The sequence below is a fragment of the Shewanella sp. 0m-6 genome, assembly GCF_052977325.1.
This window is the reverse complement of the sequence record NZ_JBRIMD010000026.1, coordinates 1-57,671: the sequence shown is the minus strand read 5'-3', so window position 1 is coordinate 57,671 and position 57,671 is coordinate 1. Positions and strand designations below refer to the sequence as shown.

43 protein-coding genes and 1 pseudogene (1 of these 44 running past the window's edge) are annotated in these 57,671 nt (G+C 43.6%); 15 read left to right on the top strand and 29 right to left on the bottom strand.

Annotated features, from left to right (window positions below; genetic code table 11):
* Positions 1-549, bottom strand: partial view of an RNase RNM gene (rnm, locus tag ACVBJC_RS16810; RefSeq protein ID WP_447162063.1) — the 5' portion only. Its footprint begins 330 nt before the window's first position; only the first 549 of its 879 coding nucleotides appear in the window; it begins with the start codon at positions 547-549; its stop codon lies off the left edge, out of view.
* A gap of 422 nt (positions 550-971) precedes the next feature.
* Between rnm and ACVBJC_RS16805 the strand changes: the two genes are divergently transcribed.
* A complete protein-coding gene (locus tag ACVBJC_RS16805; protein WP_447162062.1) occupies positions 972-2,375 on the top strand; it encodes a multiheme c-type cytochrome in 1,404 nt (467 codons plus the stop codon).
* 72 nt (positions 2,376-2,447) lie between these two features.
* On the opposite strand, the gene ACVBJC_RS16800 is transcribed toward ACVBJC_RS16805, so the two are convergent.
* Positions 2,448-2,897 (bottom strand): energy transducer TonB, encoded by a 450-nt coding sequence (locus ACVBJC_RS16800; protein WP_447162061.1) that lies wholly within the window; start codon positions 2,895-2,897, stop codon positions 2,448-2,450.
* Positions 2,898-3,241: 344 nt separating this feature from the next.
* On the opposite strand from ACVBJC_RS16800, the gene ACVBJC_RS16795 reads away from it, so the two are divergent.
* From ACVBJC_RS16795 to xthA, 3 genes are read left to right on the top strand one after another with little or no spacing between them, the layout of a single operon-like run.
* On the top strand, positions 3,242-3,787 hold the full coding sequence (locus ACVBJC_RS16795; RefSeq protein WP_447162060.1) for a septation protein A: 546 nt from the start codon (positions 3,242-3,244) through the stop codon (positions 3,785-3,787).
* Positions 3,787-4,086 carry a YciI family protein gene (locus ACVBJC_RS16790; RefSeq protein ID WP_447162059.1) on the top strand — a complete coding sequence of 100 codons (300 nt, stop codon included), beginning with the start codon at positions 3,787-3,789 and terminating at the stop codon, positions 4,084-4,086. The genes ACVBJC_RS16795 and ACVBJC_RS16790 overlap by 1 nt, the downstream gene beginning before the upstream one ends.
* A 17-nt stretch (positions 4,087-4,103) precedes the next feature.
* Positions 4,104-4,910, top strand: coding sequence for an exodeoxyribonuclease III (gene xthA, locus ACVBJC_RS16785; protein WP_447162058.1), 807 nt, complete (start codon positions 4,104-4,106; stop codon positions 4,908-4,910).
* 72 nt (positions 4,911-4,982) lie between these two features.
* Here the strand turns inward: xthA and ACVBJC_RS16780 are convergent, their stop codons facing one another.
* From ACVBJC_RS16780 to ACVBJC_RS16770, 3 genes are all read right to left on the bottom strand, one after another.
* Complete coding sequence (locus tag ACVBJC_RS16780; RefSeq protein WP_447162057.1) at positions 4,983-6,437, bottom strand: methyl-accepting chemotaxis protein; 1,455 nt, start codon at positions 6,435-6,437, stop codon at positions 4,983-4,985.
* A 108-nt stretch (positions 6,438-6,545) separates the two neighbouring features.
* Entirely contained in the window at positions 6,546-7,034 is a 489-nt protein-coding gene (locus tag ACVBJC_RS16775) for a DUF1097 domain-containing protein (RefSeq protein WP_447162056.1), read from the bottom strand.
* Between the two features lie 352 nt (positions 7,035-7,386).
* A complete protein-coding gene (locus tag ACVBJC_RS16770) occupies positions 7,387-8,031 on the bottom strand; it encodes an MBL fold metallo-hydrolase (protein ID WP_447162055.1) in 645 nt (214 codons plus the stop codon).
* 296 nt (positions 8,032-8,327) lie between these two features.
* Here ACVBJC_RS16770 and ACVBJC_RS16765 point away from each other — a divergent pair, with 296 nt between their 5' ends.
* Positions 8,328-9,629 carry an alpha/beta fold hydrolase gene (locus ACVBJC_RS16765; RefSeq protein WP_447162054.1) on the top strand — a complete coding sequence of 434 codons (1,302 nt, stop codon included), beginning with the start codon at positions 8,328-8,330 and terminating at the stop codon, positions 9,627-9,629.
* A gap of 219 nt (positions 9,630-9,848) precedes the next feature.
* Positions 9,849-10,043 carry a DUF4250 domain-containing protein gene (locus ACVBJC_RS16760; RefSeq protein WP_447162053.1) on the top strand — a complete coding sequence of 65 codons (195 nt, stop codon included), beginning with the start codon at positions 9,849-9,851 and terminating at the stop codon, positions 10,041-10,043.
* Between the two features lie 66 nt (positions 10,044-10,109).
* Here ACVBJC_RS16760 and ACVBJC_RS16755 read toward each other — a convergent pair whose 3' ends face one another.
* Positions 10,110-11,168 (bottom strand): UDP-glucose--hexose-1-phosphate uridylyltransferase, encoded by a 1,059-nt coding sequence (locus ACVBJC_RS16755; RefSeq protein ID WP_447162052.1) that lies wholly within the window; start codon positions 11,166-11,168, stop codon positions 10,110-10,112.
* Between the two features lie 641 nt (positions 11,169-11,809).
* Between ACVBJC_RS16755 and ACVBJC_RS16750 the strand changes: the two genes are divergently transcribed.
* Together ACVBJC_RS16750 and ACVBJC_RS16745 are read left to right on the top strand one after the other, a co-directional pair.
* Positions 11,810-12,703 (top strand): LysR family transcriptional regulator, encoded by an 894-nt coding sequence (locus ACVBJC_RS16750; protein ID WP_447162051.1) that lies wholly within the window; start codon positions 11,810-11,812, stop codon positions 12,701-12,703.
* 269 nt (positions 12,704-12,972) lie between these two features.
* The gene (locus ACVBJC_RS16745; protein WP_447162050.1) at positions 12,973-14,844 is read left to right on the top strand and encodes a methyl-accepting chemotaxis protein; all 1,872 of its coding nucleotides are present in this window, start codon (positions 12,973-12,975) and stop codon (positions 14,842-14,844) included.
* Between the two features lie 95 nt (positions 14,845-14,939).
* On the opposite strand, the gene ACVBJC_RS16740 is transcribed toward ACVBJC_RS16745, so the two are convergent.
* From ACVBJC_RS16740 to ACVBJC_RS16685, 12 genes are all read right to left on the bottom strand, one after another.
* Positions 14,940-16,994, bottom strand: a complete 2,055-nt coding sequence (locus ACVBJC_RS16740; RefSeq protein WP_447162049.1) for a glycoside hydrolase family 97 protein — start codon at positions 16,992-16,994, stop codon at positions 14,940-14,942.
* A 105-nt stretch (positions 16,995-17,099) separates the two neighbouring features.
* Entirely contained in the window at positions 17,100-19,184 is a 2,085-nt protein-coding gene (locus ACVBJC_RS16735; protein ID WP_447162048.1) for a hypothetical protein, read from the bottom strand.
* A gap of 179 nt (positions 19,185-19,363) precedes the next feature.
* On the bottom strand, positions 19,364-20,242 hold the full coding sequence (locus tag ACVBJC_RS16730; RefSeq protein ID WP_447162047.1) for a helix-turn-helix domain-containing protein: 879 nt from the start codon (positions 20,240-20,242) through the stop codon (positions 19,364-19,366).
* A 250-nt stretch (positions 20,243-20,492) separates the two neighbouring features.
* Complete coding sequence (locus tag ACVBJC_RS16725; RefSeq protein WP_447162046.1) at positions 20,493-22,523, bottom strand: DNA topoisomerase III; 2,031 nt, start codon at positions 22,521-22,523, stop codon at positions 20,493-20,495.
* Positions 22,524-22,860: 337 nt separating this feature from the next.
* Positions 22,861-24,375 carry an amidophosphoribosyltransferase gene (purF, locus tag ACVBJC_RS16720; protein WP_447162045.1) on the bottom strand — a complete coding sequence of 505 codons (1,515 nt, stop codon included), beginning with the start codon at positions 24,373-24,375 and terminating at the stop codon, positions 22,861-22,863.
* A gap of 98 nt (positions 24,376-24,473) precedes the next feature.
* Complete coding sequence (locus ACVBJC_RS16715) at positions 24,474-24,962, bottom strand: CvpA family protein (RefSeq protein ID WP_447162044.1); 489 nt, start codon at positions 24,960-24,962, stop codon at positions 24,474-24,476.
* Positions 24,963-25,077: 115 nt separating this feature from the next.
* Positions 25,078-25,671 (bottom strand): SPOR domain-containing protein, encoded by a 594-nt coding sequence (locus ACVBJC_RS16710; RefSeq protein ID WP_447162043.1) that lies wholly within the window; start codon positions 25,669-25,671, stop codon positions 25,078-25,080.
* Positions 25,664-26,956: a bifunctional tetrahydrofolate synthase/dihydrofolate synthase gene (gene folC / locus ACVBJC_RS16705; protein WP_447162042.1), complete on the bottom strand. Its 1,293-nt coding sequence runs from the start codon at positions 26,954-26,956 to the stop codon at positions 25,664-25,666. Before folC ends, ACVBJC_RS16710 begins: the two co-directional genes overlap by 8 nt.
* 75 nt (positions 26,957-27,031) lie before the next feature.
* Entirely contained in the window at positions 27,032-27,817 is a 786-nt protein-coding gene (gene truA / locus ACVBJC_RS16700; RefSeq protein ID WP_447162041.1) for a tRNA pseudouridine(38-40) synthase TruA, read from the bottom strand.
* A gap of 164 nt (positions 27,818-27,981) precedes the next feature.
* A complete protein-coding gene (locus ACVBJC_RS16695; protein WP_447162040.1) occupies positions 27,982-31,005 on the bottom strand; it encodes a FimV/HubP family polar landmark protein in 3,024 nt (1,007 codons plus the stop codon).
* 179 nt (positions 31,006-31,184) lie between these two features.
* On the bottom strand, positions 31,185-32,201 hold the full coding sequence (locus tag ACVBJC_RS16690) for an aspartate-semialdehyde dehydrogenase (protein ID WP_447162039.1): 1,017 nt from the start codon (positions 32,199-32,201) through the stop codon (positions 31,185-31,187).
* 2 nt (positions 32,202-32,203) lie between these two features.
* Positions 32,204-33,334 (bottom strand): 4-phosphoerythronate dehydrogenase, encoded by a 1,131-nt coding sequence (locus tag ACVBJC_RS16685; RefSeq protein ID WP_447162074.1) that lies wholly within the window; start codon positions 33,332-33,334, stop codon positions 32,204-32,206.
* A 321-nt stretch (positions 33,335-33,655) separates the two neighbouring features.
* On the opposite strand from ACVBJC_RS16685, the gene ACVBJC_RS16680 reads away from it, so the two are divergent.
* Positions 33,656-33,826: a hypothetical protein gene (locus tag ACVBJC_RS16680; RefSeq protein WP_447162038.1), complete on the top strand. Its 171-nt coding sequence runs from the start codon at positions 33,656-33,658 to the stop codon at positions 33,824-33,826.
* A 510-nt stretch (positions 33,827-34,336) separates the two neighbouring features.
* On the opposite strand, the gene ACVBJC_RS16675 is transcribed toward ACVBJC_RS16680, so the two are convergent.
* Entirely contained in the window at positions 34,337-35,266 is a 930-nt protein-coding gene (locus tag ACVBJC_RS16675; protein WP_447162037.1) for an ornithine cyclodeaminase family protein, read from the bottom strand.
* A gap of 1 nt (position 35,267) precedes the next feature.
* Positions 35,268-36,434, bottom strand: coding sequence for a DSD1 family PLP-dependent enzyme (locus ACVBJC_RS16670; RefSeq protein ID WP_447162036.1), 1,167 nt, complete (start codon positions 36,432-36,434; stop codon positions 35,268-35,270).
* A 146-nt stretch (positions 36,435-36,580) separates the two neighbouring features.
* On the opposite strand from ACVBJC_RS16670, the gene ACVBJC_RS16665 reads away from it, so the two are divergent.
* On the top strand, positions 36,581-37,504 hold the full coding sequence (locus tag ACVBJC_RS16665; RefSeq protein ID WP_447162035.1) for a LysR substrate-binding domain-containing protein: 924 nt from the start codon (positions 36,581-36,583) through the stop codon (positions 37,502-37,504).
* 213 nt (positions 37,505-37,717) lie between these two features.
* On the opposite strand, the gene fabB is transcribed toward ACVBJC_RS16665, so the two are convergent.
* Entirely contained in the window at positions 37,718-38,929 is a 1,212-nt protein-coding gene (fabB, locus tag ACVBJC_RS16660; RefSeq protein WP_447162034.1) for a beta-ketoacyl-ACP synthase I, read from the bottom strand.
* 230 nt (positions 38,930-39,159) lie between these two features.
* Here fabB and mnmC point away from each other — a divergent pair, with 230 nt between their 5' ends.
* Entirely contained in the window at positions 39,160-41,070 is a 1,911-nt protein-coding gene (gene mnmC / locus ACVBJC_RS16655) for an FAD-dependent 5-carboxymethylaminomethyl-2-thiouridine(34) oxidoreductase MnmC (RefSeq protein ID WP_447162033.1), read from the top strand.
* Positions 41,071-41,299: 229 nt separating this feature from the next.
* Here mnmC and ACVBJC_RS16650 read toward each other — a convergent pair whose 3' ends face one another.
* The 7 genes from ACVBJC_RS16650 to prmB all read right to left on the bottom strand — a co-directional run bounded on the left by ACVBJC_RS16650 (position 41,300) and on the right by prmB (position 48,276).
* On the bottom strand, positions 41,300-42,022 hold the full coding sequence (locus tag ACVBJC_RS16650; RefSeq protein ID WP_447162032.1) for a DUF3313 family protein: 723 nt from the start codon (positions 42,020-42,022) through the stop codon (positions 41,300-41,302).
* A gap of 666 nt (positions 42,023-42,688) precedes the next feature.
* On the bottom strand, positions 42,689-43,213 hold the full coding sequence (locus tag ACVBJC_RS16645; protein ID WP_447162031.1) for an RNA methyltransferase: 525 nt from the start codon (positions 43,211-43,213) through the stop codon (positions 42,689-42,691).
* A gap of 57 nt (positions 43,214-43,270) precedes the next feature.
* Positions 43,271-43,540, bottom strand: a complete 270-nt coding sequence (locus tag ACVBJC_RS16640; RefSeq protein WP_447162030.1) for a YfcL family protein — start codon at positions 43,538-43,540, stop codon at positions 43,271-43,273.
* A gap of 149 nt (positions 43,541-43,689) precedes the next feature.
* Complete coding sequence (locus ACVBJC_RS16635; protein WP_447162029.1) at positions 43,690-44,814, bottom strand: ATP-NAD kinase family protein; 1,125 nt, start codon at positions 44,812-44,814, stop codon at positions 43,690-43,692.
* A 120-nt stretch (positions 44,815-44,934) separates the two neighbouring features.
* The gene (locus ACVBJC_RS16630) at positions 44,935-46,098 is read right to left on the bottom strand and encodes an MFS transporter (RefSeq protein ID WP_447162028.1); all 1,164 of its coding nucleotides are present in this window, start codon (positions 46,096-46,098) and stop codon (positions 44,935-44,937) included.
* Entirely contained in the window at positions 46,098-47,192 is a 1,095-nt protein-coding gene (gene aroC / locus ACVBJC_RS16625; protein WP_447162027.1) for a chorismate synthase, read from the bottom strand. The genes ACVBJC_RS16630 and aroC overlap by 1 nt, the downstream gene beginning before the upstream one ends.
* A 139-nt stretch (positions 47,193-47,331) precedes the next feature.
* On the bottom strand, positions 47,332-48,276 hold the full coding sequence (gene prmB, locus ACVBJC_RS16620) for a 50S ribosomal protein L3 N(5)-glutamine methyltransferase (RefSeq protein ID WP_447162026.1): 945 nt from the start codon (positions 48,274-48,276) through the stop codon (positions 47,332-47,334).
* A gap of 79 nt (positions 48,277-48,355) precedes the next feature.
* Here prmB and smrB point away from each other — a divergent pair, with 79 nt between their 5' ends.
* Positions 48,356-48,886 carry an endonuclease SmrB gene (smrB, locus tag ACVBJC_RS16615; protein ID WP_447162025.1) on the top strand — a complete coding sequence of 177 codons (531 nt, stop codon included), beginning with the start codon at positions 48,356-48,358 and terminating at the stop codon, positions 48,884-48,886.
* A 95-nt stretch (positions 48,887-48,981) separates the two neighbouring features.
* Here the strand turns inward: smrB and sixA are convergent, their stop codons facing one another.
* A complete protein-coding gene (gene sixA, locus ACVBJC_RS16610; protein WP_447162024.1) occupies positions 48,982-49,452 on the bottom strand; it encodes a phosphohistidine phosphatase SixA in 471 nt (156 codons plus the stop codon).
* 370 nt (positions 49,453-49,822) lie between these two features.
* Between sixA and ACVBJC_RS16605 the strand changes: the two genes are divergently transcribed.
* The 3 genes and pseudogenes from ACVBJC_RS16605 to ACVBJC_RS16595 form a co-directional block, all read left to right on the top strand.
* A complete protein-coding gene (locus tag ACVBJC_RS16605; RefSeq protein ID WP_447162023.1) occupies positions 49,823-52,612 on the top strand; it encodes an insulinase family protein in 2,790 nt (929 codons plus the stop codon).
* A gap of 297 nt (positions 52,613-52,909) precedes the next feature.
* Complete coding sequence (locus tag ACVBJC_RS16600) at positions 52,910-57,193, top strand: EAL domain-containing protein (RefSeq protein WP_447162022.1); 4,284 nt, start codon at positions 52,910-52,912, stop codon at positions 57,191-57,193.
* Between the two features lie 113 nt (positions 57,194-57,306).
* A pseudogene (locus ACVBJC_RS16595) lies at positions 57,307-57,671 on the top strand (hypothetical protein); the annotation flags it as partial.

The following is a 57,671-nucleotide window of genomic DNA, read 5'->3' as shown; positions in this document are numbered from 1 at the left end:
ATCACCCCAATTATTAGGTACATAGCCCGTTTTACCGCGCGCTAAATATTTTTTAAATACATTGGCAGTGTTAGTAGCATAACCTTTTTCAGCGAGCCAACGAGCATAATGGCCACGACTAATCGCCGCATCACCCGCATAAGCTTTTGCGCCTTCATAAGCGCCTTCAATACCCGCCTTGGCTAAACGCTCACCAATCTCTTGGGCCCGTGTTGATCGTAACTCACGTTGGTTAAATAAAAATGCGGCCAACTCGACATTATCGATATCTACATTGAGTGCAACGATATGAATATCAAAATTATTCCAACGGGTTGAGATCTCAACACCGTTAATCAGCTCTAATGGGGTTTCATGAGACTGATTAAAGTCATGGGCTTCTTTCAAGCCCTCTGTCGTATCGTGATCGGTAATGGCAAACATATGCACGCCTTTACTTATCGCGCGTGCTATTAATTCTGATGGGGTTAATTGACCATCGGATGCGGTCGTGTGGCTGTGCAAGTCAACCAATTTAATGTCTGTGGTATTTTCATCTTTCATGGGCATATGATACTTGAGTTTATCCAGTAAAGGTGACTTTAATCCGGTTTTTAGTCATTTACTCCAACTCAAGCGCCTAAACCGACTTAAAAACCCACACTTTTATATTAAACATTAACAGAGAAACATCGGTTATCCGCTTCATTTAGCCGCAACCATTTACACGCATATTAAATAGGCCTTTTACTCCTTATAAAATCAAAAAAACGATTCGACTAATTAAGTAAACCCATTTATACATTTTTTTGAACACACTCAACAAATACCAGCTATTTCAACCACTTTACATGTTCACATCGACAGTTCCAGCGCTATAAATCACTTATTATTGTTACGCCATTAATGGTTCTTACCAGGTTCAACGTCCTCATCAGTTAAGCGAGGTTGAGCCATCAAATCATTACCCTTGTTATAGAGTAAATATAAAAATGAAAAAGACATACCTAGCATTAGTGCTACTGAGTACTATGCCCTTGCTAGCTCATGCCGAAAAAGAGATGGAATTTGCACCTTCATATCTGAGTGTTGAAGGTGATAAAAAGCCGGAGTTAAAACAATGGCGCGACGCTAAAAGCTGCAAAGGCTGCCACCCTCGGCAGTGGAAAGGCTGGCAAGGCTCTATGCACTCCATTGCCTTTATCGACCCTGTGTTTCAAGCTGAATGGGCGATGGGGGAAAAAGAAACCAATGGGGCAGCCAAAAATCTATGCGGTGGTTGCCACACAGTGCTAGGTACCGTAACCCAAACCGTTGAGTTTAAATCTGAATCCGGTAAGTTTGGCGGTTTCACGACCCAAGCAATTGCTAATCAAGGCGTATCTTGTGAAGTCTGTCATAGCGTCGTTGATACCAACATGTCCCACACAGCCATGGGTGAGCACGGTAATGCGTCATTAGCTATCGCCAATGACAAAGTTAAACGCGGTCCATTTGACGACGCTAAGCCTCGTGGCCACAAAGCCGAGTATTCTGAGCTGCATACTAAATCAGAGTTTTGTGCCAATTGTCATAATGTGTTCAACCCTGTTCACGATAACTTTGCGCTAGAACATACTTATGATGAATGGAAAAAGTCAGCCTACGCTGCTGCCGACATCCAATGTCAGGATTGCCATATGGTGCCAGTGGAAACCGCCATGCGCGTGGCTGATGAAATGCTGCCTGCAAACAAGCTTGTGGATCACCGTTTAGGTGGTAAAGCCGCATCTGGTGGGCCGATTAGAAGCTTAGTGCACGACCATGGTTTTGTTGGTGGTAACGCTGTGCTGGCTCCATTACTGGGTGTTGAAAATGGCCAGGCTCACGCAAATGAAGCAATTAAGCGTTTAAAAACAGCCGCAGCTTTAGATGCTGAAGTCACAGGAACCGTGACTTCCCCAGTACTTGAAGTGACGGTGCACAATCGCCGTGCAGGCCATGACTTACCGACTAGTCTCACCTTTATTCGCCAGATCTGGCTAGAAGTGATTGTGCGTGATGTAAACGGTAAGGAGATCATGCGTTCTGGTTCATTAACGGCAGACAATGCATTACCGGAAGGTACAGTGGTTTTTCAAGACACCTCTGTAGATGTTCACGGTAAGCCTGAACATAAACCTTGGAGGGTCGCCAACTTCTCAGTACAAAATACGATTCCAGCCAAAGGCTCGAAAACAGTTAACTACCCGTTTACTCTGCCTACTGGCGTGGCGGAATATAGTGTTGAAACCAAGCTACATTATCGCTCGTTCGATCAAAGTGTTGCAGATCTACTACTAGAAGATAAAGTGATTGTGCCTTCGGTTGAAATGGTTAGCTTAAGTCAAACCTATCAAGGCTTAATGCGTAAATAATCGCTTAATTTGTTAATATGCCGTCACCCTAACCTTGAGTTAGGGTGACGTTTATTGCGGCATAGGGTAAGTTTAGCCACAATTCAATTTCACTTGACGCTGACACTGCGCTGCAGAGTCCTCAGCCGATTCAACCCCAAGACAATAATCGAATCTTAACACCCGCTTTTCAGCTATCGCCGTTTGCTGCGGTTCTATCTGTTGCCAACGCCAACGTTTAATCAGTTTTTTAGAATACTTACCCAAGTGCTTATTCGGAATTGAGCTTACTACTTCAACATTTTCAGTCGTTCCATTTTCAGTAATATCAAATGACAAAACGGTGCAACCTTGAACTCTAGCTCGAGCAAATTCTATTGGATAGTTCGGTGCATTAACTTCTTCTCGATGCCAGGTTTTCGGCGTATCCATGGAAATATCAGTCTGCAAAACTTCCCCATAAATGCGATTCTCGTTGCCCATTTTGGCGTAACTCATTTGCGGAAATAACAGTAATAGCACCGTGCATCCAATTAATTTCATATACATTCCTTTGTGTAACTTTGAGCTTAAGGTGATAATCTAGGCTACATTACTCAAGAGCAAAAAGCATTCTTTCTAAAATAAAGTTCCGATACAGCTTTAACCTTGATCTAATAGATTGCCAATAGAATTATTCAAAATTTTCAGCGGTAACTTCAACTCGAAATAACCTTAGCATTATTGTAAATAGCTGTTGACAAGATTAATCTTAATATTAACCACTTCACAGAGCTTATAACCCGGTTGCTCAAGCTTACTTAAGCTATCGGCTATCACTTTTTCCTCGCAAGCTTGCATGCTACACTCAGCCTCACTTTTATTAATTTTTAAACTGACACGCCCCTATGAAACAGTTGCTCGACTTCTTACCTCTTATTATCTTTTTTGCTGTTTATAAATTTTTCGACATCTACGTTGCCAGTGGCGCGTTAATCGCGGCAACTGCGCTACAACTTATCATCAGTTACATGCTATATAAGAAGCTTGAAAAAATGCATCTTATTACTTTTGTCATGGTAACGGTATTTGGCTCGCTAACACTTATTTTGCACGATGATTCATTTATCAAATGGAAAGTCACTATAGTCTATGCCTTGTTTGCCATCGCACTGGGTGTAAGCCAGGTAATGAATAAGCCAATTTTAAAGAGTATGCTCGGAAAAGAATTGGTTGTAGAAGATAAAATATGGGCGCATGTAACCTGGTATTGGGTTAGCTTTTTTGTCATTTGTGGCCTGGTTAACATCTATGTTGCTTTTAGTCTGTCACAAGAAACCTGGGTTAACTTCAAGGTATTCGGTTTGACTGCGCTAACACTTATCAATACTGTGTTAACCGTCCTCTATCTGTTTAAAAACATGTCTGAAGAAGATCGTAAGGAACTCAAATAATGTGGTACATGATTTCATCGCAAGATATTGAAAATAGTCTAGAAAAACGTTTATCTGTCCGTGCAGACCATTTAGCTCGCCTGCAGCTTCTTGCTGACGAAGGTCGTCTGTTGATTGCCGGTCCACACCCAGCCATTGACAGTGAGAATCCGGGTGAAGCAGGCTTCACAGGTTCGCTGGTTGTCGCTGACTTTGCTTCACTTGAAGATGCACAGTGCTGGGCCGATGCTGACCCATATATTGCTGCAGGTGTGTATGAAAGCGTTATCGTTAAGCCATACAAACTTGTATTGCCGTAAATAAAAAGGACTGACAAGTGAAGATTGTTTCATTTAATATCAATGGATTGCGAGCTAGATTACACCAACTTCAAGCACTCATCGACACTCATCAGCCCGACATTATCGGCCTGCAAGAGACAAAAGTGCACGATGAAGCGTTTCCTTTGGCCGATGTAGAGGCTATGGGCTATCACGTCCATTACCATGGCGGCAAAGCCCATTATGGTGTAGCTATGCTATCAAAAGCAGAGCCAACAAAGGTTCAAAAAGGTTTCCCTACTGATGAAGAAGACGCCCAGCGTCGTATGATAATGGGTACCTTTGTGCAGGAAAATGGTCGTCCACTCACAGTGCTCAACGGCTACTTTCCTCAAGGCGATAACATCAGCCATGAGACTAAGTACCCAGCTAAGCGTAAGTTCTACAAAGATTTAATGCTGTACCTTAATGAGTATCACAATGCAGATGAAGACATTGCTATTATTGGCGATATCAACATCTCTCCTGTCGATCTCGATATTGGTATTGGTGAGCCTAATGCTAAACGCTGGTTAAAAACGGGGAAATGTAGTTTCCAACCAGAGGAACGTGAGTGGCTAAAAACACTGATGGATTGGGGTCTAGTCGATACTTTCCGTGAACTTCACCCGACTCGCAGCGAGCGCTACTCTTGGTTCGATTATCGCAGTAAAGGCTTTGTCGATAATCGCGGCCTACGTATCGATGTGGTCTTGGCAACGAAATCTTTGGCTCAACGCCTAACTGAATCAGATGTGGATTATGATCTACGCGGTATCGAAAAACCGTCAGATCACGCGCCAATCTGGAGCACCTTTAGTTAAAAACCAAATTGGTTCCTCACAAAAAAGCCAGCAATCTGCTGGCTTTTTTATGATTAAAATAAAGGAGTTAGCTTAATTTTTTACCAAAGTATATTGACCTAAAATCTGTTCAAGTCCTTTTGATGAACTCGCTAAGCTGCTGGCCGAACTCACCGAGCTTTGCGCGGTTTCTTTAATTATTTCCGCTTGACCGCGAATATCATTCAGTTGTGTTGAGATCTCACGAGAGGCTGCACTTTGCTCTTCTGACGATGCTGCAATTTGTGAACTCATATCAAACACAATACTGATTGAACTGGCCATACTGTCAACGTCATGGCCTACTGATTCGATAGCTACACGACCTTTGTCAGCTTGTGAGACGATCTCATTTGTAATGTCTGACAGCTTACCCGTGCCCATTTGCAAGCCCTCAATCATAGACTGGATCTCAACCGTTGCTTGCTGTGTGCGGCTCGCTAACGTGCGAACTTCATCTGCAACAACGGCAAAACCTCTACCTTGCTCACCTGCACGAGCAGCTTCAATGGCTGCATTTAACGCCAGTAAGTTAGTTTGCTCAGAAATGCCGTTAATCGTAGTCACCATTGCACCAATTTCTGTTGCTGCATGGTTTAAGTCCTCTACTGACGCCGATGCTTCAGAAATTTTGCTCGTCAGCACGCCTATACGGGTTACCGCTTCAGCGATTTGAGTTTGACTATTAGCCGCTTGCGCCGCATTTTGCTGAGTTTGCTCAGAGGTATTAGATGCACTATGAGACACCTCCTCCACCGCAGCCGTCATCTGCGACATGGCTACAGCTACAGTATCTAAAAACTGATGCTGAAAATGCGTCAACTCTTCACTGCGACTCGCTTGCTGGGTAAACTCGTCAGCTGCATTATTCAGGGTTTGAACATTGCTTGAAATCGCCTGCACCATTTCACTCATGTTATCGGCACTTCTATCAATTTCACGGGCGATAAGGCTGAAATCATCTTTACCGAAAAAGTGAAGTCTATGGGTTAAGTCACCATCAGCAAGTCGCTTAATCGCCATGTACATATCCCATAGCCCGCCACCTAATGATGTCGACACCCAATAACTCAAAAGATACAAGGGCAGTAGCCCAACAAAGGCCAGCAGTAGCATTAGATTAGCTTGTGAAAGTGCCTGCTTCTCCCAGCTCCCTACATGCACTTGTTGACTTAGCGCGCTGCTACCCACTTGTGCACTGACTAAAAGCATATCACCACGGCGTGAAGTCGATAGCACATTGCTAACTTCAATTCCCGCTTTTTGTGCAAATTTGCTCAGCGAACTGCCTGTAAGTTGTTCTGCATTAGCGATATTGGCATAAGCATCAATGCTTGATTGTGCGCGTGCCAATGAGGTGGATTCGATAAACTGCTTACTGTGATGATAGTTTGTTAATGCGACGGTGACACTGAGCAGTGTCACCATAGTACAAAGTAGCCAAAATTTGCCATTTAGACTTAATTTGATCAACAGAGCGTCAATCTTACGGAAATTAATCTGTTTCATTCTATCTTCCCTTGGCCAAAGCCACCCTCAAGTACGGTCCGGCTCTTCACCGAACCATAGAGGTTACTATTATTATATTTATTGATGTACCGTAAAGCAGACTGTTTGTTAAGACTCATTGGCCTCAGCTGTGACACTACCCTGCATTTTCTTGGTTAAACTGATCAATTGGCCAGTAAGTAAACTCATGCAGTAACCGAGTACCGCGCCCAATAGTAATGGCGGAATGATGGCAGCAATATCGGCACCCATGGCAAAAGTGATACAACAGCCAATAAATGCGCCGGGGATAAATGCCAGTTTTTGATGGCTAGCCTGCAAGCACATTGCTGCCGTTGCGATCCCCGTTAAGGTGTAACCCAGTAATGGCGAGACAAAGAAGCTGCTCCCTGAAATAATTAACCAGCCCCAGAAAACCCCAGAAAGATTGGTAGCCATGGCCATCAACATGCCTTTTACGCCGGCATGAGTCTGGGCAAAGAAGGTGCTACAGCTTAGAAAACCTATCCAGGTAACAAGATGTAGTACATCTGCCACACCGGCCCAAATAGCTGCAAGTAATCCTGCTGAAATAGCAATCTGCCAACGATTTTCCATAGCTTACCTCTTTACCGTTAACCCACTTACAGCAAGTGAGTTACTATCAGGTGATCTAAATTACCTTTTTTATATGTAAAAAAACACGATCTAGCGCCAATTATCCGGTTTGCTTGCCGATAAAGTGCACAACAAGCCCAGTTTTGTAGTAAAAAAACTAATTTAACGCTACAACAAGGTAAACAAACAGACCAATATAAAATATTCAAAATATGGCTTATGCCTTAGGCCTTGGTTGTAGTCTGGATGAAATAGCCAATAAAAAAGCGCCTAAAGGCGCTTTTCAACTCGGTGATATTAGACCGATTGCAAAGTAGAACTGACTCACGCAAACAACAAATTGATGCTACCGTTAGTCAAATAATTGATCGGCAACAAATGGGTTTTGTACTCGTTCATCCCCAAACGTGGATAATGGACCATGGCCAGGAATAAACTGCACATCATTACCCAAAGGCCAAAGCTTTGTCGTTATCGACTCAATTAAATCTTGATGGTTTGATAATGGAAAATCGGTTCTGCCGATAGAACCTCTAAACAAAACGTCACCGACCCAAGCTGTTTTACTGTCTTTAGCAAAAAACACCACATGTCCTGGAGTATGACCCGGGCAATGGATCACATTGAGTACTTGCTGACCCACGCTAACCTGGTCACCTTCTTCAAGATATTGTGTCGGTGCAAAGGCGTCACAATGTACAAACCCAAAGTGCTGACTTTGTTTCGGCAAACTGTCGAGCCAGTAGTCGTCAGCCTTATGAGGGCCAATAATAGGCACATTCAGTTGATCCGCTAATAATTTTGCCGCACCAACATGATCAATATGACCATGAGTCAGTAATACTTTTTCCACCACCACTTTGTTTTTAGCAGCTTCCTCTAGAATACGTTCAATATTACCACCGGGATCGACCACAGCCGCTTTCATGGTTTGCTCGCACCAGATTAAACTACAATTTTGCTGAAATGGGGTGACGGGTATTAACTGATACTTCATCGATAATCACCTAAGGCTCTATGTTTCGCTGTGAATGAATAAAGATTACGCCATGTTGGGCTTTTCGACTATCTATTATTAGGATATTTTGCTCTAACGCTCACAAAATCTGCATTAAATTTTTGCCCCATCCTAACTCCGTTTGTCGCTTTATCTTTCCTGCGGGATAAACACTGCATTGGTCATAATTTTTGGTATACAATCGTCAACACTCATTCGCTGTCAGTTCAGTGCAAAACTGACATAGCAATCCTAAGTTATAACCTAACAAGAACTCTTTATAAAAGGTCGACTCGATGACTTCTGAATGTTCAGCCCAACTCACTCTTGCAGGCATGATTGCCCGTAAACATCAATTTCGTTTACCACTTAACTATCAAGAACCTGATGGCGAGCAAATTTCAATATTTGCCCGTGAGCTCTCAAGTCCAGACAATCAGGGTAAAGCCTTACCTTTTATTGTTTTCTTTCAAGGCGGACCTGGGTTTGGCGCCGTGCGCCCCGCGGCGAATGGTGGCTGGATCAAGCGGGCTCTTAAAGAGTACCGCGTGTTGCTTCTCGACCAACGAGGTACAGGCCTTTCAACGCCAGTAAGCTATGCCAGTTTGGCGCATCTGTCTGCCAGCGAACAAGCCGAATACCTGAGCCACTTTAGAGCCGATAATATCATTCGCGATGCTGAGTCTATCCGTAAACGGCTCACCGATAATGAGAAGTGGACCATTCTAGGACAAAGCTTTGGTGGTTTTTGTGTACTTAAGTACTTAAATGATGCGCCTGAAGGCTTAACTGAAGCCTATATCACGGGTGGCATTCCGTCACTGACTCGCAGTCCAGATGAGGTTTATCAAGCGACCTACAAACGGGTACTTGCAAAAAACCAAGACTTTTTTAAGCGCTTTAGCGATGCACAAGACTTGATTAAAAACCTAGCCTGTCATATCCAAGCAAACCCAGTAACCTTAGCCACTGGCGAGCGCCTTACTGTCGAGATGTTGCAGCTGCTCGGGATCAATATTGGCATGGAGCAAGGCCCTGAGAGCATCTATTACCTGCTAGAGCAGGCGTTGATAGAAACGGCATCGGGTACACAAGTTAATCCGCTGTTCCTCGCGCATTTTTGTCAGTTGCTTGATTACAACACCAATCCAATATTTGCACTGCTACATGAGTCTATCTATTGCCAACAAACTGCGTCTAACTGGGCCGCTCACCGAGTGAGAGCGGAGTACCCTGAGTTCAACTACAGCAGCGAAAAGCCTTTCTTATTTACCGGCGAGATGATCTACCCATGGATGTTTGAGCAGTTTAATAACCTAAAACCCCTGCAACAAGCATCGAAGCTTCTGGCACAAAAACAGGATTGGCCAACCATTTACCAAGCCGACACACTTGCAAATAATCAAGTCCCCGTTACCGCTGCTATTTATAGTGAAGATATGTTTGTAGAGATGCAGTACAGCCTAGAAACCGCTGTGAAAATCGGTAACCTTAAGTATTGGCTGACTTCAGAATATGAACACAATGGGATTCGAATGGATGGTGAGCACATCCTCGATAGATTAATCACAATTAATCGTGAGGAAACGCTACGTTAATTAATAAACACTTAAGCTTGATGGAACATTATGTAATCTGTTCCTCACCTGTATCACTTTCGCAAGCCTTATTAAGGCTTGCTTTTTTTTGCCTCATTTTGTCGAAGCCCCCTCACTCTATATCTGTATTGGAAAATCTGCCATTAACGGCACATACTTTTGCTATGACCCTAAATTGTTGCCCCTTAACTTGTGAGCATATGTGCTTAAGGTAAATAGATGAACAGTGATAAACTCGATACGCTACCTGGCGAGATCTTAGTCGGCATTGCTAATGAGCACCTACGTTTAAACTGCAAAGACCGCCAGGCGCTGTTTTATGATCTTGATATTGCAAGTGAACTACTAGAGCAAAAATTGGCTGCAAGTGGCTTTGTGTACGACAAAAATTGCAATCAGTATAAGCCGCGTTAACTTAATATCGATTTACTTACTTCTCTATTTACCTATTTATTTATTTACCTGCTTGGCTGCTTGGCATTAATTGCAATCCAACGTGTAGTGGGCCCCACTAGCATGCCGTAGTCGCATTGCCGCCTGCTCTGGGGTGATATCACGCTGAGTTTCAGCCAATAACTCATAGCCAACCATAAACTTTTTAACGCTAGCGCTTCTAAGTAATGGCGGATAAAAGTGAGCGTGCAGGCGCCATTCTGTATGTTCACAGCCATCAAATGGTGCGCCCTGCCACCCCATAGAGTAAGGAAATGAACACTGAAATAGATTGTCGTAGCAGGTTGTTAACAGCTTTAAGATCTCCGCTAACGAGGCTTGCGTAGTGTCGTTTATCTCTGTCATACGCTGAATATTAAACCGAGGTAATACCAAGGTTTCAAAGGGCCAACCCGCCCAATACGGCACCACCACCAGCCAGTCATCATTACTCACCACAATCCGCTCTTGCCGCGTTAACTCTTTCTCGACGTAATCAGCTAATAAGTTACTGCCGTACTGCTTCTCATACTCCAATAAATTTCGCTGTTTTGTCTCTATTAAACTGGGGAGCTGTTGCTGCGCCCACACTTGTCCATGAGGATGCGGGTTAGAGCACCCCATCGCAGCACCTTTATTTTCAAAAACCTGTACCCAAGCATAGTCTTGCCCAAGGTCAGCAGTTTGCTCACGCCATGTATTAATGACCCGCTCAATTTCCGGAACAGATAACAAAGCAAGTGTTTTAGAATGATCGGGGGAAAAACAGATCACTCTGCTTTCGCCTCGCTCGGTGCTAAATTTAAATAGCGGATCATCAACACTCGCTTGCGGCGTATCGGGCACTAAAGCTGAGAAGTCATTTTTAAACACGAAAGTGGATTGATAGTCAGGATTGGTTTCGCCGTTAACTCGAATATTACCTGCACATAAAAAACAGTGAGGATCATGACTTGGGGACGCTGAGAGAGCTGGCGCTTCAACCTGTCCTTGCCAAGGACGCTTTGCACGATGAGGAGCGAGTAACACCCACTGAGATGTTAATGGGTTATATCGGCGATGAGAGTGCTCGCTAGGATCAAAATGTACATGGGGTATTTGCGTCATGACCAAGAATAATAGTAAAGTTTAAATACCCTATGCTCAGCTAGTTAGGCTTAATAGTCATTCCTAAAAAGGCGCATTTAGCTCCTAAAAAACAGCTCTGATGATTATCTCAGCGCAAATAACGTATCGGCTCAATCGAGGCAGAAACGCTACGCAATAACAGCACCTGCATGCGACTAACCAGATAACTAAATTGATAACTACCTAGATAACTACCTAGATAACTAAACTAATCCTAGCTAGCACGCTTGTTAGAGTGTCGCACTGAAATCTTTCATTACAGCGCTTGCGACTATAGCCGAGCCTCAATCAATAAATTCAAACTAGTGCTAGAGCTACAAACTACAAACTACAAACTACAAACTACAAACTACAAACTACAAACTACAAACTACAAACTCTTATACAGCTAAAGACTCAGTTAAAAATTTAAAATGATTACACTTCATAATTTTAATAATATTACGTTATCATTAGTTTGTACTTAGCCAACTAACATAGCGGTCGCCTATCTACTATTCACTCGGTTAATGATTAGCATTCTATGAGCTACATTCAAGCAACTATATTCAATTGACAATTAGTATTCGGCGCACCAAGCCAAGCTCAACGCAAAATATACATCAAGGTCGGAGATCTTTATGCTCAATCCAATTTGGTTAAAAACATTTAAAACACTGATAGATATTGGCCATTTTACTCAAACGGCTGAGAAATTGTACATGACTCAGCCTGGTGTCAGTCAGCAGATCAAAAAGCTTGAGCAAGCTTGTGGCCATTCCCTTATCAAACGTATTAATAAACAGTTTGAAATTACCGAACAAGGGCGTCAGGTCTACGAATATGCGCGAAAAGTGGCGGCTCAAGAAGATGAGTTGCTAGAAAGCCTAGATTTTGATGATCCCTATTCAGGACAATGCCGTCTATCGTGCTCAGGTGCTTTAGCGCTGTTATATTATCCCAAGTTGCTAACCCTACAACAGCAACACCCTGCACTATCGACCTATATCGAAGCGGCGCCAAACTATAAAATACTTAAAGATATAACCGAAGGAGCTGTCGACATAGGCGTGGTCACTCAAATCCCTAGCGTAAGTGAGTTCCATTATGAAGCGATAGGCCATGAGCCCCTTTGTCTTATCATGCCAAAACAGTATCAAAATACAGTCGTTGATACTCAATGCCTATTGCAATGTGGTGTTGTAGCGCACCCTGACGCTGCGCACTACCTATCACGTTATTTTGACCAATGCGCAAATCCTGAGTTTTCAGAGCTCAATATTGAGACTTTACCTACCACAAGCTATGTCAATCAGCTAAGCCAAATCCTTGTGCCAATCTCTCAAGGACTGGGGTTTACCGTACTCCCAAAAAGCGCATTTGATAGCTTTGCAGATAAAGAACTGCTGTATGTCCATCGCCCGCATTCTGCCGTGACTGAGCCCCTTTACTTGGTTTATAAACGCAACCGTGAACTACCAGCACGTTACCACGCCGTACAAGCGCTATTACAATCAAGCCACAAGCACTCATAGCACTGGCAATTAAAGTCTGAATTTATGCTTTATGTGCTAAAGATGCTGTCAAGCCGTTAAGTTTTATTTTCGCCCCTCCTTTATATAAAGTGTTAAACAGGTCTAATTGTGTAATTTTTTTACACTATTAGACGCTTCACGCTATTTACTCTTGGTCTTATATGCGAAAATAGCTAAAACGAGTAGTTAACTTTCAGTTAACGACTCATCAGAGCGCTAGTGTCCCTACCAGCCTGAACTTCACCTAACGTGTAAAATTAGACCTTAATATGAACTCCTATTCGCTCAAGAAAAAGATACTTATCTCTGTTGTGTTAGCCTTTTCCATCGTAATTGGACTGCTATCATGGCAAAGTTTTTCCAGCCAAAAGCAGCTACTACTGCAAAGCAGCGCTGACCAGGTCAGGCAGCTTGGCGAGCAGCAAGCGGCTCGAATTGATGAATGGCTAGCCGATCGTCAAACCATTATTAATGCTACCGCGACAAAAATTGACGGTGATAGTTTAAATGTACTGCAGCAGGCTCAACTTTCGGCCCCTTTCGAGCTGGCGTATTTCGGTTCACAAACGGGATTAATGCTAGATTCCGATCCGAATATCGACCGTACAGGCTATGATCCTCGTAGCCGTGATTGGTATAAGCAAGCCATGGCTAAACAGCGCCCCATCTTAACGAAACCTTATATCGATGTAGCCTACAATATTCTAGTGGTGACAATGGCGCAGCCTGCTAAAGGTGGCGTAGTCGGTGGCGACTTATCGATTGCTAGCCTAGTAGATAGCGTTAACAACATGAAATTGCCTGCAAAAGGCTACGCCATCATGATGCATAAAGATGGCACTGTTATCGCTTATAAAGACCATGCAAAAGCCATGGGACCCATACAAAATATTGACCGCGAGCTTAATGCTCAAATTGCGTCTAAAAGTCGTCAAGCGGGTAGCTTGTTACCGCTTTACTTTGAAAGTGAGGGACGTGACAAGTTACTTTGGGGCTCTGAAGTCCCCAATACTGATTGGGAGCTTATTTTTGTTCTCGATAAAGAAACCTTGGAAGCACCGCTAAGCAAATTACTACTGACCCAACTTGGGTTGTCAGCACTTGCGCTGCTTTTTAGTGTACTTGCCATCTCGTGGTTCTTAAGCATTCTGCTCGCGCCATTGAGCCGCGTCTCCCAAGCACTAGCCCATATTGCTGACGGTAATGGCGACTTAACCCAGCGTATTGAAGTGGATACTCAGGATGAAGTCGGTGTGTTAGCCACAAGTTTTAACCGTTTTGTAAGCAGCCAACACCAACTGATAAGCCATATTCGACAACTCGCCAATGAGTTAGATAGCGATGCCCAACACAGCTTAGTGACCAATCAAACCACGGTAGACGAGTTACAACGCCAGCAACAAGAAGTGGCTATGGTTGCTACTGCCGTGACAGAAATGGCCAGTGCTACCCATGAGATCGCCGCCAACGCAGAAAATACCGCAACTGCGGCGCAGCAATCTGCCACCAGCAGTGAAGAAGGCAAAGACTTAGTCGACAAAACTCGCGGCACGATTAATTCGTTAGCAAACGAAGTCGGTGAAGCGACCAATGTGATTGGCGAATTAAATCTTCATGCACAAGCTATCTCAGGCATCTTAACAACCATTCAAGGCATTGCTGAGCAAACTAACTTATTGGCATTAAACGCAGCTATCGAAGCCGCTCGCGCGGGTGAGCAAGGCCGAGGATTTGCCGTGGTTGCCGATGAAGTGAGAGTCTTGTCACGTCGAACTCAAGACTCAACACAAGAGATCTACACCACTATCGAAACCTTGCAAAACACCACCAAAAAAGCGGTGTTATTAATGGAAAGTAGCCAAGGGCTTGCCAGTGACAGTGTTACTGATGTTAATGCCGCGGCCCATGCACTAGAGGAGATCACTCAAGCGGTTAATGTGATTTCAGATATGGCAGGCCAAATCGCAACTGCAGCCGAGGAGCAAACTCAGGTGACTAATGAAATCACCCAAAACACGGTAGCGATTAAAGATGTGACAGATGACATTACTGAGTCAGCATTAGCACATCTGGATCAAGCGCAAGCACTAAAAGATAGAGCCGACAACCTCAACTCAAAGGTCGCAACCTTTATCTTGTAAACGCTAAACTGCGATAAATAGAGCGATAAAAGGGAAGCCTAATCTGTTAATGACACAGCTAGCGCTTCCCTTTTTGTTTCTAATACATAAACTGATTAACGCGGCGTTAAGTGCGCCACCCATCCACCACTGGGGGCAAGGGTAATATTTATTGCACTCTTTGCTGTCACCGTTTCAGTCTTAGTTTGATAATCACTGCCATATTTATCGGCGTTATTGCCATCGGCGAAACTGCTCATCTGATATTGCTGTGACTCGTTCAATCCGAGCAAACTCAAGTCCAAGGTAAATTCGCGTGGCCTTGAGTTACCCATTACACCGATAAACCACTGTTTACCTGAACGCCTTGCGATAATAATGTGATCACTTATTTTGGCAGACAATACCTTAGTTTCATCCCATACCGTTGGCACACGGGTGATAAACTCAGTGCTTTCGTGTTCACGCAAATAATGAGACGGTGTATCTGCGAGCATCTGCAATGGGCTTTCAAACACCACATACATCGCCATCTGGTGCACTCTTGTGGTTTTACTCATTGGACGATTAAAATTAATCCTGAAATTATCGGGTTGAGCATTCACCATCGCACCAGGAGTGTAATCCATTGGGCCCGCAAGCTGGCGGATAAACGGCAGAGTTAAGTTATGCTCGGCGGTGATGTAATCGGCCCATTTATTATGCTCAAGACCACGCACGCCTTCTCGAGTGATCACATTTGGGTAAGCACGGCGTAGACCCGCTGGCTTATACGAGCCATGAAAATCGACCAAGAGTTTATGCTTAGCGGCCTGCTCAGCAATCTTCCAGTAATAGTTGACCATGGCTTGATCGTCTCGCTGCATAAAGTCGACTTTTATGCCCGCAGCGCCCCACCGCTCGAATAGTGCTAATGCCTGCTCAAGTTCATTGTCTAACGTCTTCCAGATCACCCAGAGGATCACATCGACGTTTTTACTCTTACCGTAGGCAATAATCTCTTTAACATCGATATCATCGACAACATTTAACACGCTGTCTAAATGATGCCATCCCTCATCCAATACTATGTACTCGATGCCATATTTGGCTGCAAAATCGATATAGTACTTATAGGTCTGAGTGTTAATCCCGGCTTTAAAATCGACGCCAAACACATTATTAGCGTTCCACCAATCCCACGCCACTTGCCCGGGTTTCACCCATGTAGGGTCAATCGCTAACTCGTCTGCTAATAAGTACGACAACTCGTTAGTGAGCAAGTCAGCATCAGCTTGGCTAATGGCAAAAATTCGCCAAGGAAATACGCCCGCTTTAGGTGCAAGCTCTATCGACTCTCTCTTAGCGAGATGGTCTGCGCGCTTGAGGATATTCTCATTTCTATCAGAGTCTTGTTTAAGTTCACTATCAAGCACGACATTGGCAAAGCGAGCGTTAAAGCCTAATGCGTTGCTGCCTTCAAGCCATAGCCCCGGGTAATCCCTCAAGCCCGTTTCGGTAATAACGAGTTTAATACCTTTGACATTGATACCGGCATCAGCGTCAACAAGCAGCGGCAAGCTAGCAAACTGCTCAGGCGTAATTTCAGATAACTTTTTAGGTAAGTACAAACGTTCATTATGGCTAATAAAGCTGGATTCTTCGGGAAACAGTACCGAATGATCAGCAGCAAAATTAATCCCTACCGTTTCAGCCATCACCACTAGCTCTCCCCGCTGTTCAGTGCTAAAGCGGTAGGCTAAACCTTGATCAAAGAGCCTAAAAGTGAGTGTAAGCTGGTTATCAAAAGTGAATGCCAATTGATTGTATTGCTCATGTACCCATTTAGACTTTTGCTGTACATGGGGCTGTAATTGACGATCGACACTCGTTCGCGCCATATCAACAAGTTTTGCCTTAGATAAATTAGCCTGCATGCCTTGAATCACTATGTCGGCGACGGCATCTTGCAAAACGGGCTTACCGGATACGGTTAATGAGTAATGAACTCCTGATTCAGCGTCTTGAGAAACACGTAATTGCAGTTGCCCATTGGGTGAGGCTAAGGTGTATGCCACCGTGTTTTCAGCGGAATGAGCTAGATTAGCGGCATTAACCGGAATCGATAGCACAAGGGGAAAACTGGCAATAAACAAAAAAAATGCTGCAAATTTATAGGGATGGATAATCATAGCGGTCTCGTAGGCAAGCTTGAGTCAATAGAGTCGAAGGGGAGTGCAAAGCCTTATGGTGATGAGGTTAAGTCATTACGACTTAACCTCATCTGTTTACCGTCTTTATAGGCTAACGCTGATAGGTGATTGTCCGTCCCAGTTAATCTGCTGCAACTCACCTTGCTGCTGCTCAATGGTGATGCTAAAGCCTTTATCTGCGTCTTGAACACGACTCACACAGACATCGAAATTACTCTCAAACGCGCGAATATGCTTCAAGCACATATTATTCCAGCCTGAAGGTAAATAAGGCGCGACGTCAAAACGTTTAAAGCCTGTTGGCTCAATACCAAAAATCCCCTCAGTGACGACTCGAGCATAGAGCGCACTCTCAGCAGATAGATGGCGCTGGTCGCCTTCAGGCCAAGCTTCTACGGCGTAAGGTACATGCTCGCCGAGCAAACGCTTACGTGAATAATACTTAAAGTAGCGCATTGCCGTATCGGTCTCTTGAGCCGCAAAAATACCTCTAAACGCATAGAGTGTTGCTCTATCCCAGAAAGTCTTATTGCCCGCCTCACTGTAGATCCCATCTTCACTCCACAGCTGCTCCGATAATACCGCCGCTAAGGTTTGATCTTTGCGGTCAAAAATTCCAAATGAAAATGGCAGTGCAATCCAAGCTCTTAACTTGTCGTTACCTTGATAGTATTGGTAAGTATCGAAGCCTTGAACATTTGCACCGAAGTAAGTTTCGATATCTTGTGCCAGCTTCTTGGCTCGTAACTGGTAGTCTGTGGCAATCGCTGTACGCCCAAGCTCCTCATTTAAATAACTCGATGAGATCAGCGCGCCGTAAGTCAGCATATTGGTACTTAGGTTAACATCACCTGCTGGGAATCGCCCTTCTAGCTCGTCGCTATCCGATGCAATCACCCCCTCGCTTGTTTGCTTGCCGTAACTAAAGTCGATACACCAATCGATTAAAGGCAGTAGCGCCCTAGCTTGCTCTTCATCGCCATAAGCCAGTGCAAATCGGCTTGCACCGTAGGCGATCATGGCGCAGTCTCCTCTATCGCCAGCACCGTTCCAGATATCATCCCCCTCGGCAATAATAGAAGATGGAATGGCTGTGCCGTCATCATTCATAAAGCGAGCAAAATGCTCGAAACTATTAATTGCCGATTCATTACCGACTGCATTGCCTAAAAATGGAAAGAACGGGTTGATATATTCAGCCTGATCGTTAGCCCAGATAGCGGCGTAATAGCGACCGCCTCCTGGCGCATGCATCAAACCGCCCTTAGTTCTAAAAATGGATTCTGCGCTACGAATTTTGGCGAACTCAAACATCTTGTTGATGTTTTCATCGGGGGTGACTAATTGAAGGTTGTTATGCAAGCTCGTCACATAGTCTTGACGCAGTTCAAGTTCTCTTGCAGCGTCAAACTCGCGATTTTGCCCAGCTTTAGTGGCTTTGAATTCTAGGTAAACCGTTAATGTCTCACCCGCTGCTAATTCAAATACTCCGGATTTGTCGCTAGCCGCTTCTATACGATAACGACCATATACCCCATTTTCAGCTGGAGTATCAACGCGGTAATCGAGCTCGCCAATGCTCAGTTTTACGCTTTCATTGCTAGTATTACCAAAGGTCAACGCTTCAACCATTACTGGCAGAGTCGTACTTGGTGACAAGATACGAGTCAACTCAACACCTTCAGCAATAAGGCTTGTCAACGACAGGCGCCCATCGATACGAGCCTGTTTAAGCTTCTCTTGCGTAATACTCTGCTCATTAACGGTAATAGACGGCGAAACAGATAACGGAAAATCATGAATAAGACTCGCATGAGTATCATTTGGAATGGTGCGCAGCATAGGCCACACCAGCTTTCGCGTTAAGCTCAAGTTCCCGTTAATATCGCTGCCATAATAGATAATGGCAGATGTTTGTTCGCCACTCATCTCGATATGATCTTCATGGCTATCTTGTACATCCCAAACCAAACCATTGTCAGTTAACTGCCAGCGGTCCGTTAAGGTCGCGGCTAAGCCATTTAACACTTTGTTGTCTTGTACTTGCGCAGCTGCGGGCAATACGTCAGGTTGTCGTTCAACATTCGCATTACTTGCAGTTTGAGAGTCATTGGAACAGGCAGATAATATGGCAATAGCACAGGCTGAGGTGATAAATAGCTTTTTCATAAAACTCTCGTATGTTTTGCGTTATTCAAGTCAGTTTATTATTCGTTACTGCCATCAAAATTTTGAATCAAAATCTGTAGACCATTAAAAATAATAAAGAAGTTATTGAAACTGATTGAAACACGAACACTCTCAAGTTCGCTTACGAGAAAGTCGTAAAGCCTTCCTAAAAAATCACCTCAGCCACTCACCTTACGACGGAACTCTAACGGTGACATGGCAAATTCGCGCTGAAAAATATCGTAAAAACGGCTAACCGAGCCAAAACCTGCCTCTAGTGCAATATTAAGCACTGGGCTTTGGGTATCAATAAGTAGTGCTTGAGCGTGCTGTAGCCTAAGCTGATTAATGTATTGCTTAATCGACACTTTCATCACCCGATTAAATAACTTCATCGCATAGTTTTTATGCAAACCCGTTGAGCTTGAAACATTTTCAATTGTAATTTTTTGATCGTAGTTATCGGCAATATAACGCAACATGGTTTGAATATGGTTTAGGCCACCAAATACAGGTCTATCCTCACGTTTACTCACTTTATTGGCTAAATCAAAGGTGCTGTACTGCTCGATTGACATGCGACGAATGCGGCCACGGATCTCATTAATCACTTGGCTAGTCAACAGCGGCTCATTTCGCTTAATGTCGGTTTCCCAGATCTGTGTTAACTGCTTGTCACAAGCATATAAACTGTCAGACACAATGACCTCGCCATGCAGCAGCTGGCTAACAAAGGTGCTAGGCAGCATCCAAGTGAGAAAAGATTGTAAAGGGATATAGATGTTAACCAACTCGCCTTCTCCGCGAGAAGCGGTCATTTGGTGGGGAAATGACGCCCAAAAGATAATCATACGTCCCTCTGGGACAGTGATTTCTTGGCCGTTAATTAAATAGTCAGCAGAACAATCAAACAGGTAATTAATTTCGATGTGGCCATGCCAATGGCTGTGCTCCATCACAGCAGGCTGTTTACGGTGAAAGCCAAACTGCGTATCTTGCGCCTGCACCGTTAAGGGGCTCGCCTCATTAAAAGCAATTTTTTCAACCCAATCAAACATCTGCCTAACCTCATGACCACTGTTAAAAGCCAAGCTAACCCATAGGTCTTAGTTACACAATTGAAAGTTACTAAACAAGATATCAAGCTGATGATTTAGGAATACAGTTTAAACAAATAGTTTAGGAATATGGCTTGGGAATAAGTAAGTTATAACTTGCTTTAACCTTATTCCAATCTGCTTAGCTTTGCGCCACTCCATACTTAAGTACAATGCTTCAAAAGAGTCGACGCCCTCAATAAAGCCTCTATCACTTACTAGTAGGGGCTCTCTTACTCGTACTTGTTTTTTTAGTCGGCGTTTTTCTAACGGCAGATGATTTAGATGTAGCAGCCTTTTTTGCGCTATAACGACGTTTTTTAAAGCCGTTATCCGGCGACTGAACCCCTTGTAAAGAAGTCGGTAACTGTGAGCCCGCTTGCTCAATCAAGCCTTGTAAGGAGCTCACTAAGGGATCCATAAAATTCTGATACTTGGCTTCTTTACGACTAATGGCATCGAGGTTGTTTTCCCACAGCGCGGTCATATCAGGCGTTGTCGCGCTTTGCGGTAAGCTGTTAATTAAGCCTTTGCCCACCTCGGTAGCCAAAATGGATTTACCTTGGCGGGTTAGATAATTGCGCTTAAAAAGTAGCTCTATTATGCCAGCACGCGTCGCTTCAGTGCCTAAGCCGTCGGTGTCTTTTAAGATTTTCCGGATTTCATTATCGGTGACATAGCGGCTGATCCCCGTCATTGCCCCCAGTAAAGTCGCATCGGTAAAATGCTTTGGGGCTTGGGTGTTTTTTTCTAATAACTCGCCACGCTCGCACAGCAGAACTTGGCCCTTTTTAAGCGCTGGGATATTGGCAAGATGATCGCCATCTTCAGTCTGCGATTTATCACTCGAGCTTCCGCTATCTTGTTTCTGATTGGCAGATTGCTTAAGTAACTGCTTCCAGCCTAGCGCAGCTTCCTGTTTGGCCTTGGTTTTAAATAAGCCACCGGCAATGATGATCTCAACTTGAGTCTCTTTATACAAATAAGTCGGATAAAACTGCATCAAGTACTGACGCGCAACTTGCAAATACAACTGTTTCTCAGCCTGGTTAAGGCTAGATAGATTGGCCGTTTTTTCGGTTGGCACAATCGCATGGTGGGCATCAACTTTTTTGTCGTTCCACGCCTTTGATTTGAGCTTGGCATTTGGCTCATCACAGCCAGACAATAGCTCACTCGCACCACTTAATACTGCGCGAATAACACTCGGCGCTAATCCATGTTGCTCAACAGGCAGATAGCGGCTGTCAGAGCGTGGATAGGTGATAAGCTTATGTTTTTCATATAACGACTGGCAGGTATCGAGCACTGACTTTGCGCTCATACCAAAGCGTTTAGCCGCATCAATCTGTAGCGCCGATAAACTATAAGGCAAGGGAGCATTTTGCTTCTTGTCTTGAGCTATCACCTTTTCTACCAAGGCACTTTGGCCGTTGATACGCCCGACAACGTTTTGCGCCAAACCTTTTGCCAGTACCCGTCCCTCTTCATCCATATAGGGCTGACACGCTTCACTCGGTTGCCATTTTGCACTGAATCGATCTTGGTTATCGGTCGCTAAATGCGCTAACACTTCATAAAAGGGCTTAGACACAAACTCAGCAATTTCAACATCACGGCGTACCACAAGCCCAAGTACCGGCGTTTGTACCCGTCCCACTGACAGCACACCTTGGTAACCCACTTTTCGGCCTTGGATTGTATAGGCTCGGGTCATATTCATGCCATAGAGCCAATCGGCGCGAGAACGCGCTAGCGCTGAAGTTGATAGGGGAATAAACTCACGGTTTGAACGCAATTGCCCCAGCGCTCTTGTTACCGCTTGAGGATTTAAATCGCTGATCAATAAACGCTGAGCTTGTTGTAACTTTGCGCCTTTAACACCTAAGTGCGCGATAATTTCATCGACTAATAGCTGTCCTTCTCTATCAGGGTCGCCCGCGTTAACTAACTGAGTCGCCTCTTTAACAAGCCCACGTAGCACAGCTATTTGGCCGCGCATCTTAGCTTTAGGTTTCATCTTCCAGTTATCAGGCACGATAGGCAGATGCTCAAATTTCCATGACTTGTATTCAGGTGAATATGCGTCTGGCTCAGCTTGCTCTAACAAGTGGCCGACGCACCAAGAGACACAATCACCATTGGCTGCGCGAATAAATCCGTCACCTTTCTTTAAAGGCTTAGGCAACACATCGGCAATGGCTCTTCCAAGGCTGGGTTTTTCGGCAATATATAAGATCATCTGCGAGACTAGGATTACTGTATAAATTAACAGTAACTGTACCTTGAAGCTGTAAGCGGTGCAAACGAAACTCTTAAAGCAGAGTGTATTAATCGTTCAAAACCATTCATTTGCTCAAAGAGTGTTACACTTTTTGAGAACGGCTCTCATTAAGCGTTTTAATTTCAATTGTCATTTTAAGGGTTAACGTTGTGCTTATCCCCATCAGGAGCTGTCACACTCTCAGACATGGACATGGACATGAGCATGAGCATAGACATCGTCTATCATCGTTATCAATTAAGGCTGAAAACAAAAAAGCCGAGCGGTTGCTCGGCTTTTTTATATCGCATCTAGCTTAAGGATGACAAACGTTATGCATCTCTAAATTAGTGCCAATATCTTTACTACGATTTGCCTTAGCATCATCGTTACGCAACTGCGTGATGTAATCTAAGTATTCTTGATTTACATCGTTAGTCACATACTTACCGTCAAATACTGACGTTTCAAAACGCTTAATTGAAGGGTTTTGTTGACGTACAGCTTCAATCAAATCTGGTAATGATTGGAAGATCATCCCGTCAGCACCAATCAGCGCATTGATCTCTTCAACATCACGACCGTGAGCAATCAATTCATTTGTGGTTGGCATATCGATGCCGTACACGTTAGGGAAACGAATTTCAGGTGCTGCTGAGGCGAAGTAGACCTTTTTCGCGCCGGCGTCACGTGCCATCTCGATGATCTGTTCTGAAGTGGTACCACGAACAATTGAGTCATCAACTAATAATACGTTCTTGCCTTTAAACTCGGCATTTATCGCGTTAAGTTTACGGCGCACAGACTTCTTACGCTCTTGTTGCCCAGGCATGATAAAGGTACGGCCGATATAGCGGTTCTTAACAAAACCTTGGCGGTAAGGCAGATCCATATGACGCGCGATTTCAAGTGCGATATCGCATGACGTCTCAGGAATGGGGATCACGACATCGATATCATGATCTTCCCACTCTTTGTTAATCTTCTCACCCAGCATGGTTCCCATATTGACACGGCTGCTATAAACAGAAATGTTATCAATCGTAGAGTCTGGACGAGCAAAATAAACGAATTCGAAAATACAAGGAGAGTAGCTTGGCGAGTGGGCACACTGGCGGGTATAAAGCTCACCATCAAGAGTGATGTATACCGCTTCACCCGGTGCGACATCACGCATGACCTCAAAGCCTACTGCGTCTAATGCCACGCTTTCAGAGGCAACCATGTATTCAGTACCCGTTGGTGTTTCATGCTTACCTAGCACTAACGGACGAATACCAAATGGATCTCTAAATGCCACTAAACCTTGGCCAATAATCATGGCAACAACCGCATAAGCCCCACGAGTCAGCTCATGCACCTTAGTCACAGCGTTAAACACTTCCTCAGCGTTAAGATCGTCTGTAGTGGTTTGCTGCAGTTCATCGGCGAGTAAGTTAAGTAACACTTCTGAATCTGAAGTGGTATTAACATGACGGCGCTGCTTCAATAAACGCTCATGCAGCTCAACCGTATTGGTCAAGTTACCATTGTGCGCTAATGAAATACCAAATGGAGAGTTAACATAAAACGGCTGAGCTTCAGAAGCACTCGAGCTTCCTGCCGTTGGGTAACGAACGTGACCGATGCCAGCATTACCTTGCAGGCGCTGCATATGCTTTGGTTCAAAAACGTCTTTCACCAAACCATTCGCTTTACGTAATCTAAACGCACTTCCATCGACGGTCACAATGCCAGCAGCATCCTGTCCACGATGCTGGAGCACAGTCAGTGCATCATAAATGGTTTGATTAACCGATGACTGGCCAACTATTCCGACAATACCACACATGGGTAAGCTTCCTCATTGTAAGATGTTCTATTATTTAATATTTTTGCTTTATGTGAGTATAAATACTCACATAAAGCCAAGTAATGCTTTAGTGCATTTTATATTTTGGGTACAAAGCTTGAGGTGTTTTCCACGTAGTCAAAGAACCACTGGATCACAACTCCAAATTCGGGCACGAGTGTAGAATCTTGCCACCAATCTGTGTTGGGTGCTCCGGTAAAAGCATCCATAAAAAACAGTAACGCGCTCACGATTAATGCGCCTCTTAGCGCACCAAAACATAAGCCGAGCACTCTATCTGTGCCTGACAATCCGGTTTTAGAAACCAATTGGCCAATTAGGTAGTTAACGAGAGCACCAAGGATGAGCGTTGATACGAACAGAATGGCTATCGCCACGCCATTTCGAACCATTTCATCTTGCATCTGAGTCAGATGCGTAGCGAGTTTGAGGTAAAACTGGCTGGCAATAAAAAAAGCAGCAAACCAAACGACAAGAGACATGGCCTCTTTTACAAAACCACGGACCAAACTAATCAGAGTTGATAGTCCGATAACAATAATGATGGCGTAATCAATCCAAACCATTTAAGAGGTAATCCAGCATAGGGTTTAAGACGGCGCGATTCTATCAGAGACAGAGTTATTTCTCACGCTTTCACGGCGAAATAACTTTTTCTCAAACAAAGACAATCACGATTTATTATTTCTCGACGGGGTTATAAGCAACCACTCGGCCTTTTAACTGCGTCAGCTTTTCGATATCACGCTGCATACGGTTAAGCTTATCTTTTGACACATTAGGCCCAACGAACACTTTGGTTAATTGGCCATCTATGGGTTTAGTCGGCAACGTGTAGGCGGTAAACCCTTTATCGCGAAGACGGTTAACCAGCCCTTTCACGTTAGCTGCATTGTTAAAACTGCCCAACTGAATCGTCCAAGCAGCCTTAGGCTTTTCTGTACTGTTAGACTCTAGCTTAGGCGTTGTTTTAACCTGTGCTGTTGCCTTAGCTACAACCGCTTTGACCGGTTCGTCCTCCTCAGCAATGTGCCAAGAAGCGTCGCCGGATGATCCCGTATCTTGCGCTGCTTGCTGAGTGTTCTGACCCAAATCGACCGTTTCGATATTCTGCTCCGGCAAGTGACTCTCTTGGATCTCGGGTCTAAGGGGAATTTCAGCAAACTGCTCTTCTTCGCGCTGTTTTTTACCGTCCAAAATATCGGGTAAAAATATCACCCCTAATGCCACAATCACAATGACACCCACAAGACGGTTTTGAAATTGACTAGACAAGACTTTCTCCCTTAAACAAATCTTTAAAACCTGCAACAGTGTAAAATGAGCCAAATACAATTACCACATCTTCACTCTGCAATTGCGCTCGAAGCGCATTCCAGGCCAGACTCATGTTGGTAAACGTTGAAGCTTGTACTTGTATCTGTGCAGGCAGGCAGGCTTTCAAGTTTGCAGCAGTAGCTCCCCGCGGCACAGACAGATCACACAGGAACCACTGATCAACATCTGCTGATAGTTCCTGTAACACCGAGCGCACATCCTTGTCTTTTAACATGCCACATAGCGCAATTAACCGCCCCTTGGGCATGGCAGCTAAACGTGAGCTTAAATAACGTGCCGCATGGGGGTTATGTGCGACATCAACAATCACTCGTGGTGAATCGTTGAGCTGCTCTAATCGTCCTGCAAGTTGGGTCTCTCCCACTGCTTTAGCAATCGTATCAGCTGACATAGTTGGACAAAGATGCTCAAGTACCGCAATAACCGTGGCCGCATTGGGCTGAGGTAAAAATGGCAGTGGTAACTTGGTTAAATCGAAATGCTGACCTTGATAATGCCAATCGTGGTCGCTGCATTGGTAACTGAAATCCTCATTAACCCGATACACTATGGCACCGATATGATTAGCCACTTCGATAAGAGAAGCCGGACAGTCAGGTTCACCCACGATTGCTGGGCGGTTTGCTCTGAATATACCCGCTTTTTCTGCACCCACGAGCTCTCTCGTATCACCGAGGTACTCTTGATGATCTAAATCGATTGAGGTCACTACCGCAATATCGGCATCGATGATGTTCGTGGCGTCGAGTCGACCGCCCAAACCAACTTCAAGCAATATCACGTCTAACTTGGCGGCCTTAAAAAGATAAAGGCCTGCAAGTGTTGCATATTCAAAGAAGGTTAATGAGATCTCAGCGCGGGCGGTTTCTATCGCTTCAAATGCATTAACCAGCGCAGCATCTGTCGCATCAAGGCCATTGATCCGCACGCGTTCATTATAATTAAGCAGATGAGGAGAGCTGTATACGCCCACGGTTTTTCCTGACAACTGCAATGCAGCTTCAATCATGGCGCAGGTGGTGCCCTTGCCATTCGTGCCTGCCACAGTGACGACCTTGGTCTCACCTAAATCGGTTAAGCCCATGCGTTTGGCAACCTGCGACACACGCCCAAGGCCCATATCAATCTCGGTTGGATGAATCGCTAATAAAAAGTCTAACCAGTTACTCAACGCAGCACCTGACTTGGGTGCCACCGGCTTTAATGTGTCTTGTTCAATCACAAACTTTTATCCATTTAAAACGTATAAGGCCCAGACCTTCACCGTTAAGATTGTCCTTAACCCCATAAATAATGCTTAGTCCAACATAAATAATGGGCCAAGTGCCAACTTAGGTAATTGATAGCTTTCAGGGTAAGTGACATCGACTAAATACAGACCATTAGGTTTAGCTGTTGCCGCCGCTTTATTTCTGTCTTTAAGTGCTAACAGTTGCTCAATCCACTCCATGGGTTGATTACCTAAGCCCACCTCTAATAGCGAGCCGACAATGTTACGCACCATGTGATGCAGGAATGCATTCGCCTTGATATCAACACAGATATACATGCCTTGACGGCTAACGTTGACCTCATGCACACAGCGAAACGGCGTGTTAGACTGACATTGCACGGCTCTAAAGCTGGTAAAATCTTGTTCGCCAAGTAGATACTGCGCCGCTTGGTGCATTTTGGCTTCATCGATATTACCAGGATAATGGCTCACACCACTGCGCAAAATACCTGGGCGAAGTTGGTGATTATAAATCATGTAACGGTAACGTCTTGCCGTTGCAGTAAAACGTGCATGAAATTCATCATCAACGACTTTTACCCAACGCACGGCAATATTGTCAGGTAGGTTTACATTCACGCCAAGTGTCCAAGCGGTATCTTTACGCACGGCATTGGTTTCAAAGTGCACCACTTGCCCGGTGGCATGAACCCCTGCGTCAGTACGGCCCGCACATTGCACCGCTATAGGCTCATTAGCAACGATTGAAAGCGCTTTTTCTAGCCGCTCTTGAACAGTATCCACTTCGGCCTGACGTTGCCATCCGAAATATTGACTACCATCGTACTCTATACCTAGCGCAACCCGCATCCCACACCTCTATAACTCGGTTAAACTGCTATTCGACCGCCCACTGTGTTTTAGCGAACTGATCGGATAAACGAAATCTTTTAATAGGCGGCGATTCTAACATACTCGAAGCAAACGATAAGTATAAAAAAGGCGCCAAAGGCGCCGTTTTTTATTGCGGTGGTTTACACCAACTCGTTAAGTAACCCCATGGCTTCAGCCTGTTGTCGGTCATTGCCATCAAGCTCAACTTCTTTTAGCAGTGCTCGTGCACTATCATTGTCATCGATTTCGATGTAAGCCCGGGCTAGATCTAACTTGGCATTAACCGAGTTTTCTTCATCATCGACATCAACCATAGGTGAGTTACCCATTAGAGAGTCTAACTCGCCCATGTCGACATCCAATTCTTTATAAAGATCGGTATCACCGCTATCTTCATCGGCCTCGCTTAGAAGCATATCAATATCGATAAAACCATTATCTTTTTGGAAAGTGGTTAAGTCGTGCATCGCGACGGCACTTTTTGCTGAAGACTTTTCGCCTAAATCTTTATCACCTAGCTTATTAACATCTAGTTCATTATCATCTAGCTCTTTAACGCCAAGTTCCTCAGCATCGAGCGCTGCCAATGCTTCATCAACGGTCATCTTAGAGTCGTCAAGTGAGAATGCGTCATCATCTTCAGTGAGATCAAGATTTTGATCTTGTGAATCGCCTTCGGCGGCCAAACGACTCAATAGCTCATCATCAGATAGTTGGGCGGACGCTGAAAGCGCTAGGGCTTCGTCAGCGGCATCGCTTTGATTAGCAATACTTTCCCAATCTAACGTGTTTGCCTCTGTCTTTTTGTCACCTTTAAGATCATCGAAGAAGCCGCTTTCTTTTTCGCTCTTTACTACTGCGGTTTCTAGTTCAGATACAAGATCGGATTTAATATCAGTTATAACGTCAGGCTCAACGTCAACTTCAGGCAAAGTAAACTCAAGCATATCGTCTGCTTTGCTTTCAGATACTTTCCTTTCAGATGCTTTAGTAACCGCGGTATCAGCATCTGCATCAAGGTTATCGCTATCTGACTTAAGTGCAGCCAAGCCCATCCCAACAGTGCTTTGCGCGCTTGAATTTAGTCCATCAATATCAAAACCCGTTAAGTCAAAATCTAGACTATTTGAGTCCTTTGCCGTTTTCGTCAGCTCTTCAGACTGCTCAAGTTCAACGTCAGGCGCTAATGCTAGCTCTTCATCTAAATCAAGCTTAACATTTGCAGTTTGCTCTAGCTCTGACGGCGCTTCGAGATCTGCAAGCAAGGCATTAAGTTCACTGTCAAGCTCACTTTCAGGTTTCTCTTGGTCTGCATCGTCTGTGGCGGTTAAATCTAATTCTGCAGCAATTTCAAATCCAAGCTCTAGTTCTGCCGCCATCTCATCAGAAAGTGCATCGATATCAGGGATCTCATTGCTATCCTCTTGAGATCCATCATCGCCTTCAAGCTCTGCTAACAATGAATCTAGATCATCCTCTACCTCAGTATCAGTATTGAAAACGGGCTCAGTCTGCAGATTTGAACTATCAAAACCTGCAAGCAAAGCGTCAATGTCATCTTCAGCCGCAGTATCGGTCACAGTATTAGCATTAACTTCGGCATCAAAAGCAAAGTCTTCTTTCGTATCAAGTGCGTTGTCATCAACACTTTCACCAAAGCTTGCCAGTAATGCATCTAAATCATCTTCCGCGCTGTCAGCTGCAGTGCCTGTTTTACTTGCAGATTGAGATGAAGATTGGATTTCATCATTTGCGTTATCACTATTAAAACCTGCTAGCAGAGCATCGAGATCATCATCGCTGCTGTTTGTGGCTGGCTGTTCAAAACTGTCTTCTGCAGGTACATCAAAGCCCGCAAGCAGTGAATCGAGATCGTCTTCATCAGATGATTTGGAATCGCTAATATCTGAAGAAGTGGTATTTAAATCATTAGTAGTTGCAGTGCTGTTGAATGCATCAAACTCATCAGTGTCTGTTAGATCTTGCTCCCCCATCGCCTCAGCCCATAAATCATCTAATGATTGGCCTTCGTCTTGGGAGTCTTCAACGATAATATCTTGCTCTTCGGCAAGTGCCGCCTGCACGGTAGTCGCGGCCACGGCCCCTGTTAATGGGTCGATATTAGACGCATCATCTGTATCGAGATGAACAGCTAAACCTTCGGCATCATCAGACTTATCTTCTAAAATCGCCCCTTCTGGTGCTGCACTTATAGGCTTTTCAGCAGCGTTTGCATCTTGGTTCTGTTGCTCTTCAGCGTTAGCGTCATTTCTGCGTCTAATAAACAACCAAAATAGCACCACAACAAGCAATGCCGGTAAAACGCCACCTAACACCAATAACAGAGGATTATCCATTATGGTTCGCCATAGATCTGACGCTGGCTCTTGCTTTGGCACACTAAATGCTGCGAGTTGTTGCTGTTTAAGTTGTACTTCTTGATTTAGCGCTTCATTTTCAGATTTGGAGTCTTGCAGCGCTTGTTTTAATAAAGCGTTTTCTTCTTTAAGCTGATTTATTTCATCTTGAAATGCTGCCGTATCAGACGAACCAACAACAATCTCATCGCTCGCTCGTGCTAACTCATCGGTTAGTTCTAGATTTTTAGCTTGAATCGCTTCCATCTGCCTAATTAAGGCTTCAACCTCGGCCGATAAATCTGCAATTAATGGGTTAGACTTCACAGAAACCGGTGTTTTAGCGACCACGCTCGGTTGAGGGCTTTCTATCTTTGCAGCCACCGTTTTTGGCGCAATGCTAGGTTTAGCCCCTGATGGTGACCACTTTCGATCGTTACGTTCGGCGCGAGCCTTAGCATCTGCTTGAGAGGTTTGCTGTATCACAGCTTTATTTGGCACCAGCAAAATCATGCCGCGCTCTAAACTGTTATAGTTTTTGCTAGAAAAAGCATGAGGGTTGGCGTCATATAACGCTGACATAACCTGGTAAACAGTAACGCTATTGTCTGGCTTAACCGCCTGAGCGATACTCCAAAAAGTATCTTGCGAGGTTGTTGGACCATATTGACGAATGCTTTGCTTTACTTGGCCATCTGGCCCTGTAATTTTTAATGGCTCAGCAGCAACTGAATTAATCGAAGGGGCAGCAATAGCCACTATCCCCGTGGCTATTAAGCCGACAAGATGCGAAGTGCGAAAGTTCATCAATCCTTCCCTTTAAAGCACGCTGGTGTCACCACCCTGGTGACGAGCTTTAGGCAATTGTATTTATTAAGATTACTATAAACTAGAATCCGCTGCCCTGCTACTGTTCACATCTTTAAAACATAAAAAGCCCGCATTGTGCGGGCTTTTTATTCAGCAAAGCATCGTTAATCTAAAAATTAATAATAATCTCTAATCAATACTTCAGCGATTTGAACACTGTTAAGTGCCGCACCTTTACGGATGTTATCTGATACAACCCAAAGGTTTATACCGTTTTCATGAGAGATATCTTTTCTCACTCGGCCAACATAAACAGGATCGGTTCCAGCACCTTCGGTGATGGCTGTTGGATACTCATCATCGGTATCAAATAGTTCAACACCTTCTGCACCACGTAATACCGATTTAACATCTTCGGCGTCAGCAGGTTGTAGTGTTTCTAAATGAATCGCTTCAGAGTGACCGTAAAATACCGGAACGCGAACAGCCGTTGGGTTTACAACGATGTTGTCATCACCAAATATCTTTTGCGTTTCCCACACCATTTTCATCTCTTCTTTGGTGTAGCCGTTGTCCATAAACTTATCAATTTGTGGCAATACGTTAAACGCAATTTGCTTCGAGTAAGTCTTTGGTTCAACCGGTAAACCTTGTAGCAGCTTCGCGCACTGACCTGCCAACTCTTCAATAGCTTGCTTGCCTGAACCCGACACAGACTGATAGGTCGCCACGTTAATACGTGAAATACCGAATGCATCATAGATAGGTTTTAGTGCAACCAACATCTGAATCGTTGAACAGTTCGGGTTGGCGATGATGTTACGATTTCTAAAGTCTGCAATCGCTTCAGGGTTTACTTCTGGGATCACCAATGGCACGTCGATGTCATATCTGAAGTGAGAGGTGTTATCAATAACAACACAGCCGTTTTCAGCAGCGATAGGCGCCCACTTAGCTGAAACGTCACCACCTGCAGAAAAGAAACCAATCTGAGCCTGTGACCAGTCAAAGGTGTCAACGTCTAAAATTTCGACCTGTTTACCGTGGAAGCTGACCGTATTACCGGCGCTGCGACTGCTGGCTAATGGAAATAAATTAGCAACCGGAAAGTTACGCTCTTCTAGGATCTCAATCATTGTTTGACCCACTGCGCCCGATGCACCTAATACGACAACATTAAATTCCTGCGACATAATTACAGCTCGACTCCTGAAAACCCTAAATTGGATAACCAATTTACATTAGTTTGCCCCGTATTGCCTACCTTTAATGCACTAAATTCACGGCGATGGGTGTGATTTTTTCTCATATGATCGAACCCTTGCTGATTTAAAAACTGTTTTCTAAATAATTGGTCATCATCGCGCAAATCGTATACAAATCTCGCAAGCTGTAACAAGGCTCTTTCATCATCAATTTGCTGCACAATAACCTGCTCACTCCAAAGCGGCGGTAATAATGATTCCATCTGCTTATCAGCGCTAATTTGCAGCACCTGGGCTAACTTTTGATACAGCATAAAAGTGCCGCGCGCTTTACCCTCTAAGGAATAACCCGCAATATGCGGCGTACAAAATTCAACATAGGGCACCAGCTCAGGCATAGGGTTAGGCTCCCCTTCCCATACATCGAGCACCACTTTTACGTCATCACGTTGTTGCTTGAACTTGATTAAAGCACGATTATCGATCACTTCACCGCGGCAACAGTTAATCAGCCAGGTATTTTCACGCAAGCTATTTAAGCGTGCCGCGTCGAACAAGTACCAGGTCTTGTGCTCGCCATTTTGAGTAATAGGTACATGCAAGCTAATCACATCACACTTTTCAATGAGTGTATCTAAGGTCACAAAATCACGGGGATCACCGCTTTGCTCTAGCAATGGGTCATTAAGTAACACTTCTATCCCATAAGCATTAAGACATTTCGCTACCGCGGTTCCAGTATTACCGGCGCCGACAATACCCACCACTTTACCTTTTAGTGGGCTATTAAAGCGCTGCGCCAACTCAAGCATGGCGATAAAGGCGAACTCCCCTACTGCTGTTGCATTACAGCCCGGTGCATTAGAAAAAGGAATGTTGCGACTGGCAAGGTAATCCAAATCGATATGATCTGTGCCTATGGTGGCGCTACCAACAAATTTAAGTTGGTTATTCTGAGCTAACAATGCTTGGTTAACCTTAGTCACTGAACGGACAAGTAACACATCGGCATCGTTAACTTGCTCAGGCGTTAACTCCCTGCCGTTTACGGTTTCAATCGTGCCCAAATCACCAAATAACTGCTGAACATAAGGCATATTTTCATCGGCAAGGATCTTCATCGTGGTTCCTAAAAGTGTGCAGAATGTGTATGGGATGTATTCTAACAAGATGGCAGATCCAATAGAAACAACGGATTGAAAATATGCCCATTTAACCAACTCAAGATAACGAACAGGCAAACTCTTAAGTACAATATTTTTCATATTGACTACGTACCTAATGAGTTGTTCAGCAAAGCTGACAAATGCTAGGTTAATCAATGGCAAAAATATTAAATTACTAACTAGTTTTTAAGCGAAAACGTTACTAGTGAAATTAGTGGCGTGCACGCTAAGTCATTGGTTAGATAACGACTGATTAGATAACTAAGGAATAATTGAATGATTAATGGATTAAGAAACCGGTGGAATGATGTTGCCGAAAAAGAGAAAACAGGGCTCATGACATTAGCGGTGTTCTTTATTGGAGTATTAGTTTTAGCCGCCGGAATTAAAATTAGCTCAGCTATTGGGACGTTGATTTTGCAGCATGATGAGGTTCCCCCTCATTAAATTATCCATCGCCTTCTAACAAGCGCCGCGAATTATTACGCTATATGGGAACAGGGCAACAACGTGCTAATACGCCCCACCTTTGTCGAGTGTTAAAGGTACATGTAAGTACCAGTTTTTTTTCAGAAAGGTATCCTCAATGAGAACCAGTTTATTATCAACGCCTAGCAGATATTATTGGGCATCCCTCCTCATGTTTTTAGGTTTGATTTATAACGTGATAGAACAGGATCTGTTTGGTTCTGCAGTCTTTTTACTCTTATCAGTCATATTTTTATCTAAAGGCTTAGTCAAAAGTAAAGCATCATCAAATAATGCAGTTTAAGTAACCCCATACCCCGTCACTTTTGACTATCGAGTGTTGCTTGGAGCTGTTGTAAAGAGCATATTAGCAATTTGAACTTCAACATTTATAGCCAATAAAAAAACCAGCAGTTCTGGGCTGCTGGTTCTTTGCGCATTTATCACAGTTTATGTTTTACTAGCTTCTAGTACTTAACTAAACCCTAGTTAATTACTTAGCTCTTCATTCAGTTCTAGCAGTTTAGCAGCAACAAATAAGTCTTGAATAGCGATGCCTGAACTATCAAAAATAGTAATCTCATCATGATTAGAGCGCCCTACGGATTGGCATGTTATGACGTGACCTATCTCTGTCACTGGTACATTTTCTGCGTGCTGAAATTCACCAATCACCTGCGACTGCGCTCGGTAGTCACAAAATAACCTTGCGTCTTGATAAAGCTCCACTGGTAACTCCTGCTTGCCGACTTTATCAGCCCCCATGGCTGAAATATGAGTGCCCGTTTTAACCCAGCGAGCCTTAAATAACGGCGCAGTGGCTGTGGTTGCGGTTACGATAATATCTGCATGTTCACAGGCATATTGAGCGCTTGCCACTTCGCAATCAGCTTGTAAGCCACTGTCTATCAGTCGTTTAACGAACTGTTCACAACGATGTTTATCACGGCCAACCACTAACACCTTTGTGATATCACGTACTTCTGCGATGGCTAATACTTCGTATTCAGCTTGATGCCCAGTACCAAAGACAGTCAACACGCTAGCATCTTCTCTTGCTAGGTAATTCACAGCAACTGCATCGGCCGCCGCGGTGCGGTAGGCATTAACTTGTGTTGCTGCAACCACAGCAACAAGTTCACCGGTTTCAGCGCTTAACAGAAATACATTGGTGCCATGGCACGGCATACTCTTAACTTGATTACCTGGCCAGTAACTACCAGTTTTCCAGCCCACCAGCGATTTTGTAGAAGCTGATTTTAATGAAAACATTGAGTCCGTTTGTGGGCCTGATGCGTTAACCACTGGAAACAGTGTTGCTTCATCCGTAGTCGCTGCGATAAACGCTTCTTTTACAGCAGAATAAGCCAGTTGATGGGTGACCAATTTTGCGGTTTGCGCTTCATTTAAATATTGCATGTTACCAGCCTTGAATTCGGTTCCAGATTTCGTATGTATCGCTTCGCGTATCAAACACATAGTAGTGCTGATGCATAGATGCTGTGGCGCAGGCATGATTAGGTAAGATATGTAATCGGCAGCCGACGGGGAAATCTTCAAGCTTAATGAGGTCATTACCTACTGTGCCAATGATGCCGTGTTCTTGATTAACAGAGATAACCTGCAGACCTTCAAGCAATGTACCATTGACTTCACAGACCAAGCCATATCCACAATCTTTGGGTTGACCCGCTGTACCACGATCAGCTGACAGTGCCATCCAGCCTGCATCAATGAACAACCAGCCCTTTTCTTTGTTATGGCCAATAACCGTTGTTACCACGCTAGCTGCAATATCGTTTAATTTACAAACCCCGATCCCAGCCATGACTAAATCGAAGAAACCATAAACGCCAGCTCTCACTTCGGTGATCCCGGTTAGGTCTTGATAGCTGTGAGCGGTAGGCGTTGAACCAATACTAACGATATCGCATGGAATTGCTGCGGCGCGAAGGTTATTGGCCGCTTTTAGCGTCATGTTAACTTCGTTGCTGGCAGCTTCTGCTAGAGACTTTTCATCGAAGCAAAGATAGGACTCCCCCGCATGAGCTAACACACCGTGAAAGCTTGCAGCTCCTTGATGGAGCAGGTTGGCGATTTCAATTAACGTAGGATCATCTGGGTGAATGCCACCTCTATGTCCATCACAGTCAACTTCGATTAATGCTGGAATGACACACGAATGCTGCTCACAATAGCGATTAACAAACTTCGCTTGTTCTATTGTGTCGAGTAGCACTCTTACCTCGGTCCCTCTAGCAATAAGGTGAGCGATCCTTGGTAATTTGGCCTCAGATATACCGACGGCATAAACAATATTGGTATAGCCCTCAGCTGCCAGTGCCTCAGCTTCCTTTACCGTTGATACAGTAATGGCTGAACTGTTTTGCGGCAATAAGTCATTAACCGCTTCAAGTGCTCTAACGGTTTTAAAGTGCGGCCGTAATTCAGCCCCCAAACCTTCAGTCTTATCGCGTAATCGCGCTAAGTTTTTAAGCACGACCTGTTTATCAACCAGCATGAATGGCGTATCGAGAGTCTGATACTTGATCAATAATTGTGGATTTAGAATTTCATTACGTAACATGCTAATTTTCCTAATCTATCAAATAATTCATTTGTGGATATGATGCACGTGAGCGCCATCAAACCAGCAAGTAGAACAAGAGTATCCAAGAAGTACGTTTTGTTTTACATTAATACTTATTAAGATATAGATTAGGTTCAAACCAAATGATCACCACTGAAGATCTCAGGTTCATTACAGCAATTGCTAGTCACAGAACGCTAGCAGATGCCGCGCGAGCCTTAAATATCACCCCACCTTCGGTGACCCTACGACTGCAACATATTGAAAAAAAACTGTCGATTAAACTTATTCAGCGGCCGTCTCGAATCGTGAGCCTTACCGAAGAAGGGCAACTTTTACTGGATAAAGGCCTGAAAATTCTACGCGGACTCGATGAGTTACAAGAGCAGCTCGATGAACTAAAGGAACATGTGTGCGGCAAGCTCAAGGTGTTAGCCCCACTAGGGTTTGGTAATGACTATATCGCCCCATTGCTTGGGGAGTATAAAGTTAAACACCCTCAATTAGATATCGAGCTTGAGTTGTCCGATAACCCGAATTGGTCGAGTCACCATAAATGGGACGTCATCATCTATATAGGTGCGCTCAATGATTCTTCATTAAAAATGATTACACTAGCAACTAATCAGAGGTTTATCTGCGCCGCTCCAACATACCTCCAACAAATGGGCACACCGAAGGTCCCTCAAGAACTACTCAATCATAGGAGCATCGCTCTAAGGGAGAATAACGAAGATGTCACCTTGTGGCCCTTCACCAAACTTGCCGACGGCAAACATGATAATGCCAAAGTTGAAATGATTAGGATCACCCCAACACTTGCAAGCAACGAGGGGCGTGTCATTAAAGATTGGGCTATTGCAGGACTTGGCATCATTATGCGTTCTGAATGGGATGTGCAGCCGCAGATAAACAGCGGTGAACTGGTGCGCATATTGCCGGAATATTCATTACCCAACGCGAATATTGTTGCACTATTAAGTAGCCCAGAAAAGGAGCGTTCTGCACGCATATCAGGATTTATTCAACTATTAAAACAGAGGCTTAACCCGCCCCCCTGGAAGTAATCATCCCCGATGCTGGACTGAGTTCAAAGTTTGAATAACGTTTGTATAGAGCAGTGAAAGGCTGATTGACGATTAAAGTGAGCTTACGCTCGCACTGATGAGTCATTGTCAGTGCTGATTGTGAGCATTAGTTGCATAGCAGAAAACAAAAAAGGAAGTCTAGATACTATCTAGGCTTCCTTTTTCAATCTTTGAATAATGTGTCAGTATTGTTTATTTGTACTTACGCATTACCAAGGTTGCGTTTGTACCACCAAAACCAAAGCTATTGCTCATCACGGTATTGAGCTCTTTCTTAGTCATTTCGGTCACAATTGGCATGCCTGCAGCTTTTTCATCGACATTATCGATGTTGATGCTTGGCGCGATGAAACTGCTTTCCATCATGATCAAGCTGTAAATCGCTTCGTGCGCACCTGCAGCGCCTAGTGCATGACCAGTCAGAGACTTAGTCGATGCGATGGCTGGCAAGTTATCACCAAAGGTTTCACGTAGTGCTTCAAGCTCACGCATATCACCCACTGGTGTTGATGTGCCATGAGTGTTGATGTAATCGATTGGCGTATCTACATCGGCAAGCGCCATCTGCATACAACGAACCGCACCTTCACCTGATGGCGCAACCATGTCATAGCCGTCTGATGACGCGCCATAACCGATGATTTCAGCGTAGATTTTAGCGCCACGAGCCAATGCGTGCTCTAGCTCTTCAACAACGACGATACCGCCGCCACCAGAGATAACAAAACCATCACGGTCTGCATCATAGGTACGAGATGCTTTCGTTGGCTCATCGTTATATTTAGTTGATAGTGCGCCCATAGCATCAAAACCCATGGTTAGCGTCCAATCGACTTCTTCAGCACCACCAGCAAACACCATATCTTGCTTACCCATTTGGATAAGTTCAGCCGCGTGGCCGATACAGTGTGCACTCGTTGCACAAGCAGAACTGATTGAGTAGTTCATGCCTTTAATCTTAAATGGCGTTGCCAAACATGCGCTGGCAGTGCTCGACATGATACGCGGCACAATATACGGGCCAACGCGCTTAACGCCTTTTTCACGTAACGTGTCTGCTGCTTGAACCTGGTTTGCTGAAGATGCGCCGCCCGTGCCTACGATAATACCGACACGTGGGTCTGAATACTGCTCTTCAACTAAACCAGCATCTTTAATCGCTTCTTGCATTGCGATGTGTGCATAGGCTGCTGCATTACCCATAAAGCGAAGTGCTTTACGGTCAATATGTTCTGATGGGTCAATCTTAATGTCGCCCCAAACATGACTACGCAGCTTCATTTCTTCAAACTGATCTGAGTGGGTAATACCACTACGACCCGCTTTTAATGATTCAGTGACTTCTTGCTTGTTGTTACCGATACTTGAGACAACGCCAAGTCCGGTGATCACGACTCTTTTCATTATTAACTTTCCATTTTGTACATCTAGTACCAATTTTGCTGCACCAATGGTATCGCTTTTCATCCATTTAAGTGGTCAGCTTTCCATAAAGAACACAAAAATAATGCTCATTATGAGACCTTACGTATAATCTTTGCCAAAATATGCCCATAAGAATGTACAATTTCAGCAAGTAAAACCGATTATAAAGCATATTTATGAGTGCTTAATTTAACATTAAAGACGTAACCATGACAGTAAGTAAAATTCTTCAGCAAATTATTGATAGTAAAAATACTCAGCAAATAGTGATTGCGCAGTTAGGTTTAGGCTCTCTAGTAAACCTTAAGCAGCTCATCATTGAGCAGTCTCAACTTATAACCAAGCGCAGAGTCACGCTGAAAATTTTTAGTCATATTGACTCAAACTTACACGCTTTTATCTCTAAACTCGGATTAGCAGAACAGCTTAGCTCAAACCCAACCCTGCGCGTAATTTTAGTGGCTATAGAAGGCTGTCAGCGAATGATTGTCAATGATGGCAAGCTGTATATTGATTTTCACTTTGGAAGTTACACTCAACAATTACAACAGTTGCCGAGTGCCAGTACGGGGGTGATTGATGGCTGGTACATGGCAGGCAATGTAGCGCTAGAGCAATTGGATGTGGCACTTTTCTGGCAGATAGCAAAATTAACCCATAATGACAGCCTATTTTGCCTCGATAACTCATTTGCGCCAGCAGCTCAGCAGCAGATCCAAAACCTTGCAGAGCAAGTCGGTTTATATAGTGAGTTGCCACTAAGCTATGATGACATTACTTTTCAAGAACGCGCTGCGATGCGCTCACAGAGCCGACAATTACAAGCCCCCTATCCAGTCTGTTCAGCCGCTTTAATGACTCAAGAAAACGATAATGGTATCGCCATTATTGGCGGCGGCGTAGCCAGTGCAAGCTTGGCATTATCGCTTGCTGAGCGAGGCCAGCAAATTTCTCTGTTTTGTGAGGACTCGGCACTCGCTCAAGCCGCCTCTGGTAACAAGCAAGGTGCGCTATATCCCTTACTGACGCCAGATAACAACACCTTAAGCCAATATTTTCAGCAGGCTTACCTGTTTAGCTTACAGAGGCTGAAAACACTCGCCGCCCAAGAACACAAAATCGATTTTGACCTGTGCGGCGTGGTGCATACCGGTCATGATGAGCGAAGCCGTAAGCGTGTGGCTAAAATTATTGACAGTCATAATTGGGACGAGCAGATAGCAAAGAGCATTACCGCTGAGCAAGCATCTGCAATCGCAGGCGTAAAGATTGATGATGGCGGGATCTTCTACCCACAAGGTGGCTGGGTGTCGCCGCAAGATTTTACTCAAGCCGCCTTTAACCAAGCGCAAAAGATTGCCAATGCGTCACTGCAGCTTAACACCCAGATCACCGACATTCATTTTAAAGACGAGGCTTGGTACCTTAGAAGCGACAAACACCTCTTTGGTCCTTTTAGCGCGCTAGTCATTGCAAATGGCAAATCGCTGACACAGTTTCCTCAAACCCAACATTTACAGGCAACTGGCTTTAGGGGACAGGTGAGCCACGCGCCCTCTCGCACTAAGCTGTCAAAGCTCAGCGCAGTACTTTGCGCCCACGGCTATATGACACCAAGTAACAATTCTTTGCATTGCTTAGGCGCCAGTTACGTTAAAAATGCGCAGCATTTAAGTTATTGTCCGACTGAACAGCTTGAAAACTTACAAAAAATCCAGCATAGCTATATCGGCCAAGATTGGGTTGATGATATAGATATATCAGCCCATAGCGCCCGTGTTGGTGTCCGTATGGTGACTCGAGATCATGCCCCTATGATGGGACCTGTTCCAGATTTAGATGCTATCTTAGCGCTATATCAACAGCATCAACTTTCGCCAGAAAGCCGCAAGTTTTGGCAAACTCATCCAGCGCCAATTCATAAAAACCTATATGTTCTCGGTGGCCTAGGCTCACGCGGGTTAAGTTCAGGCCCCTTAGCTGCCGAGGCACTAGCGGCACAAATTTGTAATGAGCCGATGCCGCTTAGTTTGGATTTTGTGTCACTGTTAAATCCAAATCGCATGTGGATGAGAAAACTACTTAAGGGTAAAGCATTAGACATCGGCGGTGATAGTTAACACTAAGCCACTAAGATCAGTAGTTTGACCCATAGTCCATAGTGATTTCACAATGCTTGATTTCGTCAGATGTGATCATCAAAGTATCAACCTAAAGCTGGTAACTAAAGCAGATAACTAGAGCTGGTAACTAAAAGTTGACGGCATAAATGCCGGCCTACAAATAAAGCATCTAAGCGGCTACCTAAAGGTAATGGCTTAGATGCTTCCACTATGCCGAAAAGTCGGATTATTCAGCACCCGCTTCTAATAAGGCATTCTTAAAATCATTCACCCAACGGCGGTAAACGGTTTTGACATCCCCCCAGTTAAACACTTTCGTATTTTGACTCCACTGATTAAACCCCTCGCCTCTATCAGCAGCCTTAGCAAGCACCTCACCGGTTTCACCATCTTTAATCACTGCCAATAACATCATAGAGCCTGAGTTTTCAGTATAGGTTCTTCCCATTGAATTAAAGCTTCGGCGACTTGACTCTATGGGTGCACTCAAACGAATATCGGTTACAGCGGCTTGGATCACTAAGGTGTTTGGACCTTTAATATTTACCAGCTCAAATGGTTGCTCATTATTAAAGACTTCTTTAACCGTGATCTGAAATTGCTCTGACATTTTATCGAGCGCCTCTAGCGGCAGCTCATAGGTCGCATTTAAGCCCTCGGCTCTTTTATCAATTCTTGGTGGCTTGTAATCAGCAGGATGATCATTGGTGACTTGAACGGGTTCAAAATAAAGTTTGGTATATTTACCCCAGTTAACATCTGGTCGAACATAAGAGAGAGCCAACCTTGAATGATCGACTCTTACAAGTCCCTCTTTAGTCCTTTCTGCATCTGGGCCCTGTTGAAGCGTTGCGGGCCCTGAGCTACAGGCTACTCCCCCGAGCAAACACACAAAAAGAGTCGCGTTTAAAATTAGGTTTCGCTTGGTTAGTATTTTCTTTGTAGCCATTTTACATTCATTCCTTAATGTTATCCCCATTTGATTAAGCAGCTATTGTGCCTATCAGTATAAAAGCGATTTGCTCGCTCAATAGAACATGGTTAAAAACCTTAAAGGAGTCAATAAATCAAGCAAGACATTTACCTATTTCGTCCCAATGAAAAAGGCATTGCATGTAATACCAATCAGTATAAAGATTTGGTCGCTCAGCGAGAGTATAGCGGCACTGAGATAAGGTCATTAAATGCTCCTCGATAACTGCTCCTGCGTTACTCTACCGCCTATATCCATATAGTCGTGCATTAATGACATTCACCACATCTGACCTTCAGGGATGGAGGAAATGTCTTATGTATGTCGGGAACATACAAGACCATGTGGTTTGCAACGAGTGAAGCGCATAGTCATTCTACGTTTAAGCTCCCTCTTGTTCCATAAGAGTCACAGTATCAGAGCCGCTAAAACTCACCATTCTGGTGCGTTTTTGGCTGCCTACTTCTGCGTTCAACAACTTCACAAGCGAGCAACCATTCTTTCAGTTATTCGCCTTGAATTAGTTTGCCAAAAACGTTCTGAGTAGATCAACGTCTTATACTGATTGGTATAAGTTGCCAGAGGCTAAAAACAATAAAGCCACTATAAAAGTGGCTTCAAAGTATAAAAGAGCAACAAAAGTTAACGTTTTACCCTAACTCGATTGTTAGTATCGCGGCTACTTCTGATCAGCTCATCACTGGCAATTGATGAAGACTTTGACAAGCGGTCATAAAGCAGAACGTTTACTGATGCCGCTAAATTCATGCAACCTACCGTCGGTACGTAAACCACAGCATCAGCGTTGTTGATGACTTGCTGACTAATGGTGCCATCTTCAGGGCCAAAAATGTAAATCGCTTTCTCTGGATGCTCAAACTCAGGTAATGGAATAGCACCTTCGACCAGATCGACACACACCACTTTTACATCGGATTCAATTGCATCCAGTAAGGATTCAACTTTGCTCAGTGGAATTGAGCTGCTTGCACGCTTAGTGTCGGTATTGTATTGAGCACTACCATTACTGGCTGCTAGCTCATAGCGCTTACCAGTATAAAAAACCGCATCGGCACTGTAACACCCAACCGCACGCATAATGCCACCGACATTGGTCGGGCTTTTGGGGTTCACAAGGCCAATTGCAACGAAACTAATCTTACTCATAAAAGCGTAAACTCTATCACTCTAAATATTCACCGTGTAAAACCCAAGGCTAAAGGGTTATGCTGCCAACTTTGCACTCAGCTGAGTCCAAGCATCGCTCACTAATGCATAATCATTGTCATCTAGCTCTTCTCTTGCCAGAGCCAGACAGTCAGACATTTTCACTTCAAGTGCGTCCATTCCCTGCTCACTCTCTGCTTCTAGCTGAGACAACACAACAGCAAAATGACCTTGTAAATAGCCACTTGCAAATAACGCATCATCATCACCTTCGGCAACAATGCTTTCAATCCAGTCTTGTAATGTTTGCTCGTACTTCTCGATCATCGAGGGCTCCACATTTTTTATTGTAGACTAGCTGTCGACACTTTCGGCATCTAGTCAAAACGTTCATTTAAAATTTACAGCAGTCGCTGCACATCAGTTGCCAAATATCATTTAATCGATGCGATAACGGCCAAACTGATGGGTATTGTTTATTCAGCTAAATCAGGGTTTGCGACCTGATACATCACGTAATCGTGATAACCAGTAATCACTTTATAATACCCCGTAAGCGCTTTATCTAATTCAGGGTCGCCACTATCCACAATTAATGGCCTGCCTTCAAGTGCTTTTAGCTTAGTTTTTGTCGCTAGGATAATAATATTGTCTTTTCCTACACGCCGGATAAGCTCTGGGCTGAGTTGCTGATTCCCCCGCCCCAAGATATGCCCTTGGCCACCAATGAGTGTAATAAAGAGTTTAATCGCTTTATTTTCAGTGAGCAGTAGAAGCTCTGAGGCAGACTGATCGCTAGCAACTACGTCCTGCTGTTGAATAACATCGACCCCTAGCAGAGTGTTATCAAGCCCTAACTCGCTCATTACTGCGGCAACTGTGCTACCCGAGCCCATGATGCAAAGATTATCTTCCATCTGCTCAATCGCTTCGGCTGCAATGTCGGCAAGCACCAGCTCATCGGTCTCTTTGCCGCCCATTTTAACCGCTTGCACATACCTAGGTTCTGCCGGCACTAGCATTTCGCCATATCGGCGCGCACGCACCACGCCCGTTCTAAACGCGGCTTCATCGATATCCATAACATCGGCGCTCATCAAGCTGACTAAGTCTCCCTCTAGTAACATTTTCACGACAATGCCTGACGCATGTGGAGTTATGCCGTATACGCCTGAATGGATTTTAACACCTGCGGGTACACCTAGAACGGGAATGTTGTCGTCGGCAATGGCGTACACATCTCGCGCCGTACCATCACCACCGGCAAAGAGCAGTAAGTCTAAGTTTTCAGCTAACAACTCACTGACTACTCTTTGTGTATCTTGAGCCTGTGTCTCGCTCGGCGCTTGGTAAACCACCCGTGTAGTAAAACCCATCTCTTTTGCAAGCTTCTCTCCCATATCGCCTGAAGCGGTTATGACCTCAATACGTGCTTTATAGGGTTCGATAACAGCTAGGGCTTGCTGCATTCTCAGGTGAGCCTTAGGTACCGCGCCTTTAGCTATCGCCTCTGAAGCCACACCATCACTCCCTTTTAGGGCAACACTGCCGCCAAGGCCTGCAAGTGGATTAATAATTAACCCGAGACGAAACTTCCTCACTATTGATACTCCATTTTTAATGCTGACTCTAAACGGCCAATACGAACAGCTTGTGTTGGCTGTAAACACGACGGTAATTTTTACTGTAAACCTAGGCAGAAACCGGCCAAAACTAGCTTACTAGGCTATTTTCCCCTGCGTTTTAGGAATGAACAACACCGCCAACATAGACAAAAATGCACAGCCCGCCGCAAAGACCCAAGCCGACACGGCCCCAGAGCCATCTCCCCAGATAATGCCACATAGCCACGTACCTAATGCACCGCCCACGCCAAAACTTAAGCTGGCATATAGCGCTTGGCCTTGGCTTCGACGGCTAATATCAAAATGTTTATGCACAAACTGAATAGATGCGGCATGAGTTAAGCCAAAGGTGAAAGCATGCAATAGCTGACTGATACTAAGATATAGGATATTTTCAACGCCGTACGCCAGCAACAGCCAACGCACTGCCGTCAGACCAATACTGACCACCAGCAGCGTTTTAACCCCAAAGCGGCCTAATAACCTTGGGGCGTACATGAACATGACGATCTCAGCCATCACCCCAAGGGCGACGAAGATCCCTGCAGCAGATTCTGAATATCCCGCCTGTTTTAGATAAAGCACAAAAAAGCCATAAAATGGCCCTGCACTCATCTGTAGCAACATGGCTGAAACTAAGAACCAGATTAAGGCTTTATCAAACACCAGAGGCTTACGGATTTGATTTTTTTCTACAACGGCTCGATTAGACGGTAATGGCAGAGCACTAATTAGCATGCCGATAAATAATGTCATACCAATATAGGGTAAAATCTGTGGTCCCCAGTGTCCAATAGCAAAACCACCACTGACCACCAGCACGATATAGCCAACACTGCCCCAACTTCTAATCGCACCGTATCGATTCGCGTCATCACCTAACGTTTCAAGAGTGATAACCTCAAGCTGCGCTAATATCGCGTTCCAAAAAAAAGTATACACGGCTAAGCTAATGGCTAAATAAGCTAAACCGCCATCATAGAAAAAGGTGAGATAACTTAATGCTGCAGCGCCGGCACCGATTTTAATTAGCTCGGAGCGCATCCCGGTTTTATCGGCAACAATGGCCCATAAGTTCGGCGCGATGATCCGCGTGCCCATTAAAATTGCGAGTAAGAAGCCTATTTCTTGAGCGTCAAAACCTCGACTATCAAAAAAAACGCCAAGATAAGGCACCATGATGCCAAGAATAGAAAAGAAAAAGAAATAACATGCACAGAGCCAGCGTAATTGCTGCTCTGTGCTCTTAGGTTGAAACATTAACGCATTCCGATAATAGGTGTACTGCTATTCACATCCATATTTTGCGCGCGGTGACGTAAGAGGTGATCCATCAATACGATTGCTAACATGGCTTCTGCAATCGGTACCGCTCGAATACCGACACAAGGGTCGTGACGACCTTTAGTCACTACTTCAGCAGTTTCACCTTGAGCTGTCATACTTTCACCAGGCACGCTGATACTTGAAGTGGGTTTCATCGCAATATGGGCAACAATTGGCTGGCCTGATGAAATGCCGCCTAAAATACCGCCAGCATGGTTTGATGCAAAGCCTTCAGGTGACATTAAGTCTCGGTGCTCTGAGCCTTTTTGATTAACCACTTCAAAGCCATCGCCAATTTCAACGCCTTTTACCGCGTTGATCCCCATTAGGGCATGAGCGATATCGGCATCAAGTCGGTCAAAAACTGGCTCGCCAAGTCCTACAGGTACGCCCATGGCAACCACTGACACTTTAGCGCCAATCGAATCACCACTCTTTTTAAGATCGCGCATATACTCATCTAATGAATCTAACTTTGATACATCAGGGAAGAAAAAAGCATTTTGCTCTATCTGTGCAAAATCGACAGTCTCGGCGGAGATTGGACCTAGCTGTGACAGATATGCATGAATTTCAACGCCGTGAACTTGCTTCAAATACTTTTTAGCTACGGCACCTGCTGCAACGCGCATTGCGGTTTCACGGGCAGATGAACGCCCACCACCACGATAATCGCGTTGACCATACTTTTGTTGATAGGTGTAATCTGCATGTCCTGGACGGAACAAATCTTTAATATTTGAGTAATCTTTGCTGCGCTGGTCGGTGTTTTCAATCAACAAGCCAATTGAGGTGCCTGTTGTTTGCCCCTCAAATACGCCTGAAAGAATGCGTACTTCATCAGGCTCGCGACGAGCGGTGGTATAGCGTGATGTGCCTGGGCGGCGTCTATCTAAGTCGTGCTGCATATCAGCTTCTGTCAGCTCAACCCCTGGAGGGCAGCCGTCGATAATGCAACCAATAGCGACACCGTGGCTTTCACCGAATGTTGTTACTACGAAGTTTTGACCAATACTGTTTCCCGACATTCGCTTTATCGCCCTCTATCTCGTTATTCTAATTATCATTTACCCGCGCTGTGTCGGTAAATTTCCTATTCAATACCAATCTAGGTGTAGGAGTACAAATTGGTATTAAAGCCGCAGGCAAGCCTGCGGCTAGAGTCTATTATTCACTATCTTTGTAGATAACGAAAAGTGATTCATTTTCAACTAGCTGGTCGCGCGTTAAGATAAACACACCGTCGCCACCATTTTCGAAGTTAACCCAAGTGAACGGCACATCTGGGAACTGCTCGTTCAAATGCACCATTGAGTTACCCACTTCAACCACTAGCAGGCCATCTTCGGTGAGATAGTCAGCAGCATTGGCAAGAATACGCTTAGTCAGATCTAAGCCATCACGACCTGATGCCAAACCAATTTCTGGTTCATGATGATATTCATCAGGCATATCACCGATATCTTCAGCATCAACATAAGGCGGGTTCGACACAATTAAATCGTAGTGAGGGCCTTTGGGAATAGCAGAGAATAGATCTGATTCCATTGGGAATACTCTGTCCATCACCTCAAGCGTCTCAATATTGATTTGCGCAACTTCTAGCGCATCAACACTGATGTCTAATGCGTCGACTTCAGCATCTTCAAACTCATAAGCGCAAGCAATAGCAATACAACCACTGCCGGTACAAAGGTCAAGTACACGGTTAACTGGCTTGTTGTATAACCAAGGACTAAAGCGATTTGCGATTAGCTCTGCAATCGGCGAGCGAGGAACAAGTACACGCTCATCCACATAAAACTCTAACCCAGCAAACTTTGCTTTATTAGTTAAGTATGGAACGGGCAGACGCTCTCTTACGCGGCGAATGATAAGCTCAACGATTTTATGCTTTTCACTGCTAGTTAAGTTTGAGTGAAATACTTGCTGACCAATTTCTTCCGGCAAATGCAGCGCATGGAATACTAACGCGATGGCTTCATCCCACGCGTTGTCAGTACCATGCCCATAGTAAATGTTTGCATCATTAAAACGACTGACACCCCAACGTAGCATATCGCCAATAGTGCGTAATTCTGTTACCGCTTCATCAACAAAAATCTTATCCAAAATTCACTCCAACTTTTTAATTCCGATTCATTGTAACTGAACTCTATTCATATGGCATCGGATTCAATAAAATAGAGAGATGAATAAAAGCAAAGATAATGATGATTTGGCTCTTTTTGCTGAGCTTACAAAAGGCATGAAACCTTTTCAGCAAAATAAGCGCCATTTCACTACGGCTCCTAAAGACCGAAAAATAATTGAAGAGAAAGAACAGCAGCTACATGCAGATAGCTATTTCTCTGACACCTATCAGCCCCTTTTGCCGGTAAACGGCCCGATGAAGTGGGCCAGAGATGATGTGGACAGCTATGAGGTCAAACGCCTACGCCGTGGTGACTACATGCCCGATCTACTATTAGATCTGCACGGTATGCGCCAAACCGAGGCCAAACTAGAGCTTGCCGCATTAATCCAGGCCTGCATCAAACAGCAGAGCCATTGCTGCTGCATTATGCATGGCCATGGCACCGGTATTTTGAAGCAAAATATCCCAATGTGGCTTGCACAACATCCCCATGTAAAAGCCTTTCATCAAGCGACCAAAGAATGGGGCGGCGATGCGGCCTTGTTGATTCTTATCGACATTGGTGACCAACCCTATCGCCGCTAATACATAAGTGGATAAAAATCAGCCAATAAAAAAGTGAGTCTTCTATATATTAGAATGACTCACTTTTTTATAGTGCTAACCCCGTTCAGTTCGCGTTAGCTAATTGAGTGCGGCGCGTGCTGCCAAACCAAGGTATTTCGGTTATTTTGTCTTTCAATCAAGGTAACTCCCGAAGTGGCAAACAACGGCGGCTCGATACCTGGAACCAATTCACTCACCAAATAACCTAATAGCGGCATGTGAGCTAACACTAACACATTTTCTGCCTTATATTGCTCAGCGTAGGCAAGTACGAGATGAGCGACTTGCTCAGGATCTCCCGAAGGCACTAATTCGTCTAAGGTTATCCATTTAGAAGGCTCTGGAAAGTGTTTGCTGACCTCTTGCCAGCTTTGCTGCGCCCTTAAATAAGGGCTCACTAGCACTAAATCAAATTGCTTGATAGTGAGTCCTAACCAATTACTCATCAGTTGGGTGTGGTGACGTCCGTTATCAGTGAGTGTGCGTTCTCTATCAGAATGAGCGCTATAACCCGCTTCTCCGTGACGCATTAAAAATAGCTGCATGCTGCTGGCTACTCCCGATTCTTTATTGTTATGCTTTAATTGTAGTCCGAATCCATGCGCCAACATACCGTTATTTAGTTATTAATTAGTCGAATAGATATCTAGCAACTAAAATGTTTTTTAAAAGGCTAAGCGCTTTAGCTGAACGAGAGTGACAATTTTTAGCCAAAAATCAGTTTATTTTTAAGTTTACAGCCGTTGTGTTTGAAGATACGCCAAAATGATGGCAAGTTAACTCAATAAATTGAATTAACAATATTTTACTCAAACAGTTACTACTCAAAGCGTTACGTTTATTGGTTTTGCCTAAATGTTGGCACGGAAGCGGCTTAGTCACCCACTTGCCTCTTCCAGATACTGGAGTCATACCTTGCCCAAAGCTAAACAGATAACAACCAGCCCAAATGATCACAGACACTATCGCCATTTAACACTTAAAAATGGTTTATCTGTACTACTGGTTGAAGATCAAAAAGCCACTCAAGCAGCGGCATCGATGGCAGTGGCGGTTGGCCACTTTGACGATCCTATCGCACGTCCTGGTATGGCACACTTTCTTGAGCACATGCTGTTTTTAGGTACCGAGAAATATCCTGATTCTGGGGAGTATTCTGCATTTATCAATCAGCACGGCGGAACCAATAACGCCTGGACAGGTACAGAACACACTAACTTTTTTTACAGTATTCACGCTGACCAGTTTGAAAATTCACTCGATAGATTTAGCCAATTCTTTATCGCGCCACTGTTTAATATCGATTTAGTAGATCGAGAACGGCATGCCATTGAATCTGAATTTAGTATGAAGCTAAAAGATGATATTCGCAGAGTATACCAAGTACAAAAAGAGACGGTGAACCCAGCGCACCCTTTTTCAAAGTTTTCAGTAGGTAACCTCAAGACACTAGCAGGAGAAGAGAGTCTGTTAAGGCAGGAACTACTTGATTTTTATCAAGCCAAATACTGCGCCAGCGTGATGACCCTGTGTTTAGTTGCGCCAAAATCATTGGATGAACTTGAGTCACTCGCTATACAATACTTTAATGAGATTAGTGATCACGCTCCTGTCGAAAACTACCCAGATGTATCGATTTATCTACCAGAGCAACTGCAAGCTCAAATCAACATTTTGCCTCTTAAAGAACAAAAGCGTGTCGCAATTACTTTTGCCCTCCCCGCTCTAGAACCGTTTTACCAACACAAGCCGCTGACTTTTATCAGCCATTTATTAGGCTATGAAGGTAAAGGAAGCTTATTGTCCTATTTAAAAGAACGAGGACTTGCCAATAACCTGTCCGCCGGTGGCGGCGTTAACGGTTACAACTTTAAAGACTTCAATATCAGCATTCAGCTTACAGACCGCGGTCTTGCAGATTTACATACTGTTATTGAATCAACATTTGAATATATCGAGTTAATCCGTACTGAAGGTTTACAAGCATGGCGCTACGATGAAAGGGCTGCCTTACTAAGAGTTGCATTTCAATATCAGGAACAAGTTGACTCTCTCGATTTAGCCAGCCACTTGAGTATTAATATGCATCATTATGATGTTGAAGATATTATTTACGGTGATTACCGTATGGACGGCCTCAGAATAGCGGAAACTGAACAGCTTTTGGCACTTATGGTACCGTCTAACATGCGACTACAGTTAATTGCTGCAGAGCTAGATACCAATAAAAATGCCGCTTGGTATCATTCCCCTTATCAGATAAAAGCAATTCCAAGCAAAGATATTAGCCGTTGGTCAAAGCCTGTTATCCGTGACGAGCTTTGTTTACCGCCTAAAAACCCTTTTATCAATAAAGAGTGTGTTGCTCGACCCGATAAGAGTCAATCGGCAGTACCCACAGTAGTTGCACAAAAAGCGGGTTATCGTATATGGCACCGTAAAGACGATGAATTCAATGTACCTAAGGGTCATTTGTATCTGTCACTTGACTCGGCTCAAGCTGCTGCATCTCCAAGGCATGCCGCATTGACCCGACTATACGTTGAAATGTTACTCGACTATTTAACAGAATATACCTATCAAGCAGAAGTGGCGGGCCTCAGTTATAATATCTATCCCCATCAAGGGGGGATCACCCTGCATCTAACTGGTTTCACAGGCAAACAAGAAGCCCTGCTTGAGCTGGTTATCGCAAAAGCCAGAGAACGTAACTTCACCCAAAGCCGTTTTGATCTAATTAAACGTCAAATTTTACGTGCTTGGTATAATCAGTCTCAAGCCAAGCCAATCTCACAGCTCTTTACCAGCCTAACGGTAACCCTACAAAAGCGCAGTTTTGAGCCTTCAAGAATGGCTGAGATCCTCGAAGAAATCACCCTCGATGATCTACATGATCATGTTAAAAGCTTCTACGAGAAAATTCATTTAGAGGGACTCGTTTATGGTGATTGGCTAAAGAGTGAAGCCAAAGTGTTAGGCGAGCGATTAGAAAGAATCTTGTCGCTAGTAACAACCCCGAGTAAAGAGTCATCTCGTGAGCTTATCGACCTGTCAAACAAAGGCAGTCTGTTACGTGAGATCCCTGTTTCTCATCCAGACAGTAGCATTATTGTGTACTACCAGTCCGATGTTGCGACGCCTGAAACCATGGCACTGTTTAGCCTGCTAAACCACACCATGTCGTCGACCTTCTTTCATGAGTTGCGAACCCAGCGTCAACTAGGCTATATGGTCGGTACAGGCTATCTCCCTTTAAACCGCTACCCCGGTATTATTTTCTATATTCAATCTCCCACCTCTGGACCTAAGCTATTGCTAGAAGCAATAGATGAGTTTATTGCCGACTTTGCTTATGCCGTTTTGCAAATAACCAATGAGCAGTGGGAATCAACTAAACTCGGTCTCATCAATCAAGTGCTAGTAAAAGACTCGAGCCTTAAAGTTCGTAGTCAACGTTATTGGTCGAGTATCGGCAATAAAGACTACAAATTTAATCAAAGAGAGTGTGTTTCAGAGCAAATAAAACAGCTCACTCGTGCTGATTTGATCAAGTTTATTATGCAGAAGATGCGTACAAAACACTGCGATCGCTTGGTCTTGTTTAGTACTGGTGACTCACATTTAGAGCAGCCACCTTTAGAATCAGACAAAATGATCACTGATCTGCGAGCATTTAAGCAAGGTGCACAGCAATTTGATTATTAGAACATTTACTTAATAAAAATATTTAATAAACATGCAATTATGTTCAAGCACACCTTTTAGCTTAAACACCATAAAATTCAACTTAACACAGGCCTTTCATCTAAAAAGTGACACCTAAGCAAGGTATTACTCTGCCAAGGCAACGATATAAAGTTTAACTTACATATGGACATGAGAGGTAAGAATGATTATCAGCTACATTTACCACCCAAGGTTTTGACAATGCAGTCACTTTCTGAAAAAGTGGGGATAACAAACAGTTGCCTGTCAAAACTGGCTAATAATTAAACAAAAAATATGCCTAAAACTCTATTAAAAATAGCGACTTTCCTCCTCTTTACCATTTTTATGGCAAATTCCGCTGTCGCGTTAACGCTTAACTCCATTTCTTTAGGTGTCCCGGACGGTTTATCCCAAAGCAATGTCACATCCATTGTTGAAGATGCTGATGGCTACATCTGGATTGGAACAGTTAATGGCCTTAACCGATATGACGGTAAAGAGTTCCGCCATTATTTCCCCTCGCCTGAAAACGAGTTACCTAGCGCATTTATTCGCAGCCTGTTTATCAGTGAGCAAGGTGTGATGTATATAGGTACAGATAAAGGCCTCGCTGTTTATGATCGAGATAAGGATCGAATTGCTTCTCTGAAGTCAGATAGTTTCATACACGATCAAGCTATTTGGTCTATCTCACATAGTGAAAACTTGATATTAATAGGAACAGAGAACTCTGTTTATGTCACTCAAGAAAGTTCAATAAAATCGGGGCTTGAATTAATCAAGTCTTATAGCGACAACTTTAGCGGTGTTAAACAAGCTCTATTCTTTAAAGATGAATTATACATAAGGACTTATTCAGGAGAAGTTAAATCAATAACAAAAAACTACACTATCGAAAACATTGATTCAACGGCATTAAAGGTATTAAACAATAGATTAATCAGCCTTACTAAAGAAGGTGTTTTCGAAATAAACAAATCATCTATTACTAAAGTAAACGACTCTAACTTCCTCGGTATCTCTTACGGCGATAAAAACTACGCATTGAAAAAAAATACTATCTACGACCTATCAATACTCGAACAGCCACTCTTGATAGGTCAGCTTCATCTTGAATACAAAGAGCTAAACCTTTCTAGAGTTAATATATTTAGAGGAATAAGCAAAACCTTCATCGCCAACCAGAATGAAGGGTTTATCATTATAGACGATAGTTACAACCTAATTAAAAATGTCACCAACAACCTTGGTAACGTATGGTCTATATCAAAGGATGAAAGCGAAAATATATTAGTAACAACCGAAGACAGTAAATTGTTACTCTATGATTCCAACTTTAAAATAATAGAACAGTATGAAACAAACATACTAGGAAATAAAACCGCCACAACAGTTGGAAACACTATTTTCATAGCTAGCAGTGAAGGCCTTCACTCCGTCAACAAAAAAAATGGCGAATTATCTAAAATTAACAATGGCTCTTACTTTTTAATAAAAAAGCTAAGTGACAATAAAACTATTGTAGCGGGTTCTTCCAATGGTTTTCTTTTAAAATACAACACTAAAAATAAAACGTCTAAACTTACTGAAATTGACTTAAGCAACCCTATTTTTGATATTATGGAATTGAACAATTCTATTTACATAGGTACACAAGGAGGTTTATCTAAGCTTGATGGGGACATTGTTCAAAAAATTTATGACGACCAGTTTGTAACAAGTTTAACGGTTGCTGGAAACTCTTTGTTTTTCGGAACAAATACAAGTATTAACCAATACAACCTTTCACAGAACAGCTTTAGTACTTTATACTCAAATAACAAACCAATATTCTCACTAGTTATCGAAAATGAGAAATTATACGCTTCATCAATAAATGAGATCATCGTACACAATTTAACCAACGCTACTACATCAATACTAACTAATGAACTAGGGGTTCAAGAAGAATACAATCTCCAGTCAATTTTAAAAAATGAAACAGACATATATATAGGCGGAATATCTGGGGTTAGCAAAGTTACTCTAGACAAAATAAACTCATATTTAGAGAATAATACTCCCCCAACAACCAACTTAACTGAACTGTCTATTTTCAATATAATTCAAAAACCTAACGGTTCCATACTTGAAAAAAAAATATCTCATACAAATAAAATAAAGCTAAAATATTCTGATTACCCATTTTCTTTCACTTTTAGCAGTCCAGGTAGCCCATTTAAAAACATTGATTACGTTTATCAAATGCAAGGCCTTTCTGGTACCTATATTCACTCAAAAGGAACTAATTCGGCTACCTACACCAATTTATCTCCTGGCGATTATCAGTTTTCAATCTATGCTATCGACCCTGTTACCGGAAAACATGGAGAGGTTCGTAAGTTAGATATTGAGATTACCCCCCCTTGGTGGCTCTCGACGACAGCCAAGTTTATCTATTTTCTATGCTGCTTATTCGTTTCAATATTAATTGTGAAAACAATATTACGTCGCCGAGAAATTCAAATCCAAATAGCTAAGAGCGAAGAACGTTTAAAGCTTTCTTTATGGGGTAGTGGCGATGAAATGTGGGACTGGGACATTGAAACTGGCCAGATTTATCGCTCAAATATTTGGGGATCATTGGAATTCCCTCAAGATGGTCAACGCTCTGGCAGTGAGGGAGAAGAGAGTAACATTCATCCAATGGATCAAGAGCGCGTTCGTGAAGCATTAAACAAACATTTTTACGGCGAGACAGATCATTTTGAAGCCGCCTATCGTGTTAAAGGTAAGAATAATGAATGGGTTTGGATTTTAGACAGAGCAAAAATCGTAGAGCGTGATGAAGATGATAATGCCCTACGAATGACGGGTACAATTAAAAATATCAGTAACTTTAAGCAGGCTGAAGAACAATTAAGGCTATTTGAGCGAGCAATTCAGAATATTTCCGAAGGTATGTTCATACTGGATCGAGACTTCAAATTTGTAGAAGTTAATGAAGCATGCTGTGATTTGGTGATGCAAAGTAAAAACGATTTTATTGGTAGTCTATTTAATTTCGATCTTTACCCAGACAGTTACTCGGAACAGATCCGCACCATTTTGAAACAGCAGGGGCGCTGGAATAACGAAGTCGAATCAACTCGTGGCAACGGTACTAGCTTTTTAATGGAGCTCTCTATCGATGCTATATATGATGAACAAGGTGAACTGTCTCACTATGTAGGGGTATTTTCTGATGTCAGTCGTCGAAAACAGCAAGAAGAGGAGCTGAGAAAGCTCACCAATAATGACCTGTTAACTAATCTCCCTAACCGTTCCAACTTAATGGTAACCCTAGGTAACTTAGTAAAAAGAGACTCTCACCATACGTTAATGGTACTCGATTTAGATAATTTTAAGAAAATTAATGATTCTTTAGGTCACCAGGTCGGTGATGAATTACTTATTCAAGTGTCAGAGCGAATTCAAGTCGCCGTCCCTAGCCATACTAGTATATATCGCCTTGGCGGAGATGAGTTTGCCATCCTAGTTGATAAAAACCCCGATATTGGTACCAGCGCAATCATAGCTAAAAATGTCATTCATGCTTTCGAAGCACCTTTTGATTTAAGTAAAGAAAAAGTCGTCGTGGGTTTAAGTATCGGCATTGTGCTGTACCCAGAAGATGATCAAAATGAACAAGCATTGTTAAGAAAAGCAGACATTGCCATGTATCATGCAAAATCTGCTGGTGGTAACCGATATCAGTTCTACTCAGAGTCGCTTAATAAGAATGCAATCAGACAGCTTGAAGTTGAGAACCTCATTAGAGAGGGGCTCAAAGATGATCTATTTGAAGTCTACTATCAACCAAAGGTCGACCTTAAAACTGGCCATATGGCGGGCATGGAAGCATTAGTTCGCTTAAACCACCCAGAACACGGCCTCATTCCACCTAATAAGTTTATTCCACTTGCTGAAGAGAATGGCCTAATTGTCGAAATTGGTGATCTTGTGTTGAAAAAGGCTTGCTTTGCTGCGCAAAAATGGCGTTCACAAGGTTTATTTAACGGTCGAGTCGCCGTCAATTTATCGTCAAAACAGTTCGCATTACCTGATTTACAACAGCGAATTGAGTCAATTTTACGTCTAACTCAATTACCAGCCGCTAATCTTGAACTGGAAATAACAGAAGGCACCGTTATTAAAGAGCCTGAAAAAGCCATTAAAGTTATGCAGCAATTATCTAAAATGGGGGTCAGTCTAGCCCTCGATGACTTTGGTACGGGTTACTCTTCCCTCTCTTATTTAAAACGATTCCCTATCCACACGCTAAAGATAGATAAGGCTTTTGTGGATGATATTGATAAATCTGACCGTGATTTAAAAATGGTTGATTCAATTATCACTATCGCCCATAACATGGGGCTTTCAGTCGTTGGCGAAGGAGTCGAAGATGCTTCTCAGCTCAGTATATTACGCGCGTTAAAGTGTGAAGAGATCCAGGGGTATATTTTCAGCAAAGCGGTTACAGAACCTGAATTTACTCAGCTACTGCTCAACGACACCACCGAGCACCCCATCTCACAACTTAACGCAAAGAGAGGTTAACAAGGCAAGTCAAAGCGCACACACAAAACAAACATTGGCACAACAACTGCAACAACCTTCTCATAAGTCAAAAAATATTACTTTATATTTAAAACTCTACGAGAAGGTACACAATGAAAACAATTATTAAAGGTTTAGTTACTTCATTAGCATTAACATGTTCAATTTCAGCTGTAGCATCTCAAAATAGCGTAGACATACCAAATTACCAAAATAATCCTATTACTCAGGCTATCCAATCTAATCTGCTCTCAGGTATTCCAAACATCAAGTTTAGGCCTGTCCAAACTGCTGGTATCCCAAACATCAAGTTTAAGCCTATACAAACTGCTGGTATCCCAAACATCAAGTTTAAGCCTGTACAAACTGCTGGTATCCCAAACATCAAGTTTAAGCCTGTCCAAACTGCTGGTATCCCAAACATCAAGTTTAAGCCTGTACAAACTGCTGGTATCCCAAACATCAAGTTTAAGCCTGT

Excerpts from the sequence above, each read along its gene's own strand:
- ACVBJC_RS16805 (WP_447162062.1), top strand. The coding sequence starts at position 972 with ATGAAAAAGACATACCTAGCATTAGTGCTACTGAGTACTATGCCCTTG.
- ACVBJC_RS16800 (WP_447162061.1), bottom strand. The coding sequence starts at position 2,897 with ATGAAATTAATTGGATGCACGGTGCTATTACTGTTATTTCCGCAAATG.
- ACVBJC_RS16795 (WP_447162060.1), top strand. The coding sequence starts at position 3,242 with ATGAAACAGTTGCTCGACTTCTTACCTCTTATTATCTTTTTTGCTGTT.
- ACVBJC_RS16790 (WP_447162059.1), top strand. The coding sequence starts at position 3,787 with ATGTGGTACATGATTTCATCGCAAGATATTGAAAATAGTCTAGAAAAA.
- ACVBJC_RS16780 (WP_447162057.1), bottom strand. The coding sequence starts at position 6,437 with ATGAAACAGATTAATTTCCGTAAGATTGACGCTCTGTTGATCAAATTA.
- ACVBJC_RS16775 (WP_447162056.1), bottom strand. The coding sequence starts at position 7,034 with ATGGAAAATCGTTGGCAGATTGCTATTTCAGCAGGATTACTTGCAGCT.
- ACVBJC_RS16770 (WP_447162055.1), bottom strand. The coding sequence starts at position 8,031 with ATGAAGTATCAGTTAATACCCGTCACCCCATTTCAGCAAAATTGTAGT.
- ACVBJC_RS16765 (WP_447162054.1), top strand. The coding sequence starts at position 8,328 with ATGACTTCTGAATGTTCAGCCCAACTCACTCTTGCAGGCATGATTGCC.
- ACVBJC_RS16760 (WP_447162053.1), top strand. The coding sequence starts at position 9,849 with ATGAACAGTGATAAACTCGATACGCTACCTGGCGAGATCTTAGTCGGC.
- ACVBJC_RS16755 (WP_447162052.1), bottom strand. The coding sequence starts at position 11,168 with ATGACGCAAATACCCCATGTACATTTTGATCCTAGCGAGCACTCTCAT.
- ACVBJC_RS16750 (WP_447162051.1), top strand. The coding sequence starts at position 11,810 with ATGCTCAATCCAATTTGGTTAAAAACATTTAAAACACTGATAGATATT.
- ACVBJC_RS16745 (WP_447162050.1), top strand. The coding sequence starts at position 12,973 with ATGAACTCCTATTCGCTCAAGAAAAAGATACTTATCTCTGTTGTGTTA.
- ACVBJC_RS16740 (WP_447162049.1), bottom strand. The coding sequence starts at position 16,994 with ATGATTATCCATCCCTATAAATTTGCAGCATTTTTTTTGTTTATTGCC.
- ACVBJC_RS16735 (WP_447162048.1), bottom strand. The coding sequence starts at position 19,184 with ATGAAAAAGCTATTTATCACCTCAGCCTGTGCTATTGCCATATTATCT.
- ACVBJC_RS16730 (WP_447162047.1), bottom strand. The coding sequence starts at position 20,242 with ATGTTTGATTGGGTTGAAAAAATTGCTTTTAATGAGGCGAGCCCCTTA.
- ACVBJC_RS16725 (WP_447162046.1), bottom strand. The coding sequence starts at position 22,523 with ATGATCTTATATATTGCCGAAAAACCCAGCCTTGGAAGAGCCATTGCC.
- purF (WP_447162045.1), bottom strand. The coding sequence starts at position 24,375 with ATGTGTGGTATTGTCGGAATAGTTGGCCAGTCATCGGTTAATCAAACC.
- ACVBJC_RS16715 (WP_447162044.1), bottom strand. The coding sequence starts at position 24,962 with ATGGTTTGGATTGATTACGCCATCATTATTGTTATCGGACTATCAACT.
- truA (WP_447162041.1), bottom strand. The coding sequence starts at position 27,817 with ATGCGGGTTGCGCTAGGTATAGAGTACGATGGTAGTCAATATTTCGGA.
- ACVBJC_RS16695 (WP_447162040.1), bottom strand. The coding sequence starts at position 31,005 with ATGAACTTTCGCACTTCGCATCTTGTCGGCTTAATAGCCACGGGGATA.
- ACVBJC_RS16690 (WP_447162039.1), bottom strand. The coding sequence starts at position 32,201 with ATGTCGCAGGAATTTAATGTTGTCGTATTAGGTGCATCGGGCGCAGTG.
- ACVBJC_RS16685 (WP_447162074.1), bottom strand. The coding sequence starts at position 33,334 with ATGAAGATCCTTGCCGATGAAAATATGCCTTATGTTCAGCAGTTATTT.
- ACVBJC_RS16680 (WP_447162038.1), top strand. The coding sequence starts at position 33,656 with ATGATTAATGGATTAAGAAACCGGTGGAATGATGTTGCCGAAAAAGAG.
- ACVBJC_RS16675 (WP_447162037.1), bottom strand. The coding sequence starts at position 35,266 with ATGCAATATTTAAATGAAGCGCAAACCGCAAAATTGGTCACCCATCAA.
- ACVBJC_RS16670 (WP_447162036.1), bottom strand. The coding sequence starts at position 36,434 with ATGTTACGTAATGAAATTCTAAATCCACAATTATTGATCAAGTATCAG.
- ACVBJC_RS16665 (WP_447162035.1), top strand. The coding sequence starts at position 36,581 with ATGATCACCACTGAAGATCTCAGGTTCATTACAGCAATTGCTAGTCAC.
- fabB (WP_447162034.1), bottom strand. The coding sequence starts at position 38,929 with ATGAAAAGAGTCGTGATCACCGGACTTGGCGTTGTCTCAAGTATCGGT.
- mnmC (WP_447162033.1), top strand. The coding sequence starts at position 39,160 with ATGACAGTAAGTAAAATTCTTCAGCAAATTATTGATAGTAAAAATACT.
- ACVBJC_RS16650 (WP_447162032.1), bottom strand. The coding sequence starts at position 42,022 with ATGGCTACAAAGAAAATACTAACCAAGCGAAACCTAATTTTAAACGCG.
- ACVBJC_RS16645 (WP_447162031.1), bottom strand. The coding sequence starts at position 43,213 with ATGAGTAAGATTAGTTTCGTTGCAATTGGCCTTGTGAACCCCAAAAGC.
- ACVBJC_RS16640 (WP_447162030.1), bottom strand. The coding sequence starts at position 43,540 with ATGATCGAGAAGTACGAGCAAACATTACAAGACTGGATTGAAAGCATT.
- ACVBJC_RS16630 (WP_447162028.1), bottom strand. The coding sequence starts at position 46,098 with ATGTTTCAACCTAAGAGCACAGAGCAGCAATTACGCTGGCTCTGTGCA.
- aroC (WP_447162027.1), bottom strand. The coding sequence starts at position 47,192 with ATGTCGGGAAACAGTATTGGTCAAAACTTCGTAGTAACAACATTCGGT.
- smrB (WP_447162025.1), top strand. The coding sequence starts at position 48,356 with ATGAATAAAAGCAAAGATAATGATGATTTGGCTCTTTTTGCTGAGCTT.
- sixA (WP_447162024.1), bottom strand. The coding sequence starts at position 49,452 with ATGCAGCTATTTTTAATGCGTCACGGAGAAGCGGGTTATAGCGCTCAT.
- ACVBJC_RS16600 (WP_447162022.1), top strand. The coding sequence starts at position 52,910 with ATGCCTAAAACTCTATTAAAAATAGCGACTTTCCTCCTCTTTACCATT.